Here is a 51397-nt window from a genome sequence, read left to right as displayed (position 1 = left end):
GGGGGGGGGGGGGGGGCGGGGGCGCGGGGGGGGGGGGGGGGGGGGGGGGGGGGGGGGGGGGGGGGCCCCCCCCCCCCCCCCGCGCCTCCCCTCCCAGGACACCCCGCAGGAGCGGGTCCCGTCCCAGAGCACGAGCACCCCGCAGGAGCGGGTCCCCTCCCGCAGCGCTTCGCAGGAGCGGGACCCGTCCCAGGGCTCCCCGGAGGAGCAGCGGGTGCCGTCCCAGGGCACCCGCAAGGACCGCCCGGCGCCGGACGGAACACGGGGAGCCCCGGCGCCGGGCGCCGTCTTCAACTTCGACGGCGGCTCGCCGTCCTTCGGCGGCAGCCTGGTCGCCGGTGACCAGCACGGCGTCAGCGGCGGCCAGGTCACCGGCGACGTGAACCTCGGCGGCGGCGGACGGGGAGACGGCGCATGAACAGCCAGGCCGAGCCGGAGAAGCCCAGACCGGCGGCAACCGGCGGCAGCGGCGGTGCGGACAGCGGCACTCCGGATCCCAGGCAGGGCGAACCGGCCGCCGACGACGCCCAGCAGACCGGCGAGGCCGGCGAGGAACGCGAACAGCCGCAGACCGCCTGGTCGGCCCGGCGCGACCTGATCGACCACAGCCCCCGCACCATGAGGGTCGGTGACCGCTCCCGCTTCGGCGGCAGCCTGGTCGGCGCCGACCAGCACGGCGTCAGCGGCGGCCGGGTCACCGGCGACGTCATCATGGGCAGCAAGACGGAGATCCACTACGCGATACCCGGGACCGCCGCGCCCGCCTCCGCCTCCGGCGAGGTCCCGCGGATCACCCTGGACCGGCTGGCCGGCACCTTCGTCGCGGACGAGGAGGTCATGGCCGGCCTGCTCGACCGGCTGCGCCGCGACCGGGTCCTGGTCCTGTCCGGCGCCCGGTTCACCGGCCGTCGGACTGCCGCCCTGATGCTGCTGCGCCGCCTGGACGCCGCCCCCGTCCGCACCCTGGTGCGCGACACCAGCCCGAGTTCCCTCGCCGAGCAGTTCACCGCCGAGGACCAGGCCCGCGGCTTCGTCCTGTGCGACCTCGCCACCCGTCGCGACCGCCCCCTGCGCGAACCGCACCTGCTCGCCGCCAAGGACCGGCTGGCCGAGCGGAACGCCTACCTGGTCGTCACCGTCGGTCCCAGCGCCGTGCTGGAGGACGTGCCCGTCGTGGAGTGGCGGCCGCCCACCACGGCCGACGTCCTCGCCGCGCATCTGCGCACCCGCACCGACGAGGAGACCACCGCCAAACTGCTCGGCCTGCCGGACGTGGCGGAGTTCCTGGACCGCGGCCACCAGCTGCGCGAGCTCACCAGTTTCGCCCAGTTGCTGGGCGCCTATGCGGCCGGTCAGGTCACCGAGGACGCCGTCGCCCAGTTCTCGCTGGTCTCCCTGGAGAACCAGGTGCAGGAGTGGTTCGAGGAGGACGAGAGCACGATCCACCTGCGCGACAAGGCGTTCCTCGTCGCCCTGGCCGCCTTCGACGGCGGCCCGTACGCCCTCACCGCCGAACTCAGCGACCTGCTGTACCGCTTCCTCCAGGAGACCGAGAACCCGGCGCGCGTCGCCGAGGTCCCCGTCTTCGGCACCCACGTCGGCAAACGCCTCCAGCTGGCCCGCGCGGAGAGGTTCGAGGACGACGAACACACCGAGTGGGGGCCGGTGACCCAGCAGAAGGCCAGGTTCCTGGACGAGCGGGCCTCGCTGGTGCTGCTGCGCGAGCTGTGGACGGGCCATCCGTCCGCCCGGCCGGCCCTCATCAACTGGCTGCGCCACCTCGCCGACGACGGCCGCCCCCTGGTCCGCACCCGCGCCGCGTCCACGGTCGCGGTCCTGGCCCGCACCGACCTGCCCTCCGCGATGGCCCTGGTCATCGAGCCCTGGGCCATCTCCAAACGGTTCCGGCAGCGACTGGTCGCCGTCAACGCGCTGACCCTCGCCCACCTCATCGACACCCCCAACATCCCGCGCATCCTCGACGCCTGGTGCGAGGGCGACGACGCGCGACTGCGCTGGGTGGCCGTGCGGTCGTACGGCCTGATCGGCCCGGAACGCCCCGAGCAGGCCCTCGCCGCGTTGCGCAAGGCCGTACGGCGGCTTTACGACGACCTCGACGACCGGGAGGACCTGGACGGGGTGGCCGGCGAACTCGCCGAGGCCGTGGAGTTGCTGCTGCTCTCCCCCGCCAGCGAACAGGTACTCGCGGAGCTGCGCCGGCACCTCGACGACGACCGCGCCGTGCACGACCTCACGCTCGCCGGCTTCGTCAACTCCTGTCTGCGCAAGGAGGGCGACGAACGCCACGGCACCCCGCTGGTCCTCGCCTGGTACGCGCGGGCGGTGGCCGAGGCCGGTGCCGCGTCCCACGGCATCCCCTACCTCTGGCGGGCCGCGCTGGCCGACCCACGCGCCACCCGGCCCGCGCTGGAGGTACTGCGCGGGTGGGTCCTCGTCGCCCAGCACTCCACGGTCACCGAGTGGGCGCTGGCCGCCCTGCTCCCGGCCCTGGTCACCACGCCCGCCGAGCATCAGCGGCTGAGCCACCTGCTGCGCACCATGTCCGGCGAGGACGGAAACCCCCCGCCCCAGGTGGCGGCCCGCCTGCTGACCACGCTTCCCAACCGCTGACCCACGTCAGAACGCCCCGCGTACGCCGGGTGGTACGTCCGAGGAGACACGCCCCATGCCCACCTTCCGCCAGCCCGAATGGCAGCAGCAGGCCGACCGGCACACCCAGATCGTCGATCCGGTCCTCACCGTACGGCAGCTGTCGCGCTTCGAGTTCAGCCTGAAGTCGTACGTCCGCATCGACCACGCCCTGGTCTTCGCCACCGCCAAAGGCGGTTACGAGGCGTATCTCCCGCCGCGGCGGCCGACCCGCGGCGAGATCGCGGCGAACCACTACACGGCCGTGTACGAGGTGGACATGGGCGTCCACCCGCACACCTCCGATCTCACCCTGCCCAGCGACAACGACGCGTTCGAGTTCACGGCCGTGGTGGACCTCTCCTGGCAGGTACTCGACCCGGCCCGGTTCGTCGCCGCCGGCCACCGGGACGTGCCCGGCCTTCTCCTGAGCGAGCTCCAGCAGGCGGCCCGCCCGATCACGCGCCGGTTCGGCATCGCCGACAGCGCCGCCACCGAGGTGGAGCTGCTGGAGCGGATGAACCTGCTGGGTCCGCTCGGGGCGCCGGCCGGACTCCAGGTCACCTGGACCCTCCGGCTGCGGCGCGACCAGGCCAACATCGAGCACGAGCTGCGCAAACAGGCCATCGACCACTCCGCCGCCGAGCAGGTCCGCGCGGCGCAGCGGGGCATGGAGATCGATGTCGAGGTCGACCGCAGGGGCCGGCAGGGCGACGCGTTGCAGATCGAACGCGCCATGCAGTACGGCGACCAGCAGCAGGAACTGCTCCTGCAGCAGCAGCGCTGGCAGCACGCGCAGGCACTGCTGGCAGGTCAGCAGCAGCTGGAACTCCAGCAGTTGGAGGCCCAGAAGATCGATTTCTACCAGTACCACCTCCAGCAGGGCGGCGTGCACGCCTGGGCCCTGCACCTGGCCCAGCACCCGGAGGACTCGGCCCTGGTCATGACCAGCATGCGCGAGGACCAACTCCGCATGATCCAGTCCCAGATGGAACTGGTGAAGCAGCTCCTGAGCGGCGAGGGCGCCGAGAACTGGGAGCTGGAGGGCCCCAAGCAGCTGGCCCTGCGCACGGTCAACGACATCCTCACCCAGCGCCTGCCGGGCGTCCCGCAGAACCCGCCGCAGCTGCCGCAGGGGGGCGGTCCCGCGTACCCGGGGGCGGCGATCATGCACGGCGGCGGCGCGCCGGACCCGGGCCCGGCGGGTCAGCCCGGCGGGACGGGCGACGACGGCCGGAGCGGTCCGGCGCGGCCCCCGGCCGGCTACGCGACACCGACCGGACCGTACGCACCTGGGCAGCCCTATGTGCCCGGGCAGCCGTACGCGCCAGGGCAGCCGGGGCCCTCGGGCGGTGTCGGCGGCCCGGGCCGGCCGACCGCGCAGCCCCCGGGCGGTTATGCGCCACCGACGGGACCGTACGCGCCCGGGCAGCCGTACGCGCCTGGGCAGCCGGGTGCGGCAGGGCCGTACGCGGGCCCGGTCGCGGCCGGGCCGGGCCCGTACGGCGGTCCCGGCGCACCCGGTCCGCCCGGTCCGGCCCCCACGCCCACGATGCCCACGGCCCCGCCCGGCGTCACGCCGTTCCCGCCCACCGCCACCCCGGCCGCCGGCTTCCCCGGAGCACCGGCGCCCGCGCCCTACGCGCCGCCGCCCCCGGCAGGCGCCCCGGGTCCATACGCCGAAGCCCCGGCCGGACCGCCCACGACCGCGCCCGCACCCGCACCCGAGGCCGACGGGTGGCAGCCCCCGCCCGGCTACGGCAGGACCCCGACGCTGCCGGCCCACGCCGTGCCGGACGCATCCGCGGCCCCGGACACGAAAGACGGCGACCCCGAGCACAGGGGTGCGGCCGACAGGACGGAGGACAGCGGCACATGACCACGCTCGACCCCGCGCCCGCGCCCGCACCGGCTCCCGGCCCGGACGGCGGCGGCAGCCCGGCGGTCGACCTCGTCCCCCTCTGCGAGCGGCTGCTCGCAGAGCTGCGCGGCGAGGTCGCCCGTGCCGACAGCAAGGCGTCCGTCCTGGTCGCCGCGCTCGGCATGACCGCGGGCCTGTTGAGCGGTCTGCTCGCCGGGCGGGACTGGACCCCCGCCGCGCTGTCCACCACCGGCACGACGCTGTGGTGGGCCGGGACCGGAGCCCTGGGGGTCTCCCTGCTGGCCCTGCTGCTGGCCGTACTGCCCCGCTACCGCTCGGGCACCTGGGCGCCCGGCCGCCCCCTGGCCTACTTCGCCGACATCCAACAGGCCGTCCGGCTCGGCCAGTTGGAGACCGCGCTCGGTGACACCCGGCGTGATCCCACGACCGGGCTGACCAGCGCCCTCGCCGACCTGAGCCGGATCGCCGCACGCAAGCACCAGTGGATCCGCACCGGGCTGATCGCCTTCTGCGCCGGCACGGTCCTGCTGCCCGCCTCGCTGCTGCTCGGCTGACCGCCTGCCCCACAGCCGTCCCCACCGCTCCGAGCCTCTTCGAAGGAAGCACGATGACCCAGCCACCACCGGAGTACCCGCAGTACCCCACCCAGGCGGCACAGCCGCAGGTACCCCCGCAGTACCCCACCCAGGCCGCCCAGCCGCAGGTACCCCCGCAGTACCCCACCCAGGCCGCCCAGCCGCAGGTACCCCCGCAGTACCCGCAGCAGTACCCGCAGCAGCCGCCCACGTATCCGCAGCAGCCGCCCGCATACCCGCAGGCCGCGCCCTCGTATCCGCAGGCCTCGGCGCCGGTCCCGCCGCAGAACCCCTACGCCCCGCCGCAGGCTCCCTCGGCTCAGCCCGCTCAGCCCGCGCCACCGGCCGCCGCCGCGCCGTCCGCGGCCGACCCCGCCCATCCCCACCACATCAGCACCGACGCCCGCCGCGTCCACATCTCCAACCACCAGCGCCGTACGGACGCCACCGCGGTCGGCAACCTGCTCCTCTACCTGCCGAACTTCCTGTGCAGCCTCTGCGTCGTCGGCCTGGTCTCCGCGTTCTTCGGCGATCTGGCGTTCGTGGTGATCCTGCTCTGGCTGGCCAGCGGCGCACTCGTGTTCCACCGCCCCACCGAAAGCGCCCTGGCGCGCCGTTTGCTCCACCTGCGCTACCCCACTCCACAAGAACGAGCCAAAATCGAACCGGTCTGGCGGGAGGTCACGGCCCGCGCCGGCGTCGAGGGCCGCAACTACGAACTCTGGGTGGAGGACAGCGACGGCCTCAACGCCGTCGCCGCGGCCGGCCACATCGTCGGTGTCACCCGCTTCGCCATGAACCAGCTCCCCAACGGCGAGCTCGCCGCCGTCATGGCCCACGAGCTCGGCCACCACGTCGGCGGCCACGCCTGGTCCGGCCTGCTCGGCTACTGGTACGCGCTGCCCGGCCGGGTCGCCTGGCGGGTCCTGAGGGTGCTCTCCACCGTCGCCTTCCATGTGTCGCGCGCCTTCGGCTGCTTCGGGGTCGTCTTCGTCGTCCTGCTCATCGGGGGCATCGCCGTGACCACCATCAGCACGCTCTACGGGCTGCCGCTGCTGATCCTGGGCGTGCCGTACGCGCTCGCCGCCGTCGGCCGTCGCGCCGAACTGCGTGCCGACGAGCACGCGGCCGCCCTCGGCTTCGCCCCGATGCTGGCCGCCGTACTCGGCAAACTGCACCACGAGGAGCAGCAGGCGCAGGCCGCGCTCACCGCGCAGAACGGCGGTGTGCCCGTCCAGGAGAGCGCGCTGAGCAAGCTGCTCTCCTCCCACCCCGACTACCACACCCGGCTGCACCACCTCCAGGCGTACCTCCAGCCTCAGCGGCCGTACTGAGAAAGGCCCGTACGCCCGTACGCCCGTACGCCCGTACGCCCGTACGGCCCGAACCAGCGACGCCGTACCGAGTGCCGCGGACACGCCGAAGGGCGGCCACCCCACCGGGTGACCGCCCTTCAGTGCTTCAGACGTACTGCGCCCTACTGGTTGTACGGACCGTAGTCGTAGTCCTCCAGCGGAACGGCCTGGCCGGAGCCCGTGCCGAACGGCGAGTAGTCGATGTCGTCGTAGCCGACGGCCGAGTACATCGCGGCCTTGGCCTCCTCGGTCGGCTCGACCCGGATGTTGCGGTAGCGGGACAGACCCGTACCGGCCGGGATGAGCTTACCGATGATGACGTTCTCCTTGAGGCCGATGAGGCTGTCGGACTTGGCGTTGATCGCCGCGTCCGTCAGCACTCGGGTCGTCTCCTGGAAGGAGGCGGCCGACAGCCAGGACTCCGTCGCCAGCGAGGCCTTGGTGATACCCATCAGCTGCGGACGACCGGAGGCCGGGTGACCGCCCTCCTGGACCACACGACGGTTCTCGGTCTCGAACTTCGAGCGCTCGACCAGCTCGCCGGGCAGCAGCTCGGCGTCGCCCGACTCGATGATCGTCACACGGCGCAGCATCTGCCGGATGATGATCTCGATGTGCTTGTCGTGGATCGACACACCCTGCGAGTTGTAGACCTTCTGGACCTCGCCGACCAGGTGGACCTGGACGGCACGCTGGCCCAGGATGCGCAGCACGTCGTGCGGGTTGGTGGCACCCACGGTGAGCTTCTGGCCCACCTCGACGTGCTCGCCCTCGCTGACCAGGAGTCGGGCGCGCTTCGAGATCGGGAACGCCGTCTCGTCGCTGCCGTCGTCCGGCGTGATGACGATCTTCTTGGTCTTCTCGGTCTCCTCGATCCGCACGCGGCCGGAGGCCTCGGAGATCGGGGCGACACCCTTCGGGGTACGGGCCTCGAAGAGCTCGACGACACGCGGCAGACCCTGGGTGATGTCGTCACCGGCCACACCACCGGTGTGGAAGGTACGCATCGTCAGCTGGGTACCGGGCTCACCGATGGACTGGGCGGCGATGATGCCGACCGCCTCACCGATGTCGACCAGCTTGCCGGTGGCCAGCGAACGGCCGTAGCACATCGCGCAGGTACCGACGGCGGACTCACAGGTCAGGACCGAGCGGGTCTTGACCTCCTCGACGCCCGCGGCGACCAGCTGGTCGATGAGGACGTCACCGAGGTCGACGCCCGCCGGGGCGAGCACCTTGCCTTCGACGACGATGTCCTCGGCGAGGCAGCGCGCGTACACGCTGGTCTCGGCGTTGTCCGCCTTGCGCAGGACGCCGTCGGCGCCGCGCTCGGCGATGGCCAGCTTGAGGCCGCGCTCGGTGCCGCAGTCCTCCTCGCGGATGATGACGTCCTGCGAGACGTCCACCAGACGACGGGTCAGGTAACCCGAGTCGGCGGTACGCAGGGCGGTGTCCGCCAGACCCTTACGGGCACCGTGCGTGGAGATGAAGTACTCCAGCACGGACAGGCCCTCACGGAAGGACGCCTTGATCGGACGCGGGATGGTCTCGTTCTTCGCGTTCGACACCAGACCACGCATACCGGCGATCTGCCGCATCTGCATCATGTTTCCTCGGGCACCCGAGTCAACCATCATGAAGATGGGGTTCGTCTTGGGGAAGTTCGCGTTCATCGCCTCGGCGACCTCGTTGGTCGCCTTGGTCCAGATCGCGATGAGCTCCTGCGTGCGCTCTTCCTTGGTGATCAGACCGCGCTCGTACTGCTTCTGGACCTTCTCGTCCTGCGCCTCGTAGCCCGCGACGATCGCCTTCTTCGCCTCGGGGACGACGACGTCGGAGATGGCCACGGTGACACCGGAGCGGGTGCCCCAGTAGAAGCCGGCCGCCTTCAGGTTGTCGAGCGTCGCCGCCACGATGACCTTGGGGTAGCGCTCGGCCAGGTCGTTGACGATCTCGCCGAGCTGCTTCTTGCCCACCGAGTAGTCGACGAACGGGTAGTCCTCGGGCAGCAGCTCGTTGAAGAGCGCGCGGCCCAGGGTCGTACGGAGACGGAAGGTGTCACCCTGCTGCCACTCCGGGTCGCCCTCCTCCTGCGCCGGCGGGGTCCAGCCACGCGGCGGGATGGTGCCCACCGGGAAGCGGATGTCCACCGGGGACTGGAGCGCGAGCTCACCGGCGTCGAACGCCATGGTCGCCTCGGCCGTGGAACCGAAGGCCCGGCCCTCGCCCTTGGTGTCGCGCAGCTCGCCGTCGGTCGTCAGGAAGAACAGACCGAGGACCATGTCCTGGGTCGGCATCGTCACCGGACGGCCGTCGGCGGGCTTGAGGATGTTGTTCGAGGACAGCATCAGGATGCGGGCCTCGGCCTGCGCCTCCGCGGACAGCGGCAGGTGCACGGCCATCTGGTCACCGTCGAAGTCCGCGTTGAACGCGGTGCAGACGAGCGGGTGGATCTGGATGGCCTTGCCCTCGACCAGCTGCGGCTCGAAGGCCTGGATGCCGAGGCGGTGCAGCGTCGGCGCACGGTTCAGCAGAACCGGGTGCTCGGCGATGACCTCTTCCAGGACGTCGTACACGACCGTGCGGCCGCGCTCGACCATCCGCTTCGCGCTCTTGATGTTCTGCGCGTGGTTCAGGTCGACCAGGCGCTTCATCACGAACGGCTTGAAGAGCTCCAGCGCCATCGCCTTCGGCAGACCGCACTGGTGCAGCTTGAGCTGCGGACCGACGACGATCACGGAACGCGCGGAGTAGTCCACACGCTTGCCGAGCAGGTTCTGACGGAAACGACCCTGCTTGCCCTTCAGCATGTCGCTGAGGGACTTCAGCGGGCGGTTACCGGGACCGGTGACCGGGCGACCACGACGACCGTTGTCGAACAGCGCGTCGACGGCCTCCTGGAGCATGCGCTTCTCGTTGTTCACGATGATCTCGGGCGCGCCGAGGTCGAGAAGCCGCTTCAGACGGTTGTTGCGGTTGATCACACGGCGGTACAGGTCGTTCAGGTCGGAGGTCGCGAAGCGGCCACCGTCCAGCTGCACCATCGGGCGGAGGTCCGGCGGGATGACCGGGACGCAGTCGAGGACCATGCCCTTGGGGCTGTTGGAGGTCTGCAGGAAGGCGGACACGACCTTCAGCCGCTTCAGCGCACGGGTCTTCTTCTGGCCCTTGCCGGTGCGGATGATCTCGCGGAGCTTCTCGGCCTCCTCGTCGAGGTCGAAGGACTCCAGGCGCTTCTGCAGCGCCGCGGCACCCATCGAACCGTCGAAGTACGTGCCGAAGCGGTCGCGCAGCTCGCGGTAGAGCAGCTCGTCGCCCTCGAGGTCCTGGACCTTGAGGTTCTTGAACCGGGTCCAGACCTCGTCGAGGCGGTCGATCTCGCGCTGCGAACGGTCGCGCAGCTGCTTCATCTCACGCTCGGCACCCTCGCGCACCTTGCGGCGCACGTCGGCCTTGGCACCCTCGGCCTCGAGCTCGGCCAGGTCGGTCTCGAGCTTCTTGGCGCGGGCCTCGAGGTCGGCGTCGCGACGGTTCTCGACCTGCTGACGCTCGACGGAGACATGCGCCTCCAGCGAGGGCAGGTCGCGGGTACGACGCTCCTCGTCCACGAACGTGATCATGTACGCGGCGAAGTAGATGACCTTCTCGAGGTCCTTCGGCGCCAGGTCGAGCAGGTAGCCCAGGCGCGACGGAACACCCTTGAAGTACCAGATGTGCGTGACGGGAGCGGCCAGTTCGATGTGGCCCATCCGCTCACGACGCACCTTGGCGCGAGTGACCTCGACGCCGCAGCGCTCACAGATGATGCCCTTGAAGCGGACGCGCTTGTACTTGCCGCAGTAGCACTCCCAGTCCCGGGTCGGACCGAAGATCTTCTCGCAGAAGAGTCCGTCCTTTTCGGGCTTGAGGGTGCGGTAGTTGATGGTCTCGGGCTTCTTGACCTCGCCGTGGCTCCACTGACGGATGTCGTCAGCGGTGGCCAGACCGATCCGGAGCTCATCGAAGAAGTTGACGTCGAGCACTATGCGTCAATCCCTCTCAGGGTTGTAAGTCTTAGGGGTCTGATACGGGGGTCCTGGGGCCGGCGGGCCTTGATCACCTTTTCCACAGGCGGCCAAGGCCCGGTCGGACTCCCGTCAGACCTCTTCGACGCTGCTCGGCTCACGCCGGGACAGGTCGATGCCAAGCTCCTCCGCTGCGCGGAAGACGTCCTCGTCGGTGTCGCGCATCTCGATGGACATGCCGTCCGAGGACAGCACCTCCACGTTGAGGCACAGGGACTGCATCTCCTTGATGAGCACCTTGAAGGACTCAGGGATGCCGGGCTCGGGGATGTTCTCGCCCTTGACGATGGCCTCGTAGACCTTCACGCGGCCGGTGACGTCGTCGGACTTGATGGTCAGCAGCTCCTGGAGGGCGTAAGCGGCGCCATAAGCCTCCAGCGCCCACACCTCCATCTCTCCGAAGCGCTGGCCACCGAACTGGGCCTTACCACCCAGCGGCTGCTGGGTGATCATCGAGTACGGACCGGTCGACCGAGCGTGCAGCTTGTCGTCGACCAGGTGGTGGAGCTTCAGGATGTACATGTAGCCGACCGAGATCGGCTCCGGGAACGGCTCACCGGAACGGCCGTCGAACAGCGGCGCCTTACCGGTCGGGAGCACCATGCGCTCGCCGTCGCGGTTCGGGATCGTGTGCTCGAGCAGACCGGCGAGCTCGTCCTCACGCGCACCGTCGAAGACGGGGGTGGCGACGTTGGTGCCCGGGGCGACCTGGTCGGCACCGATGACCTGAAGACGCTGCGCCCACTCGTCGGCGAGGCCGGAGACGTCCCAGCCGCGGCTGGCGAGCCAGCCGAGGTGGATCTCCAGGACCTGTCCCGGGTTCATTCGGGACGGGACACCGAGCGGGTTGAGGATGATGTCGACCGGGGTGCCGTCCTCCAGGAACGGCATGTCCTCGATCGGCAGGATCTTCGAGATGACGCCCTTGTTGCCGTGTCGGCCGGCGAGCTTGTCACCGTCGGTGATCTTGCGCTTCTGCGCCACGTACACGCGCACCAGCTGGTTCACACCGGGGGGAAGCTCGTCGCCCTCCTCGCGGTCGAAGACGCGGACGCCGATGACCTTGCCGATCTCGCCGTGCGGGACCTTCAGCGAGGTGTCACGGACCTCACGGGCCTTCTCACCGAAGATCGCGCGCAGCAGGCGCTCCTCCGGCGTCAGCTCGGTCTCACCCTTGGGCGTGACCTTGCCGACGAGGATGTCGCCGGCGACGACCTCGGCACCGATACGGATGATGCCGCGCTCGTCGAGGTCGGCGAGGACCTCCTCGGAGACGTTCGGGATGTCCCGGGTGATCTCCTCGGGGCCGAGCTTGGTGTCACGGGCGTCGACCTCGTGCTCCTCGATGTGGATCGAGGAGAGGACGTCGTCCTGCACGAGGCGCTGCGACAGGATGATCGCGTCCTCGTAGTTGTGACCCTCCCACGGCATGAACGCCACGAGCAGGTTCTTGCCCAGCGCCATCTCGCCGTTCTCGGTGGCCGGACCGTCGGCCAGGACCTGGCCCTCGATGATCCGGTCGCCCTCGTTGACGATGACCTTCTGGTTGACCGAGGTGCCCTGGTTGGAGCGGGCGAACTTGGCCAGGCGGTACGTGATGTACGTGCCGTCGTCGTTGGTGGTGGTGATGTAGTCCGCGGAGACCTCCTGGACCACACCCGCCTTCTCGGCCTTGACCACGTCGCCGGCGTCGACGGCGGAGCGGTACTCCATGCCGGTGCCGACGAGCGGGGACTCGGACTTGATGAGCGGCACGGCCTGACGCATCATGTTCGCGCCCATGAGGGCACGGTTGGCGTCGTCGTGCTCGAGGAACGGGATCATGGCGGTCGCGACCGACACCATCTGGCGTGGCGAGACGTCCATGTAGTCCACGTCGTCACCGGCGACGTAGTCGACCTCGCCGCCACGGCGGCGGACCAGGACGCGGTTCTCGGAGAAGCGCATGTCGTCGTTCAGGCCGGCGTTGGCCTGGGCGATGACGAATCGGTCCTCTTCGTCGGCCGTCAGGTAGTCGACCTCGTCGGTGACCTGGCCGTCGACGACCTTGCGGTACGGCGTCTCGACGAAACCGAACGCGTTGACCCGGCCGTAGGACGCGAGCGAACCGATCAGACCGATGTTCGGGCCTTCGGGGGTCTCGATCGGGCACATGCGGCCGTAGTGCGAGGGGTGCACGTCACGGACCTCGAAGCCGGCCCGCTCACGGGACAGACCACCCGGGCCGAGAGCCGACAGACGGCGCTTGTGGGTGAGACCCGACAGCGGGTTGTTCTGGTCCATGAACTGCGACAGCTGGCTGGTGCCGAAGAACTCCTTGATGGAGGCGACGACCGGCCGGATGTTGATCAGGGTCTGCGGCGTGATCGCCTCGACGTCCTGGGTCGTCATGCGCTCACGCACGACGCGCTCCATACGAGCCAGACCCGTGCGGACCTGGTTCTGGATGAGCTCGCCGACGCTGCGCAGACGACGGTTGCCGAAGTGGTCGATGTCGTCGGTCTCGACGACGATCGACTGGCCGCTGTCGGCGACCGTCTCCGTCTCGCCCGCGTGCAGCTTGACCAGGTACTTGATCGTCGAGATGACGTCCTCGACGGTCAGGACGCCCGCGTCGAGCGGAGCCTCCGCACCCAGCTTCTTGTTGACCTTGTAGCGGCCGACCTTGGCCAGGTCGTAACGCTTCGGGTTGAAGTAGAGGTTCTCGAGCAGCGTCTGCGCGGCCTCACGGGTCGGGGGCTCGCCCGGACGCAGCTTGCGGTAGATGTCGAGCAGCGCGTCGTCCTGGCCCTGGGTGTGGTCCTTCTCCAGGGTGGCGCGCATCGACTCGTACTCGCCGAACTCCTCGAGGATCTGCTCGGTGGTCCAGCCGAGAGCCTTCAGGAGGACGGTGACGGACTGCTTGCGCTTGCGGTCGATACGCACACCGACCATGTCGCGCTTGTCGATCTCCATCTCCAGCCAGGCACCCCGGGACGGGATGATCTTGGCGGAGAAGATGTCCTTGTCGGACGTCTTGTCGATGGAGGAGTCGAAGTAGACACCCGGCGAACGGACCAGCTGCGACACCACGACACGCTCGGTGCCGTTGATGACGAAGGTGCCCTTGTTCGTCATGAGCGGGAAGTCGCCCATGAAGACCGTCTGGGACTTGATCTCGCCGGTCTCGTTGTTGGTGAACTCAGCCGTGACGAAGAGCGGGGCCGCGTACGTGAAGTCGCGGTCCTTGCACTCGTCGATGCTGTTCTTCGGCGGTTCGAAACGGTGGTCGCGGAAGGTCAGCGACATCGACCCGGAGAAGTCCTCGATCGGAGAGATCTCCTCGAAGATCTCCTCCAGACCGGACTTGGTGGGGACGTCCTGACCGGACTCCAGAGCTGCCTCGACACGAGCCTTCCACGCGTCGTTGCCGAGCAGCCAGTCGAAGCTCTCGGTTTGCAGCGCAAGAAGGTTCGGAACCTCGAGGGGCTCCTTGATCTTTGCAAAGGAGATGCGCAGCGGGGCGGTGCTGGCAGCGTTGTTCGTATTCGCGGTCGAGGCAGTGCGCGAGGCGGCCAAGAGGGGGTCCTTCCGAGGGCTCGGACTCACTACGCGCGTACCGGTCCCTCTCTCACGCATCACGACAGGCTGGTCCTGATCCGGCTAAACGGCCAGGTCAGGAAAGGTCCGATCATCGATGCTCGAGTGAGGGCATGCCCCTGGTGACGGGCAGGAGGCAGCTAACAGGCAGCGCAAAGGGTCAGTGTAGCCACTTGGCACACTGATGTCCAGTGCGGGTTTTTCGAGACCCTCGTTGTTCTCGACACCTGCGCAAGCCCACGCCCTCAATGCACGTTGATACTGCCCTCTTCGTCGTCGATCCATGCCTCGGATCCGGATCGTTGTGACGACGCGTCCTGAGAATTGCGCGCTGCGTGCGGTTCGTCAAGGCCCCCTTGCCCAAACCGGGTACCGCGCTCGTCACGTGCAGCCTGTCACCAGGGGGGTCCGGAGGCACGATGAAGATCACCATACTCTCCGGGGCCCCCGGTGCAAGGCAGCCGCCGCCGGACCCTCGGAACGCCGAAGAGCGACCACCCGGATGGATGATCGCTCTTCGGTGCGTTCGCGTTACAGCCTCAGGAGGCCGTTCTCCGCGCGCAGCGAGGTCCGCGGGACCTCGAGGGTGTTACTTGACCTCGACGGAGGCGCCGGCGCCCTTGAGGGACTCGGCGGCCTTCTCCGCGGCCTCCTTGGCGACCTTCTCGAGAACGGGCTTCGGGGCGCCGTCCACGAGGTCCTTGGCCTCCTTCAGACCCAGGGAGGTCAGCTCACGCACGACCTTGATGACCTGGATCTTCTTCTCGCCGGCACCCGTGAGGATGACGTCGAACTCGTCCTGCTCCTCAGCGGCCTCGGCCGGGGCGCCGGGGGCGGCCGGACCGGCGACGGCGACCGCGGCGGCGGCGGTGACGTCGAACTTCTCCTCGAAGGCCTTCACGAACTCGGAGAGCTCGATGAGGGTCATCTCCTCGAACTGCGCGAGCAGGTCGTCCTGGCTGAGCTTCGCCATGATGGGCGATCCTTCCACTAATTCGGCTGGTGCCGGTATGTACTGGTGAGGCGGGCGTACGTTCGGCCCGCTACGACCGTCGCCTCAGGCGGCGGTCAATGCGCGAGCCGAATTACTCGGCACCGCCCTGCTCGGCCTGCTTGGCACGGAGCGCGTCCACGGTGCGGACGAGCTTCGAGGGAAGCGCCTGGAAGAGCTGCGCAGCCTGGGTCTGCTTGCCCTTGAAGGCGCCCGCCAGCTTGGCGAGCAGAACCTCGCGGGACTCGAGGTCCGCAAGCTTCTTGATCTCGTCGGCGGACAGCGCCTTGCCGTCAAGGACACCGCCCTTGATGACGAGGTTGGGGTTGTCCTTGGCGAAGTCACGAAGACCCTTCGCCGACGTCACCGGGTCACCGGTGATGAAGGCGACCGCCGTCGGACCGTTGAACAGGTCGTCAAGCGTGTCGATCCCGGCCTCGTTGGCCGCAATCTTGGTCAGCGTGTTCTTCACCACGGCGTACTGGGCGTCGTCACCGAGCGAACGGCGCAGCGTCTTGAGCTGCGCCACGGTGAGACCCCGGTACTCGGTCAGCACGGCGGCGTTCGAGCTGCGGAACTGGTCCGCGAGCTCGGCTACCGCGGCAGCCTTGTCGGGCCTTGCCATAGAGCGTCGGCCTCCTTCCGGGTGATGAGGACCGCTCAGAAGGGGCTGGGCAAAACGAAACGCCCCGGCGCAGGCGCACGGGGCGTAGCTCGACCGGGTGCTCATGGCGAGAACCACGAACTCCGGGAGCGATTCCACGGTCACCTGCGCGGGTCGTCCGCAGTCAGCGGATCCTTCGGCCACCGCGCCCTCGTACGAGAACACGGCAACGACCAGCGGTCTTTGGCTTCTGGGAGAGAGTACGTGAGCCGGACGCCGTCAAGCAAATCCGCCCGTACGGGGGCTCAGCGCCCGTCCTGCCGCTTCACCAGGTCCTCGAAGTCCTGGGTGTCGGCGGCCGGCGGCCGCTGGACCGAGAGCCGTACGCCGTAGTCGCGGTAGTGCGCGGTCTGGGTCATCAGACCTGTCGACATCCGCGCCTTCTCCACCTTCTTGACCAGCAGGTTCCGGTCGTCGACCCAGATGTCCAGGGTCTCGCCGGTGACCCCGGCGCCGGCGAGCCGACCGCGCAGCGTCGCGTCGGTGAGAGTGGACACGTCCACCGTGCCCGAGTAGTGCCGGGTACGCACACCGTCCACCGTCTCCTCCCCCGCCGCGCGGACGTCACCCGAGGCCAGCAGGAGCCTGACCGGAGGGATGGGGGCGGTGTCGCGGAGCTGGTCCTTCAGGTACGTGCCCGAGTCGCCGGGCAGGGCGTCCAGGTCGTCGTAGTCGTACCTGATCCAGTGTCTGCCGCCCATCTGCCGCGCGAACCGGGCGCCGACCTCGGCGTAGTAGGCGTCGGGCAGCAGCCGGGCCTCCATCGTGGTGGTGCCGAGCTTGCGCATGGTCTCGGCCAGCTCGCCGCCCGTGTACGTGATGCGCAGGGTGCCGGTGGAGTCGCCGGCCCAGTCGAGGGCGCCCTCGGCCTTCGTGGAGAGCATGGCGCCCATGACCGTGACGGAGCTGATCCGCGCGGAGCCCGCCTTGCCGGTGGCGCTCTGCACGGCGCGCAGCGCGGCGGCGGTGCGGGGGTCAGGACGGTGCGGGGCGCTGTCGGACTCCGCGGGCCCCGGGCTCCCGTCACGCCCCGCGGTGGTGCACCCCGCGGCCGCGGTCAGCGTGGCCGCCAGCAGGAACGGGAGGATGCCTCGCCCGACGGGTCTGTCCTTCATCCGTACCCCCCTTGTGTCCCCCGTGATCTTCACGCTAACCCGGCGGGGCGCAAAGGGCACGGGTGCGCGCGAAAACGGGTACGGGCCCCGCACCTGGAGAGGTGCGGGGCCCGTGACCGACTGAGGTGAGCGTCAGGCTCAGACCGCGGCCGGGTCCTCCTCGACGAGGAGGTTGCGGGTGCGGTTCGAGTCGAGCGGGATGCTCGGGCCGATCGTGGTGCTGATCGCGGCCTTCTTGATGTAGCGACCCTTGGCGGCGGACGGCTTCAGACGGAGGATCTCCTCCAGCGCGGCGCCGTAGTTCTCCACCAGCTTCTGGTCGTCGAAGGACACCTTGCCGATGATGAAGTGCAGGTTCGAGTGCTTGTCGACGCGGAACTCGATCTTGCCGCCCTTGATGTCGTTGACAGCCTTGACGACGTCCGGGGTGACGGTGCCGGTCTTGGGGTTCGGCATGAGACCACGGGGACCGAGCACGCGGCCGAGGCGGCCGACCTTGCCCATGAGGTCAGGGGTGGCGACGACGGCGTCGAAGTCCAGACGGCCCTTCGCGACCTCGTCGATCAGTTCGTCGGAGCCGACGATGTCGGCGCCCGCGGCCTCCGCGGCCGCAGCACGGTCACCGGTCGCGAAGACCAGGACCCGGGCGGTCTTGCCGGTGCCGTGCGGCAGGTTCACGGTGCCACGGACCATCTGGTCGGCCTTGCGCGGGTCGACACCCAGGCGGAAGGCGACCTCGACGGTGCCGTCGAACTTGGTCGTGGAGGTCTCCTTGGCGAGACGGACGGCCTCGAGCGGGGCGTAGAGCTTCTCCCGGTCGATCTTGGCGTCCGCAGCGCGGAGAGACTTGCTGCGCTTGCTCACTACTGCTCCTGTGTGTTCTGAGGAGTCGTGGTTGGGGCCGAGCCAGGCCCTGCCACGGTTCTACGAAGGTGCTACGGGGCTGGGGCTCAGCCCTCGACCGTGATGCCCATGGAGCGGGCGGTGCCGGCGATGATCTTCGACGCGGCGTCCAGGTCGTTGGCGTTGAGGTCGGGCATCTTGGTCGTGGCGATCTCGCGGACCTGCGCCTCGGTGATCTTGGCGACCTTGGTCTTGTGCGGCTCGCCGGAGCCCTTCTCGACACCCGCGGCCTTGAGGATCATCTTCGCGGCCGGCGGCGTCTTGGTGACGAAGGTGAAGGAGCGGTCCTCGTAGACCGTGATCTCCACCGGGATCACCCAGCCACGCTGCGACTCGGTCGCGGCGTTGTAGGCCTTGCAGAACTCCATGATGTTGACGCCGTGCTGACCGAGCGCGGGGCCGACCGGCGGGGCCGGGTTCGCCGCACCGGCGTTGATCTGGAGCTTGATAAGCCCCGTGACCTTCTTCTTCTTGGGAGGCATTGCTCTCTCCGGGTCCTAGTGAGAGTTTTCAGCTTCCACCCGGTTAATCCGGATGGAGGCATACCGCACAACGATAACGGGTATCCCCGCGCGGCCAAAAACCGAGCAGGTCAGACCGGCTGCGAGAGCCTGTCTGACCTGTTCGGAGGCGTGTGGTCCGGAAGGACTGGATCAGTTCTTCTGGATCTGGTCGAAGGAGAGCTCGACCGGCGTCTCGCGGCCGAAGATCTCCACCAGGCCCTTGACCTTCTTCGAGTCGGGGTTGATCTCGTTGATGGTCGCCTGGAGCGTGGCGAACGGGCCGTCGGTGACGGTGACGGAGTCGCCGACCTCGAAGTCCAGCACCTGGACCTCGACCTTGCGCTGCGGAGCGGGCTTGCCCTCGGCCTCGGCGGCCTCGCGGGCGGCCTTCTCCTCGGCCTCCGGGGCGAGCATCTTGACGATCTCGTCCAGGGTCAGCGGGTACGGGTCGTAGGCGTTGCCCACGAAGCCGGTGACGCCGGGGGTGTTGCGGACGACGCCCCAGGACTCGTTCGTCAGGTCCATACGGACGAGGACGTAGCCCGGGAGCTTGTTCTGCTTGATCGTCTTGCGCTCGCCGTTCTTGATCTGCGCGACCTCTTCCTGCGGCACCTCGGCCTGGAAGATGAAGTCCTCGACGTTCAGCGAGACGGCACGCTGCTCGAGGTTGGTCTTCACGCGGTTCTCGTAGCCGGCGTAGGTGTGGATCACGTACCACTCGCCCGGCAGGGAGCGCAGCTCCTGGCGGAGGGCCTCGACGGGATCGACGGGCTCGGTCTCCTCCTCGGCGACCTCGTCCTCGTCGGCTTCGTCGGCAGCTTCCTCGTCGGAGGCGTCGGACAGGTCCTCTTCGGACTCGTCGTCGGTGGCCTCGTCCTCGTCCACGGCGTGCACCGCGGCCTCCTCGGCCGGCTCGCCCGCCTCGGCTTCAGCAACCTCGAACTCGTCCTGCTCGTCCGCGCCCTCGACGATGTCGAGCTCGTCATCCACGGAATCCACGGACTCCACGGACTCGTCCGGCTCGATGGCGTCGTCGTTCAGGTTGGCGTCAGACACGTGGCTGCTTCTTCCTGGATACATAGGGGTGGAACGCGCGAAAGGGACGCCGGTAACCGCGGCGCCCTTCGCTGGTCGGCTCAGCCGAAAACGTACTTGGCGGCGTGGTTGAGTCCATAGTCAATCACGGTCACCAGGCCGATCATGATGACAACGAAGACGATGACTACCGTCGTGTACGTCGTCAGCTGGTTACGCGTGGGCCAGACGACCTTGCGCAGTTCCGCGATGACCTGACGGTAGAAGAGCGCGAGTCGCTTCAGCGGGCCCTTCTTGGCGCGCTTGCCGCCCTTGCGGGACTTCTTGCTGGACTCTGGCGCCTCGTCCTGGGCATCAGGCATGTCGATGGAGCCCACGGCGTCCGCCATTCGTCCTCACCTGATTCCGGGTCGTGGCCGTGCCGCGCCCGGTCTGAGCCGCACGGCGGTGCATATCTGTACGTACATGTGCACACATCATTGGCGAATGTGTGTGTTGCAGGGCCGGAGGGACTTGAACCCCCAACCGCTGGTTTTGGAGACCAGTGCTCTACCAATTGAGCTACGACCCTTTGCCTGTCCCCAACTTACCGCATCCAACCGGGTGCTCGGTGTGTGCACCTGGTGCGAGCGGGCCGCTGAAGGCCAACGAGGTGAGAGTGTACGTGCTTCGGGGCCGGTCGTCGAACAGAAAGTGCCCGTGAGGGCACTCGGGGCGGGGGATCCCCGTGGGAGCAAGGGAAGATCACCCAGGCCATCGCGGGAATCCGGACTTCTGTCCACGGCTGCGCCCGGACCTGTTCAGTCTGTGAAACCCGCGTGCCGGGGGGGTTTCCGGTCTGAAACGATGGGCCGCATGAGCGCTGCAACCCCTCCCACCGAGCGCCGGGTCTCGGCCCGCATCGGCTCGATCTCCGAGTCCGCCACCCTCGCCGTGGACGCCAAGGCCAAGGCCCTCAAGGCCGCCGGGCGTCCGGTGATCGGCTTCGGCGCGGGCGAGCCCGACTTCCCGACCCCGGACTACATCGTCGAGGCGGCCGTCGAGGCCTGCAAGAACCCGAAGTACCACCGCTACACGCCGGCGGGCGGTCTGCCCGAGCTGAAGGCCGCCATCGCCGCGAAGACGCTGCGCGACTCCGGCTACGAGGTCGACGCGTCCCAGATCCTGGTGACCAACGGTGGCAAGCAGGCCATCTACGAGGCGTTCGCCGCGATCCTCGACCCGGGCGACGAGGTCATCGTCCCGGCGCCGTACTGGACGACGTACCCGGAGTCGATCCGGCTGGCCGGCGGTGTCCCGGTCGACGTCGTCGCCGACGAGACGTCCGGCTACCGGGTCTCGGTGGAGCAGTTGGAGGCGGCCCGCACCGAGAACACCAAGGTGCTGCTCTTCGTCTCCCCCTCCAACCCGACGGGCGCGGTCTACACCCGCGAGGAGATCGAGGCGATCGGCCGCTGGGCCGCGGACAACGGCCTGTGGGTCCTGACCGACGAGATCTACGAGCACCTCGTCTACGGCGACGCGGAGTTCCACTCCCTGCCGGTGGTCGTGCCCGAGCTGGCCGACAAGTGCATCGTGGTCAACGGTGTCGCCAAGACGTACGCCATGACGGGCTGGCGCGTGGGCTGGGTCATCGGCCCGAAGGACGTCGTCAAGGCGGCGACGAACCTCCAGTCGCACGCCACGTCGAACGTCTCCAACGTGGCCCAGGCGGCCGCCCTGGCCGCGGTCTCCGGTGACCTGTCGGCCGTCGCGCGGATGCGCGAGGCCTTCGACCGGCGCCGCAGGACCATCGTGCGGATGCTGAACGAGATCGACGGCGTGCTGTGCCCGGAGCCGGAGGGCGCCTTCTACGCCTACCCGTCGGTGAAGAGCCTGCTGGGCAAGGAGATCCGCGGCAGGCGCCCGAAGGACTCGGTCGAGCTGGCCGCGCTGATCCTGGAGGAGGCCGAGGTCGCGGTGGTGCCGGGCGAGGCCTTCGGCACACCGGGTTACCTGCGGCTGTCGTACGCGCTCGGTGACGAGGATCTCGTCGAGGGCGTGAGCCGGATCCAGAAGCTGCTGGCGGAGGCGCGGGACTGAGCTCCTTCGCGATAACGGGGCATCCGGGACGTCGTTCCCGGGTGCCCCGTTTGTTTGTGCGAGCAAGACCACGATCGGGGAAAGAGCTACCGGGACGGCGGCGGCGTACGGCAGGATCTTTGAATGGAGCGTGTACGTGATGTCTCTGAGCTGCCGAAAGCCCATCTGCATCTGCACTTCACCGGGTCGATGCGGCCCGGCACCGTGCTGGAACTGGCCGACAAGTACGGGGTGCGGCTGCCCGACGCGCTGACCGAGGCGCTGACGAGCGGTGAGCCCCCGAAGCTGCGGGCGACGGACGAGCGGGGCTGGTTCCGCTTCCAGCGGCTGTACGACGCGGCGCGCTCCTGCCTCAGAGAGCCGGAGGACATCCAACGACTGGTGCGGGAGGCGGCGGAGGAGGACGTGCGGGACGGCTCGGGCTGGCTGGAGATCCAGGTGGACCCGACGTCGTACGCGCCTCGCCTGGGCGGGCTGATCCCGGCGCTGGAGATCATCCTGGACGCGGTGGAGGCGGCGTCGCGGGAGACGGGGCTCGGTATGCGGCTCCTGGTGGCCGCGAACCGGATGAAGCATCCCCTGGACGCCCGGACGCTGGCCCGCCTGGCGGTGCGGTACGCGGACCGGGGGATCGTCGGTTTCGGGCTGTCGAACGACGAACGCCGTGGCATGGCCCGGGACTTCGACCGAGCGTTCGCGATCGCCCGTGAGGGTGGTCTGCTCGCGGCGCCGCACGGCGGCGAGCTGACCGGGCCGGCCTCGGTGCGCGACTGCCTGGACGACCTGGGCGCCGCGCGGATCGGGCACGGGGTGCGGGCGGCGGAGGACCCGCGGCTGCTGAAGCGGCTCGCGGACCGTGGCGTGATCTGCGAGGTGTGCCCGGCCTCGAACGTGGCACTGGGCGTCTACGAGAAGCCGGAGGACGTGCCGCTGCGGACCCTGTTCGAGGCGGGCGTCCCGCTGGCCCTGGGCGCCGACGACCCGCTGCTGTTCGGCTCCCGGCTGGCGGCGCAGTACGACATCGCCCGCCGGCACCACGGCTTCTCGGACGCCGAACTGGCGGAGCTGGCCCGGCAGTCCGTACGGGGCTCGGCGGCACCGGAGAACGTGAAGGCGAAGCTGCTGTCCGGAGTGGACGACTGGCTGACGGCCTAGCTGGCGCCGCAGCAGGCAACGTGCGCCCCGTCGGGCAAACGTTGCCCGCCACGGCACTAGTCGCGCGCGGTGATGCCGGGCAGAAGGGTGCGGGCCAGGCGCCGGGCGAAGTCGTCGACCGGCGGCCGGGTGCCGTCCTGCGTCGCGTCGTAGGCGAACGCGCGCTGGGCGCAGGCGCCGAGGAGCAGGGACGCGGCGGCGAAGGTGTCGGCGTCGGGTGCGACGCGTCCGGCGGCCTGCTCGGCGCGCAGGTAGGCGCTGAGTCCCTCGATCGGCCGGTGCGGGCCGGTGCCCATCTCGCGCATCGCGTCGTCGTGCCGCCGCTTGAGTGTGGTCTCCGCGTACAGGGAGGCCGCGATCGGGAAGCTCTGCTCGTAGAAGAGGGCCGCCTCACGGGCGATCTCGGTGAGGTTCTCCTCCAGGCCGCGCGGGCCGGGATCGGCGGCGAGGCCGCTCAGCAGCGGGGTCAGCCGGGGGAGCCGTTCGGCGAGCACGCGTATGAACAGCTCCTCCTTGCTCGGGAAGTACTTGTACAGGGCCGCCTCGGAGCAGCCGGCCGCCCTGGCGATCTCCTTCGTCGTGGCGCGGGCCAGTCCGACGGTGAGCATCAGCTCGTGCGCGGCGTCGAGGATGCGGACCCGGGCCGGTGCGGCCTGTTTCTGCTGCATGGGGCCCAAGGATTCCATGGTGTGTCCCTCTCGGACTCGACCGGGGCTTGACGCATGGGTGAGTACTTACTCACCCTAGAGGAGACAGAGGTGAGTGAATACTCACCCACCCATCTGAGGCTGTACGGGAGATGGTCATGAACCTCACCGTTCTCGGTGCCACCGGAGGCATCGGTCAGGAAGTCGTCCGCCAGGCCCTGGCGGCAGGACACCAGGTCACGGCGGTCGTACGGGATCCCGCCCGGCTGACCGTCACCGGCGCGGGCCTGGAGGTGTTCCGTGCCGACCTCGCCGATCCGGCCGCGCTGCGGCCCGCGGTGGCCGGCCGGGACGCGGTGCTGTCCGGGCTCGGCGCCCGCCGGCGCAAGGACGCCGGGGTCGCGGCCCGGCTGACCCGTACGGTGCTGGGCGCGATGGAGGCGGAGGGGGTCCGGCGGCTGCTCGTGGTGAGCGCCGGGCCGGTGGGACCCGAGCCGGACGACGGCTTGCTCGACCGTGGCATGCGCGGCCTGGTCTCGGTAGCCCTCAAGGACGTGTACGCCGACCTGCGCGCCATGGAGGCCGAGCTGGCCCGCAGCACCACGGACTGGACGGTCGTACGACCGCCTCGGCTCCAGGACAAGCCGCTCACCGGGACCTACCGGACCGTGATCGGCGGTTTCCCGCCCCGGGGCCGCTTCATCGCCCGCGCGGACGTGGCCCACGCGATGCTGGCGATGACTGGGGACCCGGGAACCGTGAAGCAGGGCGTGGGACTGGCCTACTAGGACGTGTCCGGTCGGTGCGTGTGGAGGGGTGCGGCGGCCGGCTACAGGCCGGTCCCCACCATCACCGGCTCGTTGACCAGCGTGATCCCGAACGCGTCCCGGACGCCCCCGACCACCTCACGGGCCAGCGCGAGCAGGTCCTCCGTGGTGGCCGCGCCGCGGTTGGTGAGGGCGAGCGTGTGCTTGGTGGAGATCCGGGCGGGACCGGTGCCGTAGCCCTTGGTGAAGCCGGCCTTGTCGATCAGCCAGGCGGCCGAGGTCTTGGTGTGCCCCTCCCCCGCCGGATAGGCGGGCGGCTGCACGCCGTCGCCCAGGCGCTCCCCCACGCGCGCGTGAAAGACGGCGAAGTCGGCGTCGGTGAGGATCGGGTTGGTGAAGAACGACCCGGCGGACCAGGTGTCGTGGTCCTCGGGGTCCAGGACCATGCCCTTGCCCGCGCGCAGCTTCAGCACGGTCTCGCGGGCCCGGGCCAGCGGCACCCGGTCTCCGGGCTCCACCCCCAACGCCCGTGCCGTCTCGGCGTACTTGAGGGGCGCCGACAGCCCGTCCGCGTCCGCCAGCTCGAAGCGGACGCGCAGGACGACAAAGCGTTCCGGGTCGGCCTTGAAGCGGCTGTGCCGGTACGAGAAGGCGCACTCGGCGTTCGTGAGGGTGACCGTCTCGCCGGTCCGGCGGTCGTAGGCGATCACTTCGGTGATCGTCGAGGAGACCTCCTGGCCGTACGCCCCCACGTTCTGGATCGGGGTCGCGCCCGCCGATCCGGGGATGCCGGCGAGGCATTCGACACCGGCCAGCCCGGCCGCCACGGTGCGGGCGACGGCATCGCTCCACACCTCGCCCGCGGCCAGCTCCAGCCGGGTGCCGACGAGCTCGAAACCGGTGGTCGCGATGCGCAGGGCGGTCCCGGCGAAGCCCTTGTCGCCGATGACCAGGTTGGATCCGCCGCCGATGACCAGCAGCGGGGTCCCGGTCGCGTCGGCCTCTCGGACGGCCGCGATCACCTCGGCGTCGGTCGTCGCGGTGACCAGCCGGGTCGCGGGACCGCCCAGTCGGAAGGTGGTCAGCGGGGCGAGGGGAGCGTCGTGGAGTTCCTGCACGCGCTCAAGACTACGAGACGGCACCGACACCCCGGCCCACCCGTGGACGGTACGCCTCGGCACCCGCGTACCGCCCTTCCCGGCGCCGGGAGCGGCACGCACGCGTACAGCCCCGTCACGGGGGACGGGGCTGTGGCGGAGCTGTCATGCGCGTCTCAGCGGGTCGCGGCCTCCAGGACCTCGACGGGCCGCTCCACGGTGTTGTCCTCCGCGCCCGGGTCCGCGTCCGTCACCGCCGGCCGGACCGCGCGCCGTCCGGCCGGGATCACCAGCGCCGCGACGCCGGCGAGGGCCACCACCCCGGAGCCGGTGACCAGGGCGGGCCGCAGGCCGTCGACGAAGGACTGGGCGGACTCGTAGCCGCCCTGGGCCGAGAAGATCGAGGCCATGACGGCGATACCGAGCGCGCCGCCCACCTCGCGCAGGGCGTTGTTGGCGCCGGAGGCGATGCCCTGCTCCTTGGGCAGGACGCTGGACATCACCAGGTTGGCGGCCGGGGCGAAGTAGAGGGCCATTCCGATGCCGCTGACGATCAGGCCGGGCAGCTGGATCGCGTAGGAGGCGTCGGTCGTGACCACTGAGGCCATGTAGCCGAGACCGACGGCCTGGAAGAAGAGGCCGGTGGCGACGACCGGGCGGCCCCCGATCCGGTCGGAGAGGATCCCGGCGATCGGTGCGACGATCATCGGCATCCCGGTCCACGGCAGCATCCGCAGGCCCGCCTCGGTGGGCGAGTAGCCGAGCTCGCCCTGCATGTACTGGCTGAGCAGGAAGATCGAACCGAACATCCCGAGGAACATCAGCATGCTCGCCGCGTTGATCCCGGCGAAGGCGCGGGAACGGAACAGCCGCATCGGGAGCATGGGGTTCGCGGCGCGGCTGCCGTGCAGGACGAACGCGGCCAGCAGTACACCGCCCGCGATCAGACCGGTCAGGACGAGGGGGCTGGTCCAGCCGTCGGCGGTGCCGCGGACCAGGCCGTAGACGATGCCGAAGAGGCCGCCGCTGGCGAGCAGGGTGCCGGGGAGGTCGAGCGGCGCGCCGGTGCCGTGGGACTCGGCCAGGCGCAGCCGGGCGAGCGGCAGCAGGACCACGCCCAGCGGGACGTTCAGCCAGAAGATCCAGTGCCAGGAGATGTGCTCGGTGAGGCTGCCGCCGATGAGGGGCCCGGAGGCGACGGCGAGCCCGTTGACGGCACCCCAGATCCCGTACGCCATCCCGCGCTTGGCGGCGGGTACGGCCGCCGTCAGCAGGGTCAGCGTCAGAGGCATCATGATCGCCGCGCCGACGCCCTGCACCGCGCGGGCGGCGATGAGGGAACCGATACCGGGCGAGAGGGCCGCGGCGGCGGACGCCGCGGTGAAGACGGTGAGCCCGGCCAGGAACATCCGGCGCCGCCCGAAGCGGTCACCGAGCGCCGCGCCGAACATCAGCAGAACGGCGAAGGTGAGCGTGTAGGCGCTCACGGTCCATTCCAGGTCGTCCAGCGCGCCGCCGAGATCCTTGCGGATGGACGGCAGGGCGGTGGTGACGACGAGGTTGTCGAGGGCCGCCATGAATCCGGCGACGCTGGTGATGACGAGGGCCCACACGGTTCCCCCGCGACGTGCGCTGTGTGCGGTCTGCTGTGTCATCGCTCCCCCAGAGCGTGTTACGTGCTTGATATCCGAGGTTAGTTATTGCTGACTAACTTTCCCGCCCATGGGAAGGCCCGCGGTCCCGGCTTTCCCGTCCACCTGTCGCTTCTCCCGCTACTTCTCCAGCCGGCCGCTGATGCGCGCCGACGGATAGAGCCCGTCCCACACTCGATGCCCGGCTGGAAAACCCATCGCCACCAGGCAGTTGACGAGCATGCCGTATGCCATGAAGGTCGTCGTCTCGCCGACCTCCGCGCCGAGCGGCAGATGCACCGTGTCCCACAGACGCATCCAGCCGGCCCGCACGGACTCGCCGAGCTCGTGATCACCGGCCTGCTCCGCGGCGGCCACCGTGACGTACATCTGCATCTGCATCAGCAGCTGCTCGGGGCGCTCGGCGATGAGCTTGGTGTAGGCGTTCGCCATGGAGTGCAGGGCCTCCTCGCCCTCCAGCCCCTTGGCGGCCTCCTCGAACGTGCCGATCACGTCCGCCATGCAGTGCTCGACGGTCGCGAGGAAGATCGCCTTCTTGCCCGGGAAGAGCCGGAACAGATACGGCTGCGAGACACCGACACGCTTGGCGATCGTCTCGGTGGACGTGCCGTAGTAGCCGCCCGTCGCGAACTCGGCCGTCGCCGCGCGGATGACACTCTCGCGCCTCTCTTCTGCACTCATCCTGGCCATGCGAGTAAGTTAGTGCTCAATCACTAACTACGTCAAGGGGGGTCGAGTCGGGGCTCAGACGTAAGGGGCGCCTGCTCTTGAGGGCGCCCCTTACCGGGTGGGCGAGGCCGTTGGGCCGCGTGCGTGTCGAGGCCGCCGCATGAGGGTCTCGCCGTGCGGCGCCGCGTCGGCGCGGAGGCCGCACTGAGCGACGTCGTGCGGCCGCGCAGGGGGAGACGGGCGGAGCGCCGTACGGCCGCGGAGGGGGGGAGACGGGCGGAGCGCCGTACGGCCGCGGAGGGGGGAGACGGGCGGAGCGCCGTACGGCCGCGCGGGCGTGAGTGTGCGCTCACACGCGGGGCGCGATGCGGCCGTACGGGTGGACCGTAGGGCCGCGCGACCGTAGGTGGCGTGTGCGTACGTACCTAGGGCCGCGCGGCCCTAGGTACGTATACGCAGCCGCGCGGGTGTGGCCGTCAGGCCGTCCGGACGACCGCCCGCGAGCCGTCAGGCCGTCCGAACGACTGTCCACGAGCTGTCGGGCCGTCCGGACGACCGCCCACGATCCGTCAGGCCAGCCGGACGACCGCCCGCGACATCCCCAGCACCTTCTGACCGGCGCACATGGCCGTCAGGTCCACACGCACGGTGTCGTCGTCGAGCTTGGCCGCGACCTTGGCGCTGACCTCGATGGTGGCGCCCTCGTCGTCGTTCGGGACGACCACGGGCTTGGTGAAGCGGACGCCGTACTCGACGACCGACGCCGGGTCGCCGGTCCAGTCGGTGACCACCCGGATCGCCTCGGCCATGGTGAACATGCCGTGCGCGATGACGTTGGGGAGGCCGACCTCCTTGGCGAACTTCTCGTTCCAGTGGATCGGGTTGAAGTCCCCGGAGGCTCCGGCGTACCGGACCAGAGTGGCGCGGGTCACCGGGAAGGTCTGCGCGGGCAGCTCGGTGCCGACCTCGACGTCGTCGTAAGCGATCTTCGCCGTCATCGGTTCCTCACGCTTCCTCGGCAGCGCGGGCCACCAGCTTGGTCCAGGAGGTCACCACGCGTTCGCCGGCCTCGTCACAGACCTCGCCACGGATGTCCAGGATGTCGTTGCCGGCCATGGACTTGATCGCCTCGATGGTCGAGACGACAGTGAGCCGGTCGCCGGCCCGCACCGGACGCGTGTAGCTGAACTTCTGGTCGCCGTGCACCACACGGCTGTAGTCCAGCCCCAGCTGCGGGTCCTCGACGACCTGTTCCGCGGCCTTGAAGCTGATCGAGAAGACGAACGTCGGCGGGGCGATCACGTCGGGGTGGCCGAGCTGCTTGGCGGCATCCGGGTCCGTGTACGCCGGGTTGGTGTCCCCCACCGCCTCCGCGAACTCACGGATCTTCTCCCGCCCCACCTCGTAGGGCTCGGTGGGCGGATAGGTACGCCCCACGAAGGACTGGTCGAGCGCCATGGCCCGGAACCTCCTGCTGGTGTTGCTTGTGTCTGCAGTGATCGGCGGCGACCGGTACTGCGTCAGTGATCGGTACTGCGTCGGCAACGGCCTGCCGAAACGACGCGAGGCCGCCCCCCAGACTATGGGGGCGGCCTCGTGTACGAGCCTGATTTATCGCGTTTCGCGGTGCGCGGTGTGCGCGTTGCAACGCGGGCAGTGCTTCTTCATCTCCAGTCGGTCCGGGTTGTTACGCCGGTTCTTCTTGGTGATGTAGTTCCGCTCCTTGCACTCCACGCAGGCCAGCGTGATCTTCGGGCGGACGTCGGTGGCAGCCACAGGAGTGCTCCTTGACGAACGGATGGGACGATTAACGCATAAAAGAGTAGCCGATCGAAGGACCGACCCCGCAATCGGCTACTGTCAGTAGCGGTGACCGGACTTGAACCGGTGACACAGCGATTATGAGCCGCTTGCTCTACCGACTGAGCTACACCGCTTTGATGCGATCGGGCCCCGCCTTGCGGCGGGAACCTCACACACCAGAGCCCCAATACGGAATCGAACCGTAGACCTTCTCCTTACCATGGAGACGCTCTGCCGACTGAGCTATTGGGGCGAGCGATGAAGACATTACACGGTCCGCCGCCGTTCACCCAAATCCGTTTCGTGCCTCGCCACCGGGCCTGCCCGACGCCCTGTTCCGGGGCGGGAACGGAGCCCCCGCGACGGCTTCCCCCAAGGGTCCCGCGGGTAACTCCCGCCCCCGGCCGCCCCGCTCGCACCACGTTCCTGTCGGCAGGATCACACCAGGACCACACCGATACGACTATTGCGCTCCTCCCCGACGTGGACGGACGGCCGCTTTAGGCTCGACTCACTCTGCGTGATCTTGCGTCCAGCCGTGCGCGGCCCCGAGCCGGCCCCGATCCCCGAGCCCGATCCCCGAGCCCTTGGAGCGCGATGCCCGACAGCCAGCCGCAGCAGCCCCGCCCGTCGTCGTCCTCCTCCGCTTCCTCCTCGTCGTCCTCCCCCTCCCCCTCCCCCTCCCCCTCCCCCTCTTCCTCGTCGGGATCCTCGGCGCAGGCCGACGCGCCCCCCCTGCTGCTGTGCGGGGCGCGGCTCACGGACGGCAGGACCGTGGACGTACGGCTGGGCGGCGGGCGGATCGAGGCGGTCGGCACCGCCGGGAGCCTGGCGGCGGAGGCGGCTCGTGGGTGCGTCGCCCGGGTCGACCTCGACGGCTACCTGCTTCTGCCGGCCCCGGCCGAACCTCATGCCCACGCCGACACCGCGCTGTCGGCCGACGGCGACGGACCGGTCTCGCACGACCCCCATGACGTCCAGCGCCGGGCGACGGAGGCCACGCTGCTGCAACTGGGCCACGGGGCCACCGCGCTGCGGGCGCACGTGCGCGTGGGTGACGTCCAGGGGCTGGGCGCGCTGGGCGCCGTCCTCCAGGCGCGGCGCTCGCTGCGCGGGCTCGCCGCGCTGAGCACGGTGGCGATGCCCCGGCTGCTGACCGGGGTGGCCGGGGCCGACGGCCTGGCCAAACTGCGCGACGCGATGAAGATGGGCGCTTCCGTGGTGGGCGGTTGTCCGGACCTGGATCCGGATCCGACCGGCTATGTCGAGGCCGTACTGGAGGTGGCCTCCGAACACGGCTGTCCGGTCGACCTGCACACGGACGCGGCCGACCCGACCCGCCTCTCCCGGATCGCGGCGATGGCCGGCGGGCTGCGGCCCGGCGTGACGCTCGGCCCCTGTGGCGGCCTGGGCCGGCTCCCCGTCGAGGCGGTCTCACGGGTCGCGGACCAACTGGCGGCGGTCGGGGTGACGGTGGTGTGCCTGCCGCAGGGCGGCTGCGGCGGCGTCGACCGACGGGGCACCGCCCCGGTGCGGCTGCTGCGTGCGGCCGGCGTGCGTGTCGCCGCCGGGAGCGGCGCCCTGCGGGACGTCTCGAACCCTGTGGGGCGCGGCGACCCCCTGGAGGCGGCGTACCTGCTGGCCTCCCGCCACGGGCTGCGCCCCGAGGACGCGTACGACACCGTGAGCGCCTCCGCGCGCGCGGCTCTGGGCCTGCCCGAGGTCCGGGTGGAGGCGGGCTTCCCCGCCGACCTCCTGGCCGTGCGCGGCGACCGGCTGGCGGGAGCGCTGTCCCTGGCGTACAGCCGGATCGTGGTGCACCAGGGACGCGTGGTGGCACGCACGAGCGCGGTCCGCGAGTACTTCAGCTCGGCGGCGGCGGTGGAACTGGGTCTGCCGCGGCAGGGGCGCGGGGAGTTGTCATGAGGTGCGAGGAGTTGTCCTCCGCTCCTGCACATGCCCCTGCACGCGCGTGACGTGGCTGAAGTCGTGCGGCGGATGCGGCCGTCCGGGCGTACGGTCGGAGACATGCGCATTGTCATCGCTGGTGGTCATGGTCAGATCGCGCTGCGGCTGGAGCGGCTGCTCTCCGCGCGCGGGGAAGAGGTCGCGGGAATCATCCGTACGGCCGAACAGGCGGACGATCTGCGGGAGGCCGGCGCCGAACCGGTCGTGCTGGACCTGGAGTCGGCCTCGGTCGAGCAGGTCGCGGCCGTTCTGCGGGGCGCGGACGCGGCGGTGTTCGCGGCGGGCGCCGGTCCGGGCAGCGGCGTGGCCCGCAAGGAAACGGTGGACAAGGGCGCAGCCGTGCTGTTCGCGGACGCGGCGGTCCTGGCGGGCGTACGACGCTTCGTGGTCGTGTCCTCCATGGGCGCGGATGCGGCGCACCAGGGCGACGAGGTCTTCGACGTCTACCTGCGCGCCAAGGGCGAGGCCGACGCGTACGTGCAGAACCTGGACGCCCTGGACTGGACGATCCTGCGCCCCGGTGCGCTGACGGACGACGCCGGCACCGGCCTGGTACGCCTGGAGGCGCACACGGGCCGCGGTTCCGTCCCGCGCGACGACGTGGCCGCCGTACTGGCGGAATTGGTGGACACCCCGGCGACGACCGGTCTGGTCCTGGAACTGGTCCGCGGGTCGACGCCGGTGACGGTCGCGGTGAAGTCGGTGGCGGGAAACTGACCTCGTCGGCGCCGGTCCGGGTCCCCCGAACGGCCGTACGGGTCGCTGGGGTCTAGAACAGCGGCATCTGGCCGGGGAACTCGGGCACGGCGTACCCGTCCAACGCGGGCTGGGCCGCGCCGAGTTGGGCGGCGCTGCGGGAGCCCGGGCATGAGGTGAGGGCGCCGTTCTCCCGAGCGCCGGGCGGATCGTGCCGGGCGAACCGGCCCGCGACCACGGCGATCTCGCGACGGCACTCGGGGCAGCTTCTGCGGCGGGACGACATGGGATCAGTGTGCCCTGCACCGGACCTGACGGCACCGATGGCCGGCCGATACGGCCGTACCGGCGGAGCTCTGGCGGGTCGCGGGCGTCGACGCGCGGAAGTCCGGACATCTCCCTAGGCTCCGTGCACGTGGCAGACACCTTCGAGGAACTCGTGGCGAAACAACGCACCGCGTACGAGGCACACAGACGGGTCCTGCAACTGCGGGACGCCTACGGAGCCCCCACGGCCGAGCAGTGGACGCAGCAGCAGTCAGACACGTACGAGACCGCCTGGCGGGCCTGGCGGGACCTGGCACGGGACGTACAGGCCTCCGTGACCGAGTACGCCAAGGACGAGGGCCGGTCGCGCAACGACGTCGAGGCGGACGTGAAGCAGCTGGCGGGACCGGAGCCCGAGGAGGCGATCGAGTAGAACGGGAAGAACGGCAGGTCCGGCGAGGACGACAAAGGCGCCCCCGCGACCGGCTGACGACCGCGCACAGGCGCCCGACACCTGACCCCTGACCCCTGACGTCCACGGCCCGCCCGCGCGGGTCGGGCAGGAGGTTCGGGCGCGAGACAACGTGAGGCGGCACGCCGATCGCCGGACGGCATGACAAAGGCCCCGTGACCTGCGTAGAAGGCAGGTCACGGAGCCTTTGTTTCCCTGTGGCGGCGCCAGGGTTCGAACCTGGGTAGGCTAAGCCGGCAGATTTACAGTCTGCTCCCTTTGGCCACTCGGGCACACCGCCGGGTTTGCTGCCCTTCGCACCGCTTTTCGGCGATGCTCCCTGGCAACGACGTAAACAATACCCGATGGGGAGGGGTGCTTCGCCACCCGATTGATCGCCTCCCACGGGGAGCGGGGTGGCTAGGCTTGGGCGGATGCGGCCAGGGCCCCGGCGGGCTCGGCGGCAGCCCCGTGCATGCCGGTACACAGCCGGTACGCACCCGATACGCCCCCGGATACAAGGAGCCACAGGACATGGCCGACTCCAGTTTCGACATCGTCTCGAAGGTCGAGCGGCAGGAGGTCGACAACGCCCTCAACCAGGCCGCCAAGGAGATCTCGCAGCGCTACGACTTCAAGGGCGTGGGCGCCTCGATCTCCTGGTCCGGGGAGAAGATCCTGATGGAGGCGAACTCCGAGGACCGGGTGAACGCCGTCCTCGACGTCTTCCAGTCGAAGCTGATCAAGCGCGGGATCTCCCTCAAGGCGCTGGAGGCCGGTGAGCCCCAGCTCTCGGGCAAGGAGTACAAGATCTTCGCGGACATCCAGGAGGGCATCTCCCAGGAGAACGCCAAGAAGGTCGCGAAGATCATCCGCGATGAGGGCCCGAAGGGCGTGAAGGCCCAGGTGCAGGGCGAGGAACTGCGCGTCACCTCCAAGAGCCGTGACGACCTCCAGGCCATCATCGCCCTGCTGAAGGGCAAGGACTTCGACTTCGCGCTCCAGTTCGTGAACTACCGGTAGTCGACGCGCGCAGGGCGCCACGTGTCGCGCGTCGCTCGTGCTCGTGCCTCATACGAGAGGGGTGGGCGCCCGTCGGTGCCCACCCTTCTCCGCTGCCGGCCGCGGTACCGGAACGCGTGCCGGACTCAGTCGCGTGAGTTGCCGAACAGAAGGCGGTAGGCGATCAGGAGCACCAGCGAGCCGCCTATCGCCGCTGCCCAGGTGGCGCCGTCGTAGAAGTCCTTGCTGATCGGATGGTCCAGCCAGCGGGCCGATATCCAGCCACCGAGGAACGCCCCCACGATGCCGATGAGGGTCGTACCGATGAAGCCGCCCGGGTCACGGCCCGGCAGCAGGAACTTGGCGATGGCCCCGGCCAACAGCCCCAGGATGATCCAGCTGATGATGCTCATGCCGTGAACCTGCCCTTCCATGTCGTGCTTGCACAGGCCCGGCCCTGTGACTTTCGTCCGGCCGGGCTGTGCGTCCTCGTGCCGTTCCTGTCGTGTCGACAAAGAAGACGCCGGGGCGGCGTCCGGCGGTTGCACGGGGCAATGGGGTGCGGCGCATGACCCGGTCCGGCGCATGACCCGGCCCGGCCCCGGGCTGCGGGCTGCGGGCTGCGGGCTGCGGGCTGCGGGCTGCGGGCTGCGGGCTGCGCGGGAGCCTGGGTGCGTGGCGTTCGGAAGAGTTCGTCTCCGAACGTTCCCGATCACGCCACAAGGCCGCTGCGGCTCGCAGTTGAACGTCTGGCCCACTGATACTTGTCAAGGACAGACAGCGTTCGCGGAGCCACCTGGGGAGAGGTACCGACCATGAAGTTGTTCAACCTGCTGCTGAATATCGTGTGGCTGGTTTTCTGCGGTATCTGGATGGCCATCGCCTACACGATCGCCGCGCTGATCTGCTTCGTTCTGATCATCACGATTCCGTTCGGCATCGCGTCGCTGCGCATCGCCGGGTTCGTACTGTGGCCGTTCGGACGGACCACGGTGGAGCGGCCCGACGCCGGTGCGCCGTCGTTCATCGGCAACGTGATCTGGGTGATCTTCGCGGGCTGGTGGCTGGCCCTGGGGCACCTCATCACCAGCATCCCGCTGTTCCTGTCCATCATCGGCATCCCGTTCGGCTGGGCCAACCTGAAGATGATCCCGATCTCCCTCATGCCGCTGGGCCGTGACGTCGTGTCGACGGACCAGCGGTTCGGCGGGCGCTGACCGGAGCCCGGCAGCGACGCCCTACGGGCGGCGGCCCGCCATCTTCTCCAGCCGGGCGATGCGCTCCGCCATCGGCGGGTGGGTGGAGAACAGCTTCGAGACCCCCTGGCCCGGACGGAAGGGGTTCGCGATCATCATGTGGCTCGCGGTCTCGATGCGCGGCTCCGGGGGCAGCGGCAGCTGCTTGGTGCCCGCGTCGAGCTTGCGCAGGGCACTGGCGAGCGCTATCGGGTCGCCGGTGAGCTGGGCGCCGGACGCGTCGGCCTCGTACTCCCTGGAGCGGCTGATGGCCAGTTGGATGACGGTGGCCGCGAGCGGGCCCAGGATCATGATCAGCAGCATGCCCAGAATGCCGGGGCCGTCGTCGTCGTTCGAACGTCCGATCGGGATCAGCCAGGCGAAGTTGACCAGGAACATGATCACCGAGGCGAGGGCGCCGGCCACCGACGAGATCAGGATGTCGCGGTTGTAGACGTGACTGAGCTCGTGGCCGATGACTCCGCGCAGTTCACGCTCGTCCAGGATGCGCAGGATGCCCTCGGTGCAGCACACGGCCGCGTTGCGCGGGTTGCGGCCGGTCGCGAAGGCGTTCGGCGCCTCCGTCGGGGAGATGTACAGGCGGGGCATGGGCTGACGGGCCTGGGTGGAGAGGTCGCGAACCATGCGGTACAGCGCCGGGGCCTCGAACTCGCTCACCGGGCGGGCGCGCATCGCGCGCAGTGCCAGCTTGTCGCTGTTCCAGTACGCGTACGCGTTGGTGCCGAGGGCGACGAGGACCGCGACGATCAGTCCCGTACGGCCGAAGAAGCTGCCGATCAGGATGATGAGTGCGGACAGTCCCCCGAGGAGTACTGCGGTCCTGAGCCCGTTGTGCCGGCGGTGCACGGTACGCCCTCCAAGTGGTGCAGCAGGGGAACCCTTTGCTTGCTGTCTTCGATGCCACTGGTGTCGTGGTGTCACATCCAGTGGACCCTCCCGTACTGGTCAACGCCAGGCGGGAGCGACTAGTTCCCTTGTGCGTGCGGCGGCGCGAGTGGGCCGTCCGGGTGACGGGACCCCGTGCCGCGTCGGCCGCCTCGGTGGTGCGGGTCGGCCGCCTCGGTGTGCGTCGCCCGCAGCTTCGGAGGTGCGTCGCCCGCAGCTTCGGAGGTGCGGCGCCCGCAGGCTCGGTGGTGCGCCGTCGCCTCAGAACAGCCCGGTGTCGGCGAAGCGCAGGACCAGCTGCGGCGCTCCGGACAGGGCGATACCCAGGACGCCGGTCAGCGCGATCGCGGCCGTGAGGGGGGTCGGGACGCGGTGCTTCTCGGGCTGCCCCTCGGGGGCCCGGAACAGCAGCGTCGTCCACCGGAGGTAGTAGAACAGCGCGATCACGACGTTGACGGCCATGACCACCGCGAGCCATCCCATGCCCGCGTCGACGGCCGCCGAGAAGACGGTGACCTTCGCGAAGAGGCCGATGACGCCCGGCGGCAGCCCGGCGAGGCAGAGCAGGAAGAAGGCCAGGAGCAGGGCGGCCACGGGGTTCGAGGCGTAGAGGCCCCGGTAGTCCGTGACGCGGTTCAGGGCCCGGTTACGGCCGACCAGCGCGGCCACCGCGAAGGCGCCCAGGTTGACCGCCGCGTACATGAGGGCGTACGCGAGCGTGGAGCCGACCGACTTGCGGGCGTCGTCGGAGTACGCGGCGGCGGCGATCGGTACGAGGAGGTAGCCGGCCTGGCCGACCGACGACCACGCGAGCAGGCGTACCGCGCTGTACGCGCGCGTGGCCTGCTGACGCAGGGCGCCGACGTTGCCGACGGTCATGGTGAGGGCGGCCAGCGCCGCCACGGCCGGCCCCCAGACGTGGGCGTACGTCGGGAAGGCGACGACGGTGACCAGGATCAGGCCGGAGAAGCCGACCGCCTTGCCGACCACCGACAGGTAGGCGGCGATCGGGAGGGGGGCTCCCACGTAGGTGTCGGGCACCCAGAAGTGGAAGGGGACGGCGGCCGTCTTGAAGGCGAAGCCGACCAGGGTGAGGACGACGCCGGTCTGGGCGAGGGTGTAGAGCTGGCCGTCGACGCGCTGGATGCGGTCGGCTACCTGGGTGAGGTAGAGGGTGCCGGTGGAGGCGTAGACGAAGCTGATGCCCATCAGGCTGACCGCGGTCGCGGTCACCGAGGACAGGAAGAACTTCAGGGCCGCTTCGGAGGACTTCCGGTCGCCGTGCCGGATGCCGACGAGGGCGAACGCGGGCAGGGAGGCGACCTCCAGGGCGACGACGAGGGTGGCGAGGTCGCGGGAGGCGGGCAGCAGGGCGGCGCCCGCGGCGGAGGAGAGCAGCAGGAACCAGTACTCCCCTTCGGGGAGCCCCTTGTCGGCGTCCTTCAGGGTGGTGACCGACAGCAGGGCCGCGACGAGGGCGCCGGCGAGGACCAGGAACTGCACGACGAGGGTGAAGTGGTCCACCGTGTAGCTGCACACGCCCGCGTCGCCGGTGAGACAGAAGGTGCGGCGGTCGCCGTCCAGGAGGGGCAGCAGCAGGAGGGCCGCGGCGGCGAGACCCGCGACCGAGACCCAGCCGAGGACGGGCTTCCGGGCGTCGGCGAGGAACAGGTCGGCGACGAGGACGGCGAGCGCGACCACGGCGGCGAGGGTGGGCGGCGCGATCGCGAGCCAGTCGACGGACTGCACCGCCGACTGGACCGCGGACTGCGCCAGGGGCTGGGCCAGGGAGCTCATCGGGTGCCTCCTGCGAGGAGCTGCTGCACGGCCGGGTCGGTCAGGCCGAGGAGGGCCTTCGGCCACAGCCCGGCGACGACGGTGAGGGCGACGAGCGGGGTCCAGGCCGCGAACTCGTAGGTCTGGACGTCGGCGAGCCTCGGGGCCTCCCGCGCGCCCCGCGGCAGGGCGCCCATGCAGACGCGCCGGACCACGATGAGCATGTACGCGGCGGTGAGCAGCGTGCCGAACGCGGCGATCGCCATGAAGGTGAGGTAGGCGGGGCGGCTGAGGCCGGCGGCGGGCTTGAACGCGCCGAACAGCGCCAGCATCTCGCCCCAGAACCCGGCGAGGCCCGGCAGGCCGAGCGAGGCGACCGCGGCGAAGGCGAGCAGGCCGCCCAGACGCGGGGCCCTGCCGTACAGCGCGGCACCGGTCTCCTCGGCGAGGCTGTCGAGGTCGGTCGTGCCCGTGCGGTCCTTCAACGCGCCGACCAGGAAGAAGAGCAGGCCGGTGATGAGTCCGTGGGCGATGTTGGCGAACAGGGCGCCGTTCACGCCGGTCGGGGTCATCGTCGAGATGCCGAGCAGGACGAAGCCCATGTGGCCGACGGAGGAGTAGGCGATCAGGCGCTTGAGGTCGCCCTTCGCGCCCTGCCGGGCGAGGGCGAGGCAGGCCAGGGATCCGTAGACGATCCCGACGACGGCGAAGGCGGCGAGGTAGGGCGCGAAGGTGCGGAAGCCGTCGGGCGCGATCGGCAGGAGAATCCGAACGAAACCGTACGTACCCATCTTCAGCATGACACCGGCCAGCAGGACCGAACCGACGGTCGGCGCGGCGGTGTGGGCGTCGGGCAGCCAGCTGTGCAGCGGCCACATCGGCGTCTTCACCGCGAGCCCGATCCCGATCGCCAGAACGGCGATGACCTGCACGGATGTGGTCAGCGACCGGCCGTTGTCAGTGGCGAGTGCCACCATGTCGAATGTGCCCGCCTTGATTCCGATCAGGAGCAGGCCGAGCAGCATGACGACGGAGCCGAGCAGTGTGAAGAGGATGAACTTCCAGGCGGCCTGGGTCCGTTGCGCACCGCCCCAGCGGGCGATGAGGAAGTACATCGGGATGAGGACCGTCTCGAAGGCGAGGAAGAACAGCAGCAGGTCGAGGACGGCGAAGGTCGCCAGCGTGCCGGACTCGAGGACGAGCAGCAGCGCGACGAACGCCTTCGGGCCGGGGCCCGCGGGCATCTTGAAGTAGGAGTACAGCGCGCAGAGGAAGGTCAGCAGCGCGGTCAGGACCAGAAGGGGGAGGGAGATGCCGTCGATGCCGAGGTGGATCCGCACGTCGAGTGCGGGGATCCAGCTGATGTCCGTCGTGGCCTGCATCTTCGACGGATGGTCGTGGTCGAAGCCGAGCGCCAGGACGACCGCGGCGATGAGGACGACACCGGTGACGGTCACGCCGTGCCGCAGCACGGCCTGCTCGGGCGACTTCCCCTTCAGTCCGGGCGGGGCCGGCAGCAGAGCGGCGGCGGCCCCGAGGAGCGGGCCGACGACGACGAACGCCAGAAGGAACTGCATCACGGACTCGCTGATATCGATCACGCCTGCTCACGCTCCCGTGGCGACGAGGACGGCGGCGACCGTCAGGACGACGGCACCGGCGAGCAGCGCGCTCACATAGGTCTGCACATTGCCGGTCTGGGCACGCCGTACGGCGGCGCCGAGCCAGCGCGGTAGGGCGGCCGCGCCGCGCACGTAGGTGTCGACCACCTCGCGGTCGAGGAACCGGACGAGGCTCGCCGCGCCCTGGACGGGGCGGACGAACAACACGTCGTACACCGCGTCGAGATGGAAGCCGACGGCCGCGTGGCGGTACAGCGGGCCGAGCAGGAGACGGCCGGGATCGGCCGGATCGGGCGCGTAGGCCACGTCTCCGTAGGCGGGTTCGTGGCCGGCGATGGCCTCGGCCTCGACGAGTCCGGCGTCGCCCTCGGGGTGGGCGGCGACCGCACCCAGGGGGACGTCGGCGGCGAGGGCCCGGGTGCCCTGCCAGACGCCGTAGGTGGTCAGTCCGCCGACCAGGGCGAGGCCCGTGCCGAGGATGGAGGTGGTGAGCGTCGGGGTGAGGGAGCCGCCGTCGAACCAGCCCGGTAGCGATGTGTACGCGAGGCCGCCGAAAGCGAGGGACGGGACGGCGAGCACCCACAGCACGACGGTCATGGTGAGCGGCTGGCGGCCGTGGTCGGCGACCTCGGCGCCCCGGCCGCGGAACGCGAGCAGCCACAGACGGGCCGCGTACGCGGCGGTGAGCAGCGCCGTGAGCAGGCCGGCCACGAGGACGGTCCAGCCCGCGGCGATGGGCGCCTGCTCGGTGTGGCCCGTGGTGACGTGTTCGGCGGCGGCGAGGACGGACTCCTTGGAGAAGAAGCCGCTGAACGGCGGGATCGCGGCGAGGGAGAGGAGCGCCACGGTCATCGTCCAGTAGGCGTCCGGGACACGGTCGCGCAGTCCCCCCATGCGGGCCATCGCGGCCAGCGAGTTGGTGCCGGCGGCGTGGATGACCACGCCCGCCGCGAGGAACAGCAGCGCCTTGAAGGCGCCGTGCGAGAGGAGGTGGAAGACGGCGGCACCGCGGTCGCCGACGGCGAGGGCGCCGGTCATGTAGCCGAGCTGACTGATCGTCGAGTAGGCGAGGACGCGCTTGATGTCGTCCTGGGCGAGCGCCGCGAGCGCCGATCCGGCCATGGTGACGGCGGCCATGACGGCGAGGACGACCATCGCGGCCGAGGAGGCCTGGAACAGCGGGAGGAGACGGGCGACGAAGTAGACACCGGCGGCCACCATGGTCGCGGCGTGGATCAGCGCGGAGACGGGCGTGGGACCCGCCATCGCGTCGGGGAGCCAGGTGTGCAGCGGGAACTGCGCCGACTTGCCCGCCACACCGGCCAGGAGCAGCAGGGCGACCAGTGTCGGGTGGTCGATCCCGCCGCTCGCGACCGTGCCGAGGATCTTGGTGATCCGGAAGGAGCCGGCGTCGGTGGCGAGGGCGAACAGGCCGATGAGGAAGGGGACGTCGCCGAGCTTGGTGACCAGGAAGGCCTTGAGCGAGGCGGCGCGGGCCTCCGGGGTCTCCCAGTAGTGGCCGACCAGGAAGTAGGAGCAGATGCCCATGACTTCCCAGCCGACCAGCAGCACGATCAGATCGCCGGAGTAGACGACCAGGAGCATCGCGGAGGTGAACAGGGAGACGAGGGCGGCGTAGGAGGCGTAGCGCGGGTCGTCACGCAGGTAGCCCGTCGAGTAGATCTGCACGCAGCTCGCCACGAAGGCGACGAGGACGGCGACGAGGGCGGCGAAGCCGTCGATGTGCAGGGCGATTTCGACGGGGACCGAGCCGGTCGGCGTGAGCTCGGTGGCGGCGTCGATCGCCTGGCCGCCGCCCTGGCGCACCGCGACCAGTACCGCGAGGACGAGCGCGCCGAGGGTCGGCAGGACGGCCAGCGGGCGGACGAAGCCGGGGTCCGTGCGGCCCAGGAGCAGACCGGCCACGGCGCCCAGGAACGGCAGGAGGGGGACGAGGACGGCGAGGGTGGTCGTGGTCACGCGGTGGCCTCAGCCTTCTCGGCCGCGGGGGCGTCGTTGTCGGGGCCGTCGCTCTCGTGTCCCTCGGCGGAGTCGCGGAGCTTGTCGATGTCCGCGGTGCCGCGGTTGCGGTGGACGGCGAGGACGATCGCCAGGCCGATGCCGATCTCGGCGGCGGCGATGGCGATGGTGAACAGGGTCAGGGCCTGGCCGGAGTGCAGGGTCTCCTCGGCGGTGCGGCTGAGCCAGACGTCGAAGGCGACCAGGTTGAGGTTGACGGCGTTGAGCATCAGCTCGACCGACATCAGGACCAGGATCGCGTTGCGGCGGGCGAGGACACCGTAGAGGCCGGTGCAGAAGAGGAGGGCGGCGAGCACGGCGGGATAGACGAGGTGCATCAGCGGACGCCTTCCTTGCCGGCACTGTCCGATGCCTTGCCGGCAGTGTCCGATGACCTGTCGCCGTCGGCCGAAGCCCTGTCGGCGCCGGCCGAAGCCCTGTCGGCGCCGGCCGAAGCCCTGTCGGCGCCTGCACCGGCGGAGGCGGGCGCGTCACCCCCGCCTGGCGTCGGGGTGCGCGTGGCGGCGGTCGCCGTCGCGGCCGCGGTCGCCTTCGCCTTGCGGGAGAGGACGATCGCGCCGACCAGGGCGGCGAGGAGGAGGACGGAGAGGGCCTCGAAGGGGAGGACCCAGTTCTGGAAGAGGCTCTCGCCGGTGACGCGGGTGGTGCCGGCGGGCTCGCCGGCCAGGTCGATCCAGGTGGCGCGGAAGGCGTCGACGACGACCCAGACCAGGGCGGCCGCGGCGGCGACGGCCACGGCGAGGGCGGCCCAGCGGTTGCCGGAGTCGGCGTCCGGGGAGCGGCCGATGGGGGCCCTGGTGAGCATCAGACCGAACAGGAGGAGGACGACGACGGAACCAACGTAGATGAGGACCTGCACCCAGGCGATGAACTCGGCGGTGAGCAGGAGGTACTCGACGGCGAGGCCGCCGAGGGTCACCACGAGCCACAGGGCGGCGTGCACCAGCTGCCGGGTGGTGACGGTGACGAGCGCGGCGCCGAAGGTGACCAGGCCGACGAGCAGGAAGGCGATCTCCACGCCCGTCGGGGAGAGGAAGCCGTGCGGACCGGCGGCGGCGAGGGTCATGACTCCTCCCTCTCTCGCTCGTTCGACTCGGTCTGCGCGGCGGCCAGCTTCTCGGCGGTCTTGCGGGCGGCGGCGATCTCCTTCGGTTCCTCCGCGGCCGGGTCGAGGGCGGGCGGGGCCGGGACCGTCCACATCCACTCACGGAGCTTGTCGCGTTCGTGGGTGAGTTCGCGGATGTCGGTCTCGGCGTACTCGAACTCCGGGGACCAGAACAGGGCGTCGAAAGGACACACCTCGATGCAGATACCGCAGTACATGCACAGGGAGAAGTCGATGGCGAAGCGGTCGAGGACGTTACGGCTGCGCTCACGGCCGCCGGGGGCGGCGGCCGGGACCGTCTCCTTGTGGGAGTCGATGTAGATGCACCAGTCGGGGCACTCACGGGCGCACAGCATGCAGACCGTGCAGTTCTCCTCGAACAGGCCGATCACGCCGCGGGTGCGGGGCGGGAGGTCGGGCAGGGTGTCCGGGTACTGCTCGGTGACCGTCTTCTTCGTCATCGTGCGGAGGGTGACGGCCAGGCCCTTGGCCAGCCCGGAGCCCGGGATGGGAGCCATCAGGAGATCACCACCTTGACGATGCCGGTGAGGGCGATCTGGGCGAGGGAGAGGGGGACCAGGAGGGTCCAGGAGAACTTCTGGAGCTGGTCCTCGCGCAGGCGGGGATAGGTGACGCGGAGCCAGATGACGACGAAGGCGAGGACGGCCGTCTTCAGCAGGGTCCACACCCAGCCGAGGCCGTCGGCGCCCCAGGGTCCGTGCCAGCCGCCCAGGAAGAGGACGGTGGTCAGGCCGCACAGGACGACGATTCCGGCGTACTCGGCGAGGAGGAAGAGGGCGAAGCGCAGACCGGTGTACTCGGTGTACGCGCCGAAGATGATCTCCGAGTCGGCGACCGGCATGTCGAAGGGCGGGCGCTGGAGTTCGGCCAGGCCGGCGATGAAGAAGACGAACGCGCCGGTGAGCTGCCAGGGAAGCCACCACCAGTGGAAGGCGTCCACGATGCCGGGGAGGGAGACCGTGCCGGCCGCCATCGCGACCGAGGCGGCGGCGAGCAGCATCGGGAGTTCGTAGGCGAGCAGTTGGGCGGCCGTGCGCAGGCCGCCGAGGAGGGAGAACTTGTTGGCGGAGGCCCAGCCGGCCATGAGGGAGCCGAGGACGCCCACGCCCATCACGGCGAGCACGAAGAAGATGCCCGCGTCGACGACCTGTCCGACGGCGCCCTCGCCCGGACCGATCGGGATGGCGAGGAGGACCAGGAGGTACGGCAGGAGGGCCACGGCGGGGGCGAGCTGGAAGACCCGGCGGTCCGCGCCCGCCGGGACCACGTCCTCCTTCTGCGCGAACTTCACTCCGTCGGCGACGAGTTGGGCCCAGCCGTGGAAGCCACCGGCGTACATCGGGCCGAGGCGGCCCTGCATGTGGGCCATCACCTTGTGCTCGGTCTGACCGACGATCAGGGGGAAGGTGAGGAAGACGCCGAAGACGACGAGGAGTCGCAGGGCGACATCCAGCACGTCGTTCACTGCGGGCCTCCTTGGGGGTCGGTGGGGGCGCCGGGGGTGGGCTTGTCGGGAGTGCGCGTATCGGGGGCGGGAGTGTCCGGGGTGCCCGTATCGGGAGTGCCCGTGTCGGGGTTGGGGTCGCCGGGGGCTCGGTCGTCGTCCGGTGTGGGCTCTTCGGGAGCGGACGCGTCCGACGGGGGCGCTTGCTCCGACTCGGGTTCCGGGGCCGGGTGCGAGTCCGGGGCCGGCTTCGACTCCGGGGCGGGCGCGGACTCCGGCGCCGGCGTCGGCTTCGCGGCGGGCGCGGCCTTCGACGTCGGCGTCGGCTTGGTCGCGGACCCCTGGGCCGGGGCCGGGTCTGCCTCCGGCTTCAGGCCACGCTCTGCCGCCGATTCCGGGCCGCGCTCCACCTCCGGCCTCAGGCCGCGCTCCGTCTCCGGCGCGGGCTCCGCCTCCGGTTCCTCGAAAGCGGGACGGGCGTGATGCCACGGGGCATCCGGGCTGCGGGAGCCGGTGACCGGCCGCCGAGAGGGCGTCGCCGGGGTCCGTTCCGGAGCCTGTTCGGAGGCCTGTTCCGGGGCTGGGGCCGTGTGGGTCTCGGCTCGCTGGGACGCGGAACCTCCGGTGGCCGTGCGCGCACGGCGCGGTCCCGCGGGACGCGCAGGACTCGCGGGACGCGCCGCATCGGGCGTGCCCTCGGAAGCCGAAGCCGCCGTCGCCTCCGTCGGCCCAGCCACCTCCGAAGCCTTCGAAGCCTCCGTCGGCCCAGCCACCTCCGAAGCTGCCGCAGCTTCCGTGGCCTCCGTCGTCCGTGCCACCTCCGAAGCCGTCGAGCCTTCCGTCGCCTCCGTCGCCCCCGAGCGCTGTGACGCGGACCCGCCCGTGGCGGTCCGTGTCCGTCGGGCGGTGCCCGGCGTCGGCGCGTCCACCGGCGTCTCCGCACCACCAGCGGCCGGGCTCGCCGCCGCCTGGCCGGCCGAGCCCTCCGATGCCGTGCGGGCGCGGCGTACCGGGCGTTCGCCGGTGGGGCGGCCCGCGGCGCGGGCCGGGCGGGCCGGGGCAGGGGGGAGCTGGCCCTTGAGGGGGCCCCATTCGTTCGGGTCGGGGACGCCGGGGGGAAGCATCTGACGGCGCTTGGGGCCGCCGTGCTCCGACTCACCGGGTTCCTTCGCGCCGGGCCAGGCCTTGGCGACCCGAGCCGCCAGGACGAAGTCCTTGCGCAGCGGATGCCCCTCGAAGCCCTCCGGGAGGAGGAGATGGTCCAGTGCCGGGTGGCCCTCGAAGGCGATGCCGAACATCTCGTGGGTCTCGCGCTCGTGCCAGGCCGCGCCCGCGTACACGTCCACGGCGGACGGCAGGGCCGGGGACTCGTGCGGGACGGTCGTACGCACCAGCAGCCGGCGCACCGGGGACAGCGCGGCCACGTGGGCCGAGACCCGGAAGCCGGTGCCCGGTTCGTCGACGGCGCTCAGCCAGTCGAAGTAGGTGCAGCCCAGTTCGTCGCGGGCGACGCGCAGCGCGGCGGTCCAGGACGCCGGCGGTACGTCGACCGTCAGGACCTCGTACGACTCCTCGGCGGTCGCCTCCGCGCCGAAGAGTCGGTCGGCGGGGGCGGGCAGCCAGCCCACTGTGGTCATCGGTCCTCCCCCTCCGGGGACGAGGCCTCCGGGGACGCGACCTCCGGGGACGAAGCCTCCTGAGACGCGACCTCCGGGGACGAAGCCTCCTGAGACGCGACCTCCGGGGATGAAGCCTCCTGAGACGCGGCCTCCGAGGACGGAGTCGCCGAAGACGAGGCCGCAGGGGACGGAGTCGGCGGCGGCTGCACCAGTCCGCTCTGGAGCGCGGCCGCGGAGGGCCGTGCGGTCCCGTAGCGCTCGGCCAGCGACTCGCGCGCGATCTTCTCCTGGAGCTTCAGGATTCCCTGGAGCAGGGCCTCGGGGCGGGGCGGGCAGCCGGGAACGTAGACGTCCACCGGGATGATCTGGTCGACGCCCTTCGTCACGGAGTAGGAGTCCCAGTACGGGCCGCCGCAGTTGGAGCAGGCGCCGAAGGAGATGACGTACTTCGGCTCGGGCATCTGCTCGTACAGCCGCTTCACGGCCGGCGCCATCTTGTCCGTGACCGTGCCGGAGACCACCATCAGGTCGGCCTGACGCGGGCCCGGCGCGAAGGGGATGACGCCGAGCCGGATGAAGTCGTGGCGGGCCATCGACGCGGCGATGAACTCGATCGCGCAGCAGGCGAGGCCGAAGTTGAAGACCCAGAGCGAGTAGCGGCGGCCCCAGTTCAGGACCACCTTCATCGGCTCGGGAGCCAGCCGGGCGAGGGCGCCCAGCCGCTTCGGCTCGGGGAGCGGCACGGGCTCGGCGGGCGAGGGGGTCACGTCCATGCGAGGACGCCCTTCTTGTATGCGTACAGCAGGCCCACGGCCAGGAAGCCGAGGAAGATGAACATCTCCACCAGCGTCGTGGCGCCGTAACCATGGTCGGCGAAGACCGTCGCCCAGGGGAAGAGGAAGATCGAGTCGACGGCGAAGACGACGTACAGGAACGCGTAGACGTAGTAGCGGACCTGGGTGTGGGCCCAGCCCTCGCCGACGGGGTCGACACCGCACTCGTACGTCATCAGCTTCTCGGGGGTCGGGACCACCGGGCGCAGCAGACGGCCCGCCCCGAAGGCCACGGCGACGAACAGCACGCCCACGACGGCGAGCAGCCCGACGACCGAATAGGACTGGAAGTAGTCCGCCGCGACGACGACGGTCGGGTCGTGCAACGTGTCCCGCAACGTCTCCGGCAACGTCCGCCCTCGCTCCCTGACCCTGTTACCTTCGTGAACCCTGTGTTCGACGATGTGTACGCACGGGAGTCTAGGCCCTGATAAAGAGCCGGTAAGCAGCCCGTCACACCTCGGGATCCGGGAGTGGGGTTTTCCCCCGTCCGTCGCGGTGGCGGACCTCATGGCGTTGTGGCGCGCCGCGCGGCACGCTAGCCCGTATGACCGCAGCCACGCCCTCCCCGGGCAGAGACGTGACCCGGCAGGACACCGAGGGCTCCGAGCGCTCCGAGATCTCCGAGGGCTCCGCCGACGGTGCCGGCCTCCTGCCCCCGGCCCGCCCCGCCTACGACCCGCAGACGTGGAAGGAGATCGCGTATCTGCTGGCGAACCTGCCGATGGCGGTGTTCGGCTTCACGTATGTGATGACGGCGCTGTTCGTCAGCGGCCTGCTCACCTTCACCGTGATCGGGCTGCCGCTGCTGGCGCTCGGGCTGATGGGGTCGCGGCTGCTGGGCCGGTTCGAGCGGGGCCGGGCGCGGGCGCTGCTCGGGCTGCGGATCGACGAGCCGAGCCCGTTGCCGCTGGAGCGGACGGCGGGGTTCTTCGCGCGGTTGTGGATGACGCTGAAGGATCCGGTGGGCTGGCGCGCGGCGCTGTACGACCTGATACGGCTGCCCTGGGGCGTCCTCACCTTCGCCATCACGCTGACCTCGCTGTTCGTGCTGTGGCCGGTGCTGCCGTATCTGGCGCGCGGGCTCAGCAACGCGGACCGGGCGATGGTGCGCGCCCTGCTGTCGCCCTCCGACGAGCTGGAGCGGCGGATCGCCGAGCTGGAGTCGGACCGGGGGGTCGTGGTGGACACGGCGGCGGCCGACCTGCGGCGGATCGAGCGCGATCTGCACGACGGCGCCCAGGCCCGGCTGGTCAATCTGGCGATGGGGCTCGGTCTGGCCAAGGAGAAGCTGCTGGAGGGCCAGGCCGACGAACACGTGGCGGCGATGGTCGAGGAGGCGCACGGCGAGGTGAAGCTCGCGCTTCAGGAGTTGCGCGACCTGGCCCGGGGCATCCACCCGGCCGTCCTCACCGACCGCGGTCTCGACGCCGCCCTGTCCTCGGTCGCCTCGCGCTGCACGGTGCCGGTGAAGGTGACGGCCGAGCTGGGGTCCAGACCGGCCGCGGCCATCGAGGGCATCGCCTACTTCACCGTCTCGGAACTGCTCCAGAACGTCAGCAAGCACAGCGGGGCGCGGACGGCCTCCGTCGACGTGTGGCGGGCGGAGGACCGGCTGATGCTCCAGGTGTGGGACGACGGCCGCGGGGGCGCGCGGCTGGACGGCGGCAGCGGTATGCGCGGTCTGGCCGACCGCCTCGGCGCCGTCGACGGCCTGTTCGTCGTCGACTCGCCGCCGGGCGGTCCGACCACGGTGACGGCGGAACTGCCGTGGCGGGAGCGGTCGCAGGTGGACCGGCGGGGCGAGGGCGGTCGAGGGGCACGGCTGGGGTAGGGAAAACCCCCCGTCCAAGACGCCGACGACCTCCATGGTCCGCTGACCTGCGGTCGAGCAGGGTGGAGGTACGACAGGCGACCCGCCGACGAGCAGAATGGACGACACCGATGGCCAGCGAGTACGGGCAGGGCAGCGAGTACGGACAGGGCTACGGGCAGGACTACCGGCAGATGTACGGGCACGGGGAGCGGCGCCACCGGGTGCCGGCCGGGCTGCGGGCGCCGTTCGAGGCGCGCAGTTGGCGTGAGTTCGCGTACATCCTGCTGAGCCTGCCGATCAGCATCCTGCTGTTCACGTACGCCGTCACGATGATCTCGGTCGGCGCGGGGCTGCTGGTGACCTTCATCGGCATCCCGGTGCTGGCGGCGGGGCTGGCCGGCTGCCGTGGTCTCGGGGCGCTGGAGCGGGCGCGGGCCCGCGGGCTGCTGGGCCTGGAGGTGGGCGACCCCGAGCCGCTGCGGACGCGCGGACACGGCGCGTGGGCCTGGATGACCGCCCTCATGAAGAGCGGCACGTCGTGGCGGCAGCTGCTGTACGCGGTGATCCACTTCCCCTGGGCGGTGTTCTCGTTCTGTGTCGCGGTGACGTTCTGGACGTACGGGTGGGCGACGCTGACGTACCCGCTGTGGTTCTGGGTCTTCCCGATGTACGGCGGTCAGGGCGGTCTCCAGCTGTACGGCGACGAGCAGCACCGGATCTACCTGGACAACCCGTTCGAGATCACCGTCACGGCGCTGGTCGGCCTGTTGTTCACGCTGGCCACGCCGTGGATCGTCCGGGCGCTGACGCAGGTGGACCGGCTGCTGGTGCACGGACTGCTGGGGCCGTCGCGGCTGGCGTCGCGGGTGGTGGAGCTGGAGTCGGACCGGGGGGTCGTGGTCGACACGGCGGCGGCCGACCTCCGGCGCATCGAACGGGATCTGCACGACGGGGCGCAGGCCCGGCTGGTGGCGCTGGCCATGGACCTCGGGCTGGCGAAGGAGAAGCTGACGGAGGATCCGCGGGAGGCGGCGCGGATGGTGGACAACGCGCACGGTGAGGTGAAGACGGCCCTTCAGGAGCTGCGCGACCTGGCCCGGGGCATCCACCCCGCCGTCCTCACCGACCGCGGGCTCGACGCCGCCCTGTCCTCGGTCGCCTCGCGCTGCACGGTGCCCGTGCGGGTGGACGTGGACCTGACCGAGCGGCCGGCGCAGGCGATCGAGGGGATCGCGTACTTCACCGTCTCCGAGCTGCTCCAGAACATCAGCAAGCACAGCGGGGCGCGGGCGGCCTCGGTCGACGTGTGGCGGGTGGAGGACCGGCTGATGCTCCAGGTCGTGGACGACGGCGTGGGCGGGGCGGACGCGTCCGGGGGGTCGGGTCTCGCGGGGCTGGCCGGCCGGCTCGACGCGGTGGACGGGATCCTGCTGGTGGACTCGCCGGCCGGAGGACCGACGCGGGTGACGGCGGAGCTGCCCTGGCGTGGCTGACCCGCCCGTCCATTTCCCCTCACCGTCCCCCTTCTCCAGCCTGCCCCCCTCCGGTCGGCCGAGGGGGAGCGGGGCCGAGAGGACGAGAGGACGAAACCCGGCGTGTCGCGCACGTGTTCCCGTCGCCCGGGCGCGGGCGGCTCCGAATGCTGGAATGCTGGACGTGTCGAAGCGGGCGGGTACCCGGTGGGGGTACGGCGCCCGCCCGGACGCGTCCGGGACGCGGGGCTGTGGGGGGCCGAAGATCGTGGAGGACAGGGTGCGGGTGGTCATCGCCGAGGATTCGGTGCTGCTGCGGGAGGGGCTGACCCGGTTGCTGACCGACCGCGGGCACGAGGTCGTCGCCGGGGTCGGGGACGCGGACGCCCTGGTCAAGACCATCACGGAGCTGGACGCGGCGGGCGAGCTCCCGGACGTCGTGGTGGCGGACGTACGGATGCCGCCTACGCACACCGACGAGGGGGTGCGGGCCGCGGTCCAGCTGCGCAAGACGCATCCCGGACTCGGGGTGCTGGTGCTGTCGCAGTACGTGGAGGAGCGCTACGCCACCGAACTGCTGGCCGGTTCCAGCCGCGGTGTCGGCTATCTGCTCAAGGACCGGGTGGCCGAGGTGCGCGAGTTCGTGGACGCGGTGGTGCGGGTGGCCCGGGGAGGTACGGCGCTCGACCCCGAGGTGGTCGCTCAGCTGCTCGGACGCAGTCGCAAGCAGGACGTGCTCGCGGGGCTCACCCCCCGGGAGCGGGAGGTGCTGGGTCTGATGGCCGAGGGCCGGACGAACTCGGCGATCGCCCGGCAGCTGGTGGTGAGCGACGGCGCGGTGGAGAAGCACGTCAGCAACATCTTCCTGAAGCTCGGGCTGTCTCCGAGCGACGGAGACCACCGGCGCGTCCTCGCGGTCCTCACCTATCTGAATTCATGACCGGCCGAGCGTCCGGTCGGCCATCAGGCCGACCGTCCGGCCGATCACCGACCCGTTCGGCCGACTGTCGAATTCATGATCTTGGTCATCCGAGTTCATGATCCGAATTCACGAACCGACGGCTGTCCGAATGCGCGATCGGACGGCACCGGCGCCGAAACCGATTCATTCGAAGGGCGGAACCGGGCAGAACCGCAGAGCAATCGCCGTGCGTCTTCAGGGCGAGTACCGGGGGGCGAGACAAGCGTGCCGGTCCGGGCCGTCGAAAGCCTGTCACCTCTTGGCGTAGAAGCGCCACGAAGCGGTGATCGTCGTGCGAATGACCCGGGGATGGCGCCCCTTGCGGACGTAGGGTTGATGTTGGGAAGGCCTTCGAGAAGGCCGCTCCCAGACAGCCGCCTCGAGGGAGGTCCAGTTCAGTGACCAGCCAGGTCAGCAGCGCAGCGGAACAGGCCGACGGAGCCGTCGTAGGAGAGCAGCGCAAACCGGGCGGGGCGAAGGACGTACAACGCCTCGACCGGGTGATCATCAGGTTCGCGGGGGACTCCGGTGACGGAATGCAGCTCACCGGGGACCGCTTCACCTCGGAGACGGCGTCGTTCGGGAACGACCTGTCGACCCTGCCGAACTTCCCCGCCGAGATCAGGGCCCCCGCCGGCACCCTTCCCGGTGTCTCTTCCTTTCAGCTGCATTTCGCCGACCACGACATCCTCACGCCCGGCGACGCGCCCAATGTCCTGGTCGCGATGAACCCGGCGGCGCTGAAGGCGAACATCGGGGATGTGCCACGCGGCGCGGAGATCATCGTCAATACGGACGAGTTCACCAAGCGGGCGATGCAGAAGGTGGGGTACGACGTCTCGCCGCTGGAGGACGGTTCGCTGGACGGCTACCAGCTCCACCCGGTGCCGCTGACGACGCTGACGGTCCAGGCGCTGAAGGATTTCGACCTCACCCGTAAGGAGGCCGAGCGCAGCAAGAACATGTTCGCGCTGGG

At 70.4% G+C, this 51397-nt stretch carries 46 protein-coding genes and 4 tRNA genes; 17 read left to right on the top strand and 33 right to left on the bottom strand.

Features of this window, described 5'->3' with window-relative positions; all coding sequences use genetic code 11:
* Nucleotides 1–214: 214 nt before the first annotated feature.
* Genes ACFV0T_RS36555 through ACFV0T_RS36535 form a run of 5 tightly spaced genes read left to right on the top strand, consistent with a single transcriptional unit; the run spans nucleotide 215 to nucleotide 6440 of the window.
* Nucleotides 215–418 carry a hypothetical protein gene (locus ACFV0T_RS36555; RefSeq protein WP_385788964.1) on the top strand — a complete coding sequence of 68 codons (204 nt, stop codon included), beginning with the start codon at nucleotides 215–217 and terminating at the stop codon, nucleotides 416–418.
* Nucleotides 415–2631, top strand: coding sequence for a hypothetical protein (locus ACFV0T_RS36550; protein WP_385788962.1), 2217 nt, complete (start codon nucleotides 415–417; stop codon nucleotides 2629–2631). Before ACFV0T_RS36555 ends, ACFV0T_RS36550 begins: the two co-directional genes overlap by 4 nt.
* A 55-nt stretch (nucleotides 2632–2686) precedes the next feature.
* Nucleotides 2687–4528 (top strand): hypothetical protein, encoded by a 1842-nt coding sequence (locus ACFV0T_RS36545; protein WP_385788960.1) that lies wholly within the window; start codon nucleotides 2687–2689, stop codon nucleotides 4526–4528.
* Nucleotides 4525–5085, top strand: a complete 561-nt coding sequence (locus ACFV0T_RS36540; RefSeq protein WP_385788958.1) for a Pycsar system effector family protein — start codon at nucleotides 4525–4527, stop codon at nucleotides 5083–5085. The genes ACFV0T_RS36545 and ACFV0T_RS36540 overlap by 4 nt, the downstream gene beginning before the upstream one ends.
* Nucleotides 5086–5138: 53 nt before the next feature.
* Nucleotides 5139–6440: a M48 family metalloprotease gene (locus ACFV0T_RS36535; RefSeq protein ID WP_385788957.1), complete on the top strand. Its 1302-nt coding sequence runs from the start codon at nucleotides 5139–5141 to the stop codon at nucleotides 6438–6440.
* A 143-nt stretch (nucleotides 6441–6583) separates the two neighbouring features.
* Here ACFV0T_RS36535 and ACFV0T_RS36530 read toward each other — a convergent pair whose 3' ends face one another.
* From ACFV0T_RS36530 to ACFV0T_RS36485, 10 genes are all read right to left on the bottom strand, one after another.
* Nucleotides 6584–10483, bottom strand: coding sequence for a DNA-directed RNA polymerase subunit beta' (locus ACFV0T_RS36530; RefSeq protein ID WP_385788955.1), 3900 nt, complete (start codon nucleotides 10481–10483; stop codon nucleotides 6584–6586).
* A 114-nt stretch (nucleotides 10484–10597) separates the two neighbouring features.
* Complete coding sequence (gene rpoB / locus ACFV0T_RS36525; protein ID WP_385788953.1) at nucleotides 10598–14083, bottom strand: DNA-directed RNA polymerase subunit beta; 3486 nt, start codon at nucleotides 14081–14083, stop codon at nucleotides 10598–10600.
* 610 nt (nucleotides 14084–14693) lie between these two features.
* Nucleotides 14694–15077, bottom strand: a complete 384-nt coding sequence (rplL, locus tag ACFV0T_RS36520) for a 50S ribosomal protein L7/L12 (RefSeq protein ID WP_385788952.1) — start codon at nucleotides 15075–15077, stop codon at nucleotides 14694–14696.
* 112 nt (nucleotides 15078–15189) lie between these two features.
* A complete protein-coding gene (rplJ, locus tag ACFV0T_RS36515) occupies nucleotides 15190–15720 on the bottom strand; it encodes a 50S ribosomal protein L10 (RefSeq protein ID WP_385788950.1) in 531 nt (176 codons plus the stop codon).
* Between the two features lie 284 nt (nucleotides 15721–16004).
* Nucleotides 16005–16874, bottom strand: a complete 870-nt coding sequence (locus ACFV0T_RS36510; RefSeq protein ID WP_385788948.1) for a hypothetical protein — start codon at nucleotides 16872–16874, stop codon at nucleotides 16005–16007.
* Nucleotides 16875–17012: 138 nt separating this feature from the next.
* Nucleotides 17013–17738 carry a 50S ribosomal protein L1 gene (rplA, locus tag ACFV0T_RS36505; RefSeq protein ID WP_385788946.1) on the bottom strand — a complete coding sequence of 242 codons (726 nt, stop codon included), beginning with the start codon at nucleotides 17736–17738 and terminating at the stop codon, nucleotides 17013–17015.
* 86 nt (nucleotides 17739–17824) lie between these two features.
* Nucleotides 17825–18259, bottom strand: a complete 435-nt coding sequence (rplK, locus tag ACFV0T_RS36500; RefSeq protein ID WP_018543896.1) for a 50S ribosomal protein L11 — start codon at nucleotides 18257–18259, stop codon at nucleotides 17825–17827.
* A gap of 171 nt (nucleotides 18260–18430) precedes the next feature.
* The gene (nusG, locus tag ACFV0T_RS36495) at nucleotides 18431–19336 is read right to left on the bottom strand and encodes a transcription termination/antitermination protein NusG (RefSeq protein ID WP_385788944.1); all 906 of its coding nucleotides are present in this window, start codon (nucleotides 19334–19336) and stop codon (nucleotides 18431–18433) included.
* 80 nt (nucleotides 19337–19416) lie between these two features.
* Complete coding sequence (gene secE, locus ACFV0T_RS36490; protein WP_385788942.1) at nucleotides 19417–19704, bottom strand: preprotein translocase subunit SecE; 288 nt, start codon at nucleotides 19702–19704, stop codon at nucleotides 19417–19419.
* Nucleotides 19705–19813: 109 nt separating this feature from the next.
* Nucleotides 19814–19886, bottom strand: a tRNA-Trp gene (locus ACFV0T_RS36485).
* Between the two features lie 284 nt (nucleotides 19887–20170).
* On the opposite strand from ACFV0T_RS36485, the gene ACFV0T_RS36480 reads away from it, so the two are divergent.
* Together ACFV0T_RS36480 and ACFV0T_RS36475 are read left to right on the top strand one after the other, a co-directional pair.
* Complete coding sequence (locus tag ACFV0T_RS36480) at nucleotides 20171–21397, top strand: pyridoxal phosphate-dependent aminotransferase (protein ID WP_385788940.1); 1227 nt, start codon at nucleotides 20171–20173, stop codon at nucleotides 21395–21397.
* 123 nt (nucleotides 21398–21520) lie between these two features.
* A complete protein-coding gene (locus ACFV0T_RS36475) occupies nucleotides 21521–22552 on the top strand; it encodes an adenosine deaminase (RefSeq protein ID WP_385788938.1) in 1032 nt (343 codons plus the stop codon).
* A gap of 56 nt (nucleotides 22553–22608) precedes the next feature.
* Here ACFV0T_RS36475 and ACFV0T_RS36470 read toward each other — a convergent pair whose 3' ends face one another.
* Complete coding sequence (locus ACFV0T_RS36470; protein ID WP_385788936.1) at nucleotides 22609–23220, bottom strand: TetR/AcrR family transcriptional regulator; 612 nt, start codon at nucleotides 23218–23220, stop codon at nucleotides 22609–22611.
* Nucleotides 23221–23357: 137 nt separating this feature from the next.
* Here ACFV0T_RS36470 and ACFV0T_RS36465 point away from each other — a divergent pair, with 137 nt between their 5' ends.
* Nucleotides 23358–23987 carry an NAD(P)-dependent oxidoreductase gene (locus tag ACFV0T_RS36465; RefSeq protein ID WP_385788934.1) on the top strand — a complete coding sequence of 210 codons (630 nt, stop codon included), beginning with the start codon at nucleotides 23358–23360 and terminating at the stop codon, nucleotides 23985–23987.
* Nucleotides 23988–24028: 41 nt separating this feature from the next.
* Here the strand turns inward: ACFV0T_RS36465 and ACFV0T_RS36460 are convergent, their stop codons facing one another.
* The 8 genes from ACFV0T_RS36460 to ACFV0T_RS36425 all read right to left on the bottom strand — a co-directional run bounded on the left by ACFV0T_RS36460 (nucleotide 24029) and on the right by ACFV0T_RS36425 (nucleotide 29440).
* Entirely contained in the window at nucleotides 24029–25084 is a 1056-nt protein-coding gene (locus ACFV0T_RS36460; protein WP_385788932.1) for a UDP-N-acetylmuramate dehydrogenase, read from the bottom strand.
* 155 nt (nucleotides 25085–25239) lie between these two features.
* A complete protein-coding gene (locus ACFV0T_RS36455) occupies nucleotides 25240–26718 on the bottom strand; it encodes an MFS transporter (RefSeq protein WP_385788930.1) in 1479 nt (492 codons plus the stop codon).
* 117 nt (nucleotides 26719–26835) lie between these two features.
* On the bottom strand, nucleotides 26836–27405 hold the full coding sequence (locus tag ACFV0T_RS36450) for a TetR/AcrR family transcriptional regulator (protein WP_385788928.1): 570 nt from the start codon (nucleotides 27403–27405) through the stop codon (nucleotides 26836–26838).
* 548 nt (nucleotides 27406–27953) lie between these two features.
* On the bottom strand, nucleotides 27954–28382 hold the full coding sequence (locus ACFV0T_RS36445) for a MaoC family dehydratase (RefSeq protein ID WP_385788926.1): 429 nt from the start codon (nucleotides 28380–28382) through the stop codon (nucleotides 27954–27956).
* 7 nt (nucleotides 28383–28389) lie between these two features.
* Nucleotides 28390–28842 carry a MaoC family dehydratase N-terminal domain-containing protein gene (locus tag ACFV0T_RS36440; protein WP_385788924.1) on the bottom strand — a complete coding sequence of 151 codons (453 nt, stop codon included), beginning with the start codon at nucleotides 28840–28842 and terminating at the stop codon, nucleotides 28390–28392.
* 153 nt (nucleotides 28843–28995) lie between these two features.
* A complete protein-coding gene (gene rpmG, locus ACFV0T_RS36435) occupies nucleotides 28996–29160 on the bottom strand; it encodes a 50S ribosomal protein L33 (protein ID WP_003948671.1) in 165 nt (54 codons plus the stop codon).
* An 88-nt stretch (nucleotides 29161–29248) separates the two neighbouring features.
* A tRNA-Met gene (locus ACFV0T_RS36430) sits at nucleotides 29249–29321 on the bottom strand.
* 46 nt (nucleotides 29322–29367) lie between these two features.
* Nucleotides 29368–29440: transfer RNA gene (locus ACFV0T_RS36425), tRNA-Thr, on the bottom strand.
* Between the two features lie 344 nt (nucleotides 29441–29784).
* On the opposite strand from ACFV0T_RS36425, the gene ACFV0T_RS36420 reads away from it, so the two are divergent.
* Together ACFV0T_RS36420 and ACFV0T_RS36415 are read left to right on the top strand one after the other, a co-directional pair.
* Nucleotides 29785–31113, top strand: coding sequence for an amidohydrolase family protein (locus tag ACFV0T_RS36420; RefSeq protein WP_385788922.1), 1329 nt, complete (start codon nucleotides 29785–29787; stop codon nucleotides 31111–31113).
* A gap of 102 nt (nucleotides 31114–31215) precedes the next feature.
* Entirely contained in the window at nucleotides 31216–31872 is a 657-nt protein-coding gene (locus ACFV0T_RS36415; RefSeq protein WP_385788921.1) for an SDR family oxidoreductase, read from the top strand.
* 52 nt (nucleotides 31873–31924) lie between these two features.
* Here ACFV0T_RS36415 and ACFV0T_RS36410 read toward each other — a convergent pair whose 3' ends face one another.
* A complete protein-coding gene (locus ACFV0T_RS36410; RefSeq protein WP_385788919.1) occupies nucleotides 31925–32137 on the bottom strand; it encodes a hypothetical protein in 213 nt (70 codons plus the stop codon).
* A 129-nt stretch (nucleotides 32138–32266) separates the two neighbouring features.
* Between ACFV0T_RS36410 and ACFV0T_RS36405 the strand changes: the two genes are divergently transcribed.
* Entirely contained in the window at nucleotides 32267–32551 is a 285-nt protein-coding gene (locus ACFV0T_RS36405) for a hypothetical protein (RefSeq protein WP_385788917.1), read from the top strand.
* A gap of 237 nt (nucleotides 32552–32788) precedes the next feature.
* Here ACFV0T_RS36405 and ACFV0T_RS36400 read toward each other — a convergent pair.
* Nucleotides 32789–32870 (bottom strand) — tRNA-Tyr (locus ACFV0T_RS36400).
* 233 nt (nucleotides 32871–33103) lie between these two features.
* Between ACFV0T_RS36400 and ACFV0T_RS36395 the strand changes: the two genes are divergently transcribed.
* Nucleotides 33104–33592 carry a YajQ family cyclic di-GMP-binding protein gene (locus ACFV0T_RS36395; RefSeq protein WP_385788915.1) on the top strand — a complete coding sequence of 163 codons (489 nt, stop codon included), beginning with the start codon at nucleotides 33104–33106 and terminating at the stop codon, nucleotides 33590–33592.
* 125 nt (nucleotides 33593–33717) lie between these two features.
* Here the strand turns inward: ACFV0T_RS36395 and ACFV0T_RS36390 are convergent, their stop codons facing one another.
* Entirely contained in the window at nucleotides 33718–33984 is a 267-nt protein-coding gene (locus tag ACFV0T_RS36390) for a GlsB/YeaQ/YmgE family stress response membrane protein (RefSeq protein ID WP_385788913.1), read from the bottom strand.
* A gap of 402 nt (nucleotides 33985–34386) precedes the next feature.
* On the opposite strand from ACFV0T_RS36390, the gene ACFV0T_RS36385 reads away from it, so the two are divergent.
* Nucleotides 34387–34788 (top strand): YccF domain-containing protein, encoded by a 402-nt coding sequence (locus tag ACFV0T_RS36385; RefSeq protein WP_385788911.1) that lies wholly within the window; start codon nucleotides 34387–34389, stop codon nucleotides 34786–34788.
* 21 nt (nucleotides 34789–34809) lie between these two features.
* Here ACFV0T_RS36385 and htpX read toward each other — a convergent pair whose 3' ends face one another.
* The 11 genes from htpX to ACFV0T_RS36330 form a co-directional block, all read right to left on the bottom strand.
* Nucleotides 34810–35673, bottom strand: a complete 864-nt coding sequence (gene htpX, locus ACFV0T_RS36380) for a zinc metalloprotease HtpX (protein WP_385788910.1) — start codon at nucleotides 35671–35673, stop codon at nucleotides 34810–34812.
* Nucleotides 35674–35973: 300 nt separating this feature from the next.
* Entirely contained in the window at nucleotides 35974–37509 is a 1536-nt protein-coding gene (locus ACFV0T_RS36375; RefSeq protein ID WP_385788909.1) for an NADH-quinone oxidoreductase subunit N, read from the bottom strand.
* Nucleotides 37506–39089: an NADH-quinone oxidoreductase subunit M gene (locus tag ACFV0T_RS36370; protein WP_385788907.1), complete on the bottom strand. Its 1584-nt coding sequence runs from the start codon at nucleotides 39087–39089 to the stop codon at nucleotides 37506–37508. The genes ACFV0T_RS36375 and ACFV0T_RS36370 overlap by 4 nt, the downstream gene beginning before the upstream one ends.
* 6 nt (nucleotides 39090–39095) lie before the next feature.
* Nucleotides 39096–41090 carry an NADH-quinone oxidoreductase subunit L gene (locus tag ACFV0T_RS36365; protein WP_385788906.1) on the bottom strand — a complete coding sequence of 665 codons (1995 nt, stop codon included), beginning with the start codon at nucleotides 41088–41090 and terminating at the stop codon, nucleotides 39096–39098.
* A complete protein-coding gene (gene nuoK, locus ACFV0T_RS36360) occupies nucleotides 41087–41467 on the bottom strand; it encodes an NADH-quinone oxidoreductase subunit NuoK (protein WP_385788905.1) in 381 nt (126 codons plus the stop codon). The genes ACFV0T_RS36365 and nuoK overlap by 4 nt, the downstream gene beginning before the upstream one ends.
* On the bottom strand, nucleotides 41467–42216 hold the full coding sequence (locus ACFV0T_RS36355; protein ID WP_385788903.1) for an NADH-quinone oxidoreductase subunit J: 750 nt from the start codon (nucleotides 42214–42216) through the stop codon (nucleotides 41467–41469). Before ACFV0T_RS36355 ends, nuoK begins: the two co-directional genes overlap by 1 nt.
* Nucleotides 42213–42773 (bottom strand): NuoI/complex I 23 kDa subunit family protein, encoded by a 561-nt coding sequence (locus ACFV0T_RS36350; protein WP_385788901.1) that lies wholly within the window; start codon nucleotides 42771–42773, stop codon nucleotides 42213–42215. The genes ACFV0T_RS36355 and ACFV0T_RS36350 overlap by 4 nt, the downstream gene beginning before the upstream one ends.
* Nucleotides 42773–43741 (bottom strand): NADH-quinone oxidoreductase subunit H, encoded by a 969-nt coding sequence (locus ACFV0T_RS36345; RefSeq protein ID WP_385788899.1) that lies wholly within the window; start codon nucleotides 43739–43741, stop codon nucleotides 42773–42775. The genes ACFV0T_RS36350 and ACFV0T_RS36345 overlap by 1 nt, the downstream gene beginning before the upstream one ends.
* Nucleotides 43738–45357, bottom strand: coding sequence for an NADH-quinone oxidoreductase subunit C (locus ACFV0T_RS36340; protein ID WP_385788897.1), 1620 nt, complete (start codon nucleotides 45355–45357; stop codon nucleotides 43738–43740). The genes ACFV0T_RS36345 and ACFV0T_RS36340 overlap by 4 nt, the downstream gene beginning before the upstream one ends.
* Nucleotides 45354–46112 carry an NADH-quinone oxidoreductase subunit B gene (locus tag ACFV0T_RS36335; protein WP_385788895.1) on the bottom strand — a complete coding sequence of 253 codons (759 nt, stop codon included), beginning with the start codon at nucleotides 46110–46112 and terminating at the stop codon, nucleotides 45354–45356. Before ACFV0T_RS36335 ends, ACFV0T_RS36340 begins: the two co-directional genes overlap by 4 nt.
* Nucleotides 46103–46522 (bottom strand): NADH-quinone oxidoreductase subunit A, encoded by a 420-nt coding sequence (locus ACFV0T_RS36330; protein WP_385788893.1) that lies wholly within the window; start codon nucleotides 46520–46522, stop codon nucleotides 46103–46105. Before ACFV0T_RS36330 ends, ACFV0T_RS36335 begins: the two co-directional genes overlap by 10 nt.
* A 197-nt stretch (nucleotides 46523–46719) precedes the next feature.
* Here ACFV0T_RS36330 and ACFV0T_RS36325 point away from each other — a divergent pair, with 197 nt between their 5' ends.
* The 4 genes from ACFV0T_RS36325 to ACFV0T_RS36310 form a co-directional block, all read left to right on the top strand.
* A complete protein-coding gene (locus ACFV0T_RS36325) occupies nucleotides 46720–48006 on the top strand; it encodes a sensor histidine kinase (RefSeq protein WP_385788891.1) in 1287 nt (428 codons plus the stop codon).
* 110 nt (nucleotides 48007–48116) lie between these two features.
* A complete protein-coding gene (locus ACFV0T_RS36320; protein WP_385788890.1) occupies nucleotides 48117–49481 on the top strand; it encodes a sensor histidine kinase in 1365 nt (454 codons plus the stop codon).
* Nucleotides 49482–49728: 247 nt separating this feature from the next.
* Nucleotides 49729–50400 carry a LuxR C-terminal-related transcriptional regulator gene (locus tag ACFV0T_RS36315; protein ID WP_385788966.1) on the top strand — a complete coding sequence of 224 codons (672 nt, stop codon included), beginning with the start codon at nucleotides 49729–49731 and terminating at the stop codon, nucleotides 50398–50400.
* Nucleotides 50401–50819: 419 nt separating this feature from the next.
* Nucleotides 50820–51397: 2-oxoacid:acceptor oxidoreductase family protein (locus tag ACFV0T_RS36310; protein WP_385788888.1), on the top strand; the 578-nt coding region annotated here is incomplete at its 3' end.

The sequence above is a fragment of the Streptomyces sp. NPDC059582 genome, assembly GCF_042735715.1.
In the GTDB taxonomy this organism is placed as follows: Bacteria; Actinomycetota; Actinomycetes; order Streptomycetales; family Streptomycetaceae; genus Streptomyces.
The sequence above is the reverse complement of the archived record's forward strand: the minus strand, read 5'-3'. Positions and strand labels throughout refer to the sequence as shown.

Bases quoted from the DNA above. Each gene is read 5' to 3' on its own strand.
- ACFV0T_RS36550 (WP_385788962.1), top strand. From the start codon at position 415: ATGAACAGCCAGGCCGAGCCGGAGAAGCCCAGACCGGCGGCAACCGGC.
- ACFV0T_RS36545 (WP_385788960.1), top strand. From the start codon at position 2,687: ATGCCCACCTTCCGCCAGCCCGAATGGCAGCAGCAGGCCGACCGGCAC.
- ACFV0T_RS36540 (WP_385788958.1), top strand. From the start codon at position 4,525: ATGACCACGCTCGACCCCGCGCCCGCGCCCGCACCGGCTCCCGGCCCG.
- ACFV0T_RS36535 (WP_385788957.1), top strand. From the start codon at position 5,139: ATGACCCAGCCACCACCGGAGTACCCGCAGTACCCCACCCAGGCGGCA.
- rplL (WP_385788952.1), bottom strand. From the start codon at position 15,077: ATGGCGAAGCTCAGCCAGGACGACCTGCTCGCGCAGTTCGAGGAGATG.
- rplJ (WP_385788950.1), bottom strand. From the start codon at position 15,720: ATGGCAAGGCCCGACAAGGCTGCCGCGGTAGCCGAGCTCGCGGACCAG.
- ACFV0T_RS36510 (WP_385788948.1), bottom strand. From the start codon at position 16,874: ATGAAGGACAGACCCGTCGGGCGAGGCATCCTCCCGTTCCTGCTGGCG.
- rplK (WP_018543896.1), bottom strand. From the start codon at position 18,259: ATGCCTCCCAAGAAGAAGAAGGTCACGGGGCTTATCAAGCTCCAGATC.
- secE (WP_385788942.1), bottom strand. From the start codon at position 19,704: ATGGCGGACGCCGTGGGCTCCATCGACATGCCTGATGCCCAGGACGAG.
- ACFV0T_RS36480 (WP_385788940.1), top strand. From the start codon at position 20,171: ATGAGCGCTGCAACCCCTCCCACCGAGCGCCGGGTCTCGGCCCGCATC.
- ACFV0T_RS36475 (WP_385788938.1), top strand. From the start codon at position 21,521: ATGGAGCGTGTACGTGATGTCTCTGAGCTGCCGAAAGCCCATCTGCAT.
- ACFV0T_RS36470 (WP_385788936.1), bottom strand. From the start codon at position 23,220: ATGCAGCAGAAACAGGCCGCACCGGCCCGGGTCCGCATCCTCGACGCC.
- ACFV0T_RS36465 (WP_385788934.1), top strand. From the start codon at position 23,358: ATGAACCTCACCGTTCTCGGTGCCACCGGAGGCATCGGTCAGGAAGTC.
- ACFV0T_RS36455 (WP_385788930.1), bottom strand. From the start codon at position 26,718: ATGACACAGCAGACCGCACACAGCGCACGTCGCGGGGGAACCGTGTGG.
- ACFV0T_RS36450 (WP_385788928.1), bottom strand. From the start codon at position 27,405: ATGGCCAGGATGAGTGCAGAAGAGAGGCGCGAGAGTGTCATCCGCGCG.
- ACFV0T_RS36445 (WP_385788926.1), bottom strand. From the start codon at position 28,382: ATGACGGCGAAGATCGCTTACGACGACGTCGAGGTCGGCACCGAGCTG.
- ACFV0T_RS36440 (WP_385788924.1), bottom strand. From the start codon at position 28,842: ATGGCGCTCGACCAGTCCTTCGTGGGGCGTACCTATCCGCCCACCGAG.
- ACFV0T_RS36420 (WP_385788922.1), top strand. From the start codon at position 29,785: ATGCCCGACAGCCAGCCGCAGCAGCCCCGCCCGTCGTCGTCCTCCTCC.
- ACFV0T_RS36415 (WP_385788921.1), top strand. From the start codon at position 31,216: ATGCGCATTGTCATCGCTGGTGGTCATGGTCAGATCGCGCTGCGGCTG.
- ACFV0T_RS36410 (WP_385788919.1), bottom strand. From the start codon at position 32,137: ATGTCGTCCCGCCGCAGAAGCTGCCCCGAGTGCCGTCGCGAGATCGCC.
- ACFV0T_RS36395 (WP_385788915.1), top strand. From the start codon at position 33,104: ATGGCCGACTCCAGTTTCGACATCGTCTCGAAGGTCGAGCGGCAGGAG.
- ACFV0T_RS36390 (WP_385788913.1), bottom strand. From the start codon at position 33,984: ATGAGCATCATCAGCTGGATCATCCTGGGGCTGTTGGCCGGGGCCATC.
- ACFV0T_RS36385 (WP_385788911.1), top strand. From the start codon at position 34,387: ATGAAGTTGTTCAACCTGCTGCTGAATATCGTGTGGCTGGTTTTCTGC.
- ACFV0T_RS36375 (WP_385788909.1), bottom strand. From the start codon at position 37,509: ATGAGCTCCCTGGCCCAGCCCCTGGCGCAGTCCGCGGTCCAGTCGGCG.
- nuoK (WP_385788905.1), bottom strand. From the start codon at position 41,467: ATGCACCTCGTCTATCCCGCCGTGCTCGCCGCCCTCCTCTTCTGCACC.
- ACFV0T_RS36355 (WP_385788903.1), bottom strand. From the start codon at position 42,216: ATGACCCTCGCCGCCGCCGGTCCGCACGGCTTCCTCTCCCCGACGGGC.
- ACFV0T_RS36350 (WP_385788901.1), bottom strand. From the start codon at position 42,773: ATGGCTCCCATCCCGGGCTCCGGGCTGGCCAAGGGCCTGGCCGTCACC.
- ACFV0T_RS36340 (WP_385788897.1), bottom strand. From the start codon at position 45,357: ATGACCACAGTGGGCTGGCTGCCCGCCCCCGCCGACCGACTCTTCGGC.
- ACFV0T_RS36335 (WP_385788895.1), bottom strand. From the start codon at position 46,112: ATGGACGTGACCCCCTCGCCCGCCGAGCCCGTGCCGCTCCCCGAGCCG.
- ACFV0T_RS36325 (WP_385788891.1), top strand. From the start codon at position 46,720: ATGACCGCAGCCACGCCCTCCCCGGGCAGAGACGTGACCCGGCAGGAC.
- ACFV0T_RS36320 (WP_385788890.1), top strand. From the start codon at position 48,117: ATGGCCAGCGAGTACGGGCAGGGCAGCGAGTACGGACAGGGCTACGGG.